Raw genomic sequence first — 53,855 nt, forward strand, 5'->3', positions numbered from 1 at the left:
GGCCTTGGACCGGACCAGCTTGTGCAGCCGCGCGGGCTTGAAGTGCAGTTCGGGTCCGAAAATCTCGGTATCCGGCGTGAAGGCGACGCTGGTGCCGCGCCGATTGGGAGCGGCGCCGACGGTCTCCAGCGGACCCAGCGTCGCGCCTTTCGCAAAACGCTGGCGATAGAGGACACGCTCGCGCGCCACCTCAACCACCGTGTCCGACGATAGCGCGTTGACCACCGAGATGCCGACGCCGTGCAGGCCGCCAGAGGTCGCATAGGCCTTGCCGGTGAACTTGCCGCCCGAATGGAGCGTCGAAAGGATCACCTCCAGTGCCGACTTGTCGGGGAATTTGGGATGCGGATCGACCGGAATGCCGCGCCCATTGTCGACGATGGTCAGGCGGTTGCCCGGCTCCAGCTTCACCTCGATCCGGGTGGCGTGGCCCGCCACCGCTTCGTCCATCGCATTGTCGAGGACTTCGGCCGCCAGGTGATGCAGCGCGCGCTCGTCGGTGCCGCCGATATACATGCCCGGGCGGCGACGAACCGGCTCCAGCCCCTCGAGCACCTCGATCGAGGAAGCGTCATAAGCGGGCTGGGAACGGGCGCCGCCCGCGAACAGATCATTGGACATAACGGGAACTATAGGGCTTCCGGAGCGCTTGCGCCAGCTTCGTGGCGCGTTGCGCAAATGCAACAAAGCTTTGCCGATATTCTAACGTGGGATATTTCCACCGGCCCGGTCCGTTAGCCCGTTACCTTTATGCCAAGGGTACGGGAGTGATAATGATGAAATTCTGGATGGCGGGGGCCATGGCCTCGGCGCTGATCGCCGCGCCGGCCATGGCGCAGGACGGCACCTATGCGGGTGAGGACGATGCGCCCTTCTCCGGCGTCTATGTCGGCGGCAGCTTCGGTTATGACGTGCAGCCCAATGATGTCGGCTCGCGCTTCCTGTTCGACCGCAACCTGGACGGGCGATTCGGCGATGTCGTGACGACCGCGACCGGCGCCAATGCCTTCTCGCCGGGCTTCTGCAACGGCCGCGCGCGCAGCGTCCTGTCGCCGCAAAATGCCGCCACGGGTTGCGACAACGACAAGGACGGCATCGCCTATTATGGCCGCGTCGGTGCCGACCATCAGGTGGGCAACATCGTGTACGGCGTGGTCGGCGAGTTCGGTAAGTCGGAAATCACCGACAGCGTCTCGGCCTTTTCGACCACGCCCGCCTGGTACACGTTCACGCGCAGCATCGACTGGGAAGCTTCGGTCCGCGGTCGCGCGGGTTATGCCGCGAACAACACGCTGTTCTACGGCACGTTCGGCGGCGGCTATGCCCGGATCAACCGCGAGTTCGCGACCTCGAACGGGTCGAACGCCTTTGCCCTCAGCGGCAAGCGCAACCAGTTCGGCTTCCTCGGCGGCGGCGGTATCGAGCAGAAGATCGGGCGCAACTTCTCGATCGGCATGGAATATATGTACCACCAGTATCGCGACGACGACACGCGTGTCCGGGTGACGCAAGGATCGGCGCCTGCGACCAATCCGTTCGTGCTGGCGCCGAACACCAGCGGCACGGATATCCGGCGGTCGGACGACAAGTTCCGCTGGCACTCGCTGCGCGCGACGGCGGCGTTCCGGTTCTGATGTGAGGGGCGCGCCCTGTCGCTTGAGGTAGGCGGCGGGGCGTGCACCTCGACTTCGCTCGGTGCGAACGGCTTAGGGGAACTTGCCCCAAATTCCGTTCAGGCTGAGCGAAGCCGAGGGGACCGCACGGGCCACGAAAAAGCCCGCCGGTCGCGAAACCGGCGGGCTTTTTTCTTAGGCCCCGAATCAGCGGACGCGCGGGCCGCCAAAGGGCAAAGGCGGCGGCGGACGGCGGTCGCGGCGGGGCAGCTGCGCCTGATAGGCATGGCCGCAATGCGCGACGCAATATGGGAAGCCCGGATTCACCTTGTCGCCGCAAAAGTGAAAGTCCGGCTCGCCCGGATGGCCGATCGGCCATTTGCAGATGCGATCGTTCAGGTCGAGCAGCGAGGTCTTGCCCGCCATTTCGGGGCTCGGCTTGGCGGGCACCAGACGGCGCGGCGGCGCGGGCGAGGGCGGGGGCTGCTGCTCGCCGGGCGACTGACGGACGAAGCCGCCTGGGCCGACCGACCGCAGGATCGGCTGCGGCTCGCGCGCCTTGGCGGGTTCGGCTTCGACCTCTGCGTCCGGTTCATCCTCGGCCACGAAGGGCGAAGGCTCGGGCTCGGGCTCGGGCTCCGGCGCGGGAGGGGGCGGCGGCGGCGCGGCCGCGACCACCGGCTCGGGGGCAGGAGCCGCGGCGGGCTCATTGGCCTTCACCGGCGACGGGCGCGCCTGCAGGCCCAGGCGGTGCGCCTTGCCGATCACCGCGTTGCGGCTGACCCCGCCCAGTGCTTCGGCGATCTGGCTGGCGGTCTGTCCCGCCTCCCACATCGTCCTGAGCGTATCGATCCGCTCATCGGTCCACGACATTCGAAACCTTTCCTCACTTCATCATCGCAACCGCCAGTCATCGTACCGGGTTGCGGGCGGCCACGGCAACCGTTACGCGCTATGGCGATGAGCAGCCAGCCCCCCCTCGGTGAAATCCACTCGGCGGTGCGCGCCGCCCCCGGTGAGCCCGTCATTCGGAACATCAACTGGGGCGGCCTTCGAACCCTCTATATCAAGGAGGTGCGCCGTTTCTTCAAGGTGCAGCTCCAGACGATCTGGGCGCCGTCGGTCACGACGCTGCTCTACCTCATCATTTTCACCACCGCCTTGGGCGGTCGCCACGCCGTGCCGGTCGCGGGGATGCAGGTGCCGTTCGCCGATTTCATCGCGCCGGGCCTGATCGTGATGGGCATGATGAACAATGCCTTCGCCAATGCCAGCTTCTCGCTGCTGGTCGGCAAGATTCAGGGCACGATCGTGGATTATCTGATGCCGCCGCTCTCCACCGCCGAGCTGCTGGCCGCGCTGGTCGGCGGCGCGGTGACGCGCGCGGTGCTGGTCGGGGTGACGGTGTGGGCCGCGATGGCGATCTGGCCGGGGGTGCACGTCACCCCGCACGCGCTGTTCGCGGTGCTGTGGTTCGGCCTGCTGGGCTCGGTGTTCCTCGCGCTGCTGGGTGTGCTGACCTCGATCTGGGCGGAGAAGTTCGACCATGCGGCGGCCGTGACCAATTTCGTCGTCGTGCCGCTGTCGCTGCTGTCAGGCACCTTCTATTCGGTCGATGGCCTCGCCCCGGCGTTCCGCGCGATCAGCCATGCCAACCCGTTCTTCTACGTCATCTCGGGCTTCCGCTATGGTTTCCTGGGTCTTGCCGACTCGCCGGTGACGCTGGGCGGGTTCGTCGTGCTCGGCATCGACATCGTAATGGCGGTCCTGTGCTACGTCCTGCTGCGCAAGGGCTGGAAGTTGAAGAACTGAAACGGATCGGCTTTTCGGTTTTTTAACCATCATGCTGCTAGAAGGGGGTTCTGCTTCAGTAGCGGAATTCTCCCTCGCCCGGGTCCTCAGCATGCCCGGTCAGGTCCTTGGCGGGACTGATCTTTCGGTCCCGCCCTTTCTTGCAGCTCCCAAGCTCGGCCCCAACGCACCATTGCAACCGCGCGCCAATGGGCGTAGCGATCGGCCCCATCATGACATCTTCTGCTCCCATGGCGGTCGTGCTCGTTTCGGGCGGGCTGGACTCGATGATTTCCGCTGCTTCGGCCAAGGCCGCCGGCTATCGCGTACTCGCGCTTTCGGTGGACTATAACCAGCGCCACAAGGTCGAACTCGCCGCCGCCGCGCGAGTCGCCGAGGCGCTGGGTGCCGAGCGCCACATCGTCCTGCCGCTCGACCTGTCGGCCTTTGGCGGCTCTGCGCTGACCGCGGATATCGATGTGCCCAAGGACGGCGTTCAGCCGGGTATCCCCGTCACCTATGTGCCCGCGCGCAACACGATCTTCCTCAGCCTCGCGCTCGGCTGGGCCGAAGCGGCGGGCGCGCGCGACCTGTTCATCGGCGTGAACGCGCTCGACTATTCGGGCTATCCCGATTGCCGTCCCGAATTCATCGCCGCCTTCGAGGGGCTGGCCGAGATCGCGACCAAGGCAGGCGTCGAGGGCCAGCCGTTCAAGATCCATGCGCCGCTCCAGCACATGACCAAGGCGGATATCGTGCGCGAAGGCATGCGGCTGGGTGTCGATATGGGGATCAGCTGGTCCTGCTACGACCCGACGCCCGAGGGGCTGCATTGCGGCGAATGCGACAGCTGCCGCCTGCGTTCGCGCGGTTTCGAGGAAGCGGGCATCCCCGATCCCACCGCCTATGCGGTCAAGCCGCAGGGCTGAGCCGATGAGCTATGCCGTCAAGGAAATGTTCCTGACGCTCCAGGGCGAGGGCGTGCAGGCCGGGCGGCGCGCGGTGTTCGTGCGCTTTGCCGGCTGCAACCTGTGGTCCGGCCGCGAGCAGGACCGGGCGAGCGCGATCTGCCGCTTCTGCGACACGGATTTCGTCGGGGTCGATGGCTTGGGTGGCGGGCGCTTTGCAGACGCAGGCGCGCTGGTCGCGGCGGTCGAGGGTTTCTGGGGCGAGTCGCGGGGCGAGCGCTTCGTGGTGCTAACCGGGGGCGAGCCGATGCTCCAGGTCGACGATGCGCTGGTCGACAGCTTGCACGCGGCGGGCTTCTTCATCGCGATCGAGAGCAACGGGACGATCGCAGCGCATCCGGGCATCGATTGGGTATGCATCAGTCCCAAGGCGGGGTCTGACGTCGTCCAGCGTTCGGGGCAGGAACTGAAGCTCGTCTGGCCACAGGCGGGAATCGACCCGGCCGAGGTCGAGGGATGGGATTTCGCGAACCATCTGCTCCAGCCGCTCGACGATCCGCAGGCGGATGCAAATCGCGAGGCGTGCATCGCCATGGTGATGGAGCGGCCGCGCTGGCGTCTGACGCTTCAGACGCACAAGATGCTGGGGTTGCGGTAGGGTTGTTCGGCCGCTGTCGGGACGTGCGCTTCGACTTTGCTCAGCGTGAACGGCTGTTGGGTTTTGGGTCAGCTTCAAGCCTCCGTCGTTCGGGCCAGGAATTGAAGCTGGTCTGGCCGCAGGCAGGAATCGACCCGGCTGAGGTCGAGGGATGGGACTTCGCGAACCACCTGCTCCAGCCGCTCGACGATCCGCAGGCGGATGCAAATCGCGAGGCGTGCATCGCCATGGTGATGGAGCGGCCGCGCTGGCGGCTGACGCTTCAGACGCACAAGATGCTGGGGTTGCGGTAGGGTTGTTCGGCCGCTGTCGGGGCGTGCGCTTCGACTTCGCTCAGCGTGAACGGCTGTTGGGTTTTGGGTCAGCTTCAAGCCTCCGTTCAGCCTGAGCGAAGTCGAAGGCCACGCCCCTCCCGCTCAATCCAGCGCGGAACGTGCACTTCGACTTCGCTCAGTGTGAACGGAGGTGGGGTACGGACCTCAGATCAATGGACGAACCGCGCCACGACGTCGCGGTAGCTGCGCGACACCTTCACCTGCGCGCCCGATTCGAGCAGCAGGAAGCATTCGCCATTGGTGTGCGGCTTCACCTGCTTCACCAGATCCAGGTTCACGATGGTCGAGCGGTGCACCCGCTGGAAACGCCGCGGATCGAGCCGCTTTTCCAGATCCTTCATCGTCTCGCGCAGGACCAGCGAATTGTCGCCGGTGTTAATGACCATATAGTCGCCCGCCGCCTCGATCATCTCGATCGTGTCGACATCGACACGGAAGATCTGGCCGCGATCCTTGATGTTGATGAGCTTCTCGAACCGGCTCGACGCCACTTCGCCGCCCTCGCTCAGGTCGGTCACCGCGTCGGGGGCGTGTTCGGCGAGCACTTCCTTCAGCTTCTCGACCTCGCCCGCGCCGCGCTTCTCGTTCAGGCGCTGGCGAACCCGGTCGAGCGTGTCGGCGAGACGCGCTTCCTCGACCGGCTTCATCAGATAGTCGACCGCCTGCGCCTCGAACGCGCGCAGGGCGTGGTCGGAATAGGCGGTGACGAAGACGAACAGCGGCGGCTCGACCTCCATCAGGCCCTGGACCACCGAAAAGCCGTCGAAACCGGGCATCTGGATGTCGAGAAAAACGAGGTCGGGTTTGTGCGTCTTGATCGCGCGGATCGCCTCGCGCCCGTTCGAGCAACGCTCGATGATCTCGACGTCGTCGTGCGCCTGGAGCCGAAGCTCCATGCCCTGGATCGCCAGGGGCTCGTCGTCGACGAGGATGGTACGGATGGTCATGCGGCCTCTCTGTTCACATTCTCAAGCTGGAAGGGGATCTCGATCTCCACCGAGAATCCGCCAGCCGGCGCGGAGCGGGATTCGAAACGATGGTCCGGGCCATAAGCCTGGGCCAGTCGTTCGCGGATATTGGACAGTCCAACGCCGGTCGAAACGCTTGAGGAATGACGGATCTCGTGCAAGCCGGGGCCGGTGTCGGATACGGCGATCCGCACCCGTTGCCCGACCAGTCGCACATCGACGCGGATTTCCGCGCCTTCCTCCTGCGGCGTGACGGCGTATTTGATGGCATTCTCGACCAGCGGTTGCAGCAGCAGCGAGGGCAGGCGCGCGCGCTCCGCCCGCGGGTCGATCTCGAAACTGGGACGCAGGCGGTCTTCGAAGCGCATCTTTTCGATTTCGAGATAGAGTTTCAGCGTTTCAACCTCTTGCGCCACGGTGACATGCGCGGTCGGCTCATTGGCCAGGGTGTAGCGGAGGAAGGCTGACAGCCGGCTTAACATCGCATTGGCGCGCTCGGTCTGTTTCAGCAGCACCAAAGTCGAGATCGAGTTCAGCGTGTTGAACAGGAAATGCGGGTTCAGCTGATAGCGCAGCATCGCCAGCTGCGCGGTCGAGGCCTGGAGCTCCAAGGCGCGCATCTCGTCGATCTGGCTCTCGACGATCAGATAATAGTTGATCGCGAAATACAGCGCCGACCATCCCGCCAGCACCACGAAGGTGATGAACAGATTGCCGATCAGCAGGGTGACGGTGACGCCCGGCTGGGTCGTGGTGATGAACGAAAAGGAAAAGGCATTGAGCGCGGCGTACAGGAACGTCGCCGCCGCCAGCGTCGCCAGCGTCAGGAACACCCCCATGATACGCGGAATGCGCCGGTAATAGCCGTACAGCGTCGAGAGCAGCAGGGTGATGCAATAGCCCAGGATCGCCTCGATGATCACGGGGATGATTTTCTCCAGCGAAAAGCCGTTGGAGATGCCGACCACCGATCGCAGCACCAGATAGCCCGACCACCCGGCCGCCTGCAGCGTCCAGAAGGCACGCGCCTTGTTCTCGAAAAACGGCCGTACCGACAGGGGATCGGAGGCGGGGGGCGAAGCGGGGGACGTCGCGGCGGGCGAATGACTGGCCATGGCCGAGCGACATCTACACGGCCTGTGAGGGAAGGGCAAAAAAGAAGGGCCGCCCCTCCCGAAGGAGGGACGGCCCGGATGCTATCCGGCACTAACGCCGGGTTAGCGACTTAGAACTGCGTATTGAGCGACACGATCAGCGCGCGCGGCGAACCGATCTGCACGAAGGGCAGCGACGAGACGACATTGGCCGTCTGGCCTGCTTGACCCAGGCCACCAACATAGAAGGTGTTGAACACGTTCTGCAGGTTCACCTGAATATAGGTCTTGTCGGTGCCGATGCCGGTCCAACCAAGAGCGATACGGGCGTCGAGATCGACGGTCGTGTAACCCGGAGCATAGGCGCCATAGGTCTGGTACTGAATACCCCGCGTGCCGCTGAACGAAGCTGGGACGTTGGCGACGGTCGGGCAGACATTGTTGATCAGCGCCACGGTGCAGGCGAACTGCGGCAGGTTCTGATCGTTCAGGTAGCGACGCCCGGTGCGCTTGGCCTGGACACCCAAATCAACCGGACCCAGCGTAGCCTGGGCGCGACCGCCGAAGGTGTAGACCGGTGCACCCGACTCCCGCTTGCCGGCGGTCAGCGCATAGACCGGAGCGCCAGCGGCCGAGCAGTTGGTCGTGGTGTTCGCCGCCGTCAGCGTGGTCGGGCAACGGCCCAGCACGACGTCGTTCTTGATCTCCGACTTCAGGTACGACCCGAAGACATAGAGCATCACGTCGTCGACCGGACGATAGGCGATAGAGCCGTCGATGCCGTACTTATCGACGCGGCCCAGGTTGCGATAGATCGTCTGCTGGGTGTCGACGTCATAGGCCGAGGCCAAGCGGTTGCTGAACTTGGTGTACCAAAGGCCGACTTGCGCCTGAATGCGGTTGGTCGTGTAGCGCGCACCCAGATCGAAATTGTCCGAGAATTCGGGCTTCGGATTGGCCGCTTCAGCGCCTGCGGGATAATACAGCGTCTGATACAGGTTGTCGGTGCCCGGAACCTGGAAGCCGCGCGAATAATTCGCAAAGACCGAGGCGCTGTTGTCTAGGCGATAGGTGAAGCCCGCGCTCGGCAGGACGCGGTTGTAGCGCAGGACACGCTGCTGCGGCACCGCGTAGCCCGTGACCGTATTGGTCGCTGCGTTGTACGAATAGGGGTTCTGAGCCGCATAGGCAGCATTGGCCGCATCGTTGCCGCGACCCAAGCAGTCGACATTGCCGCCACCCGAGGTAACGAAGCAGAAGTTGTTCAGGTCGCGCTTGAACCACGGCGCACGGACACCTGCCTGGATGGTCAAGGCGTCATCAAAGAACTTGCCCGTATACTCGCCCGATACCTGATCCAGGATCGCGAAGGACTGGCGATCACGCTTCTGCACGGCGAAGCCGTTGGTGGCGAGGATCGGATTGTTGATCGGGAAGACGTCGAAAGGCTGGCCGTTCAGCTGAAGGTAGCCCAGCTCGCCGGTCTGGCGGTGACGCGCATATTCGTGCGTATAGGCGACGCGCAGCGTCTGACCCGGCATGAAGTCGTAACGCAGCGACGAGATCACGCCATAGCGATGCGTGACGGTCTGGCTGGGCGCCAGCAGCGTGACGCCGCCATTGGTCGTGGTGTTGCCGATGGTCGTCGTGCGATCCAACAGATCACCGTCGCCGTTCAGGTCACGGCCGAAATAATAGTTGTTCCCGATGTAGCCGTAGAAGGTCTGGCCGTTGCGGGCGGTAAAGGCGCCTTCCTGGGCACGTACCGTGCCGCCGCCATTGGCCTTGGTGTACTGATAATACGGGTCGGCCGACAGGACGAGATTATTGGCCAGCGTGAAGCGCGAGTTGACGCGGATGTTGGCCGTATTCGACGGGTTATAACGCTCGTCGAAGCTCGTGCCGCAGCTATTAGGAACGTCGACGGTACCAGCCGAGGGCGTGTCGATCTGGCAGCGAGCGACATTGTAAGGCAGTTCGTCGCGGCTGTTGGGGAAACGGTTGCTCGAACCCGTGCCTGCGGTGCGGACGGCACCGGTCACCAGCGTTGGGGCGGCGGCGTTCGGGCCAGTGCCGCCGGTCGAGGTGAAGACATTGGTGTCGTTGCGCAGCGGCGCCGAACCGAAGAAGTTATTACGGTTCTGGTTGTAGTGGCCCGAGATGGCAATGAAGTCGCCGTTGCTGCTGATCGGCTGATAGATCTTGGCATTATACTGCTGCTTGGCGATCTTGCCGTAATTGTTGAACACGACGTCGTTGGTCGCGCTGCTTCCTGCGATCCAAGCCTTGGTGCCCCAAGGAGTGAAGACGCCGGTGTTGACCAGGCCGAACACGCGGAAGAAGCTGTAGTCGCCGACCGAGCCGACCATGCGCGCGCCGAACTTGTCGGAAGGCATCAGGCTGCGATAGTTGACGGTCGAGCCGGTCGCGGCGGCGGTCGGAGAATCGACGTCGGTGGTACCGAGGTTGACGTTGACCTGTTCGATCAGTTCCGGGTCTAGCTGCTGGTTGGAATAGATCGCATAGTTGCCGGTGTCGTTCAGCGGAATGCCGTCGAAGGTCTGGCTGATGCGGGTCGAGTCGAAACCGCGGATGGTCAGCGTGCCGCCAGCCGAACCGAACGGATCGTTGTTCTGAAAGCTGACGCCCGGCAGGTTGTTGATGATTTCGTTAACGCTCTGGCCCGGCGTCTGGCGGCTGATGAACTGCTGGGTCAGGACAGCCTTGTTACGGGTGGTGTCAACGGTCTTGACGCCGCCGACGCTGTCGTTGCGGCTGCCGGTGACGACAACTTCTTCGGCATCCACCGAGCCGGTCGACTGAGCCGAGGCTGCGGCCGGAATGGCAAGCGCAACGATGGCCGCGCCCAGGAAAAGCGAATTACGCATGAGTTATAGGTCCCCTTTTCGCGCGCGAAGCGGCGCGTTCCGGCCGCTTGTGCGGCTCGGTTGAGCGTGCCCTGCGCTACGAACATTGCCGTTATGTTACAAAGAACGGGGCGGGGACAGGGGGGCTTTCACTCCGTTGGCGGGCGTTGCAGTTTGGCAACGGTTATGGGAGCGGTAACAGCCGTATAGCCTTCATTCGACGTCGAAATTTTCGCATCGCTTGCGCGGTTCGGTGGCGTCGGGCGGGGGCGTGAACCCCGCTGGGGCGTATCGGGCAAGACCGGAATCGTGACATCTCGGTCACGATTCCACCATGCTCAGCTTGCGGCGACCAGATCGTTCCAGGCGGCTTCGTCGATCACCCGGATGCCTAGATCCTGCGCCTTTTTCAGCTTCGATCCGGCGCCCGGCCCGGCGATGACGAGGTCGGTCTTGGCGGAAACCGATCCCGATACGCGCGCGCCCAGCGCTTCGGCCTGCGCCTTGGCCTCGTCGCGCGACAGGGTTTCGAGCGTGCCGGTGAAGACCAGGGTCTTGCCGGTGACCTCCGACTCGCGGGTCTGGTGGACGGTGTCGGCGGGCGTGACCTCGCTCAGGAGGTCGTCGACGACGTCGCGGTTATGCGCTTCGGCAAAGAAGTCGAGCAGTGCGTCGGCGACTTCGGGGCCGATCTGGGGTGTGTCGATGGCGGCCACGATGGCGCGCTGGCGGCGAAGCTCGAACTTGCGGTCGGGTTCGCCCAGCGCGGGGACGGTCTCGGCTCGGACCGTCAGCGCGGCGTCGATCATCGCGCGGAAGCCCGCCATTGAGACGAAGCGGCGGGCTAGGTCGCGTGCGGTGATCTCACCGACATGGCGGATGCCCAAGGCAAAGAGGAAGCGGTCGAGCGATATATCGCGCCGCGCGTCGATGGCGGCGAGCAGCTTGTCGACGACCAGTTCCGACATGCGCTCGCGCTGGATCAGCGCTTCGCGATGCTGGTGAAGGCGGAAAATGTCCGCGGGCGAGGCGATCAGGCCGTCGCGGAAGAATTCCTCGACGCGCACCAGCCCCAACCCGGTGATGTCGAAGGCGTGACGCGAGACGAAGTGGATCAGGCGTTCCACGCGCTGCGCCGGGCAGATCAGCCCGCCGGTGCAGCGGATGACGACCTCGCCCTCCTCGCGCGTCGCCAGGCTGCCGCATTCGGGGCAATGGTCGGGAAAGATGAAGGGTTCGCGCGGCGTCTCGCGGGTCAGGTTCTCGACGATCTGCGGAATGACGTCGCCGGCGCGTTGCAGGACCACGCGGTCGCCGGGGCGGACGCCCAGCCGCTCGATCTCGTCGGCATTGTGCAGCGTGGCGTTGGTCACGACGACGCCACCGACCGTCACGGGCTCCAGCCGTGCGACGGGGGTCAGGGCACCGGTGCGGCCGACCTGGATATCGATCTTCTCCAGCGTGGTCTGGGCGCGCTCGGCCGGAAATTTGTGCGCGATCGCCCAGCGTGGAGTGCGTCCGACGATGCCGAGTCGGGCCTGCCAGTCGAGCCGGTCGACCTTGTAGACCACGCCGTCGATGTCGAAGGGCAGGTCGGCGCGCTGCGCCTCGATGGTGCGATAGATGGCCAGCGCGGCACCGGCATCGGGCACGCGGGCAAAGGCATCGGCAATGGGAAAGCCCCAGCGGCGCCAGGCCTCGACCATGTCGAATTGAGTCTCGACCGGCACCGCGCTCGCCTCGCCCCAGCCATGCGCCAGGAAGCGCAACGGGCGCCCGGCGGTGATCGCAGGGTTCTTCTGGCGCAGCGATCCGGCGGCGGCGTTGCGCGGATTGGCGAACTGGCGGGCTTCCTTGCCCGTCTCGGCGGCTTCCTGCGCAAGACGGGCGTTGAGCGCGGCGAAATCGGCCTTGCTCATATAGACCTCGCCGCGCACCTCGAAGACCTGCGGCGCGTCGTCGGGCAGTGCTTGGGGAATATCGGCGATGGTGCGGACATTCTCGGTCACGTCCTCGCCGATCGCGCCGTCGCCGCGAGTCAGCGCCTGGACCAGCCGCCCGTCGACATAGCGTAGCGAGCAGGAGAGGCCGTCGATCTTGGGCTCGGCGGTCAGGGTGACGGGCTCGTCCTCGGGCAGCTTCAGATAGCGGCGGACGCGACCGACAAATTCCTCGACCTCCTCGTCGGTAAAGGCATTGTCCAGGCTGGTCATCGGCCGGGCGTGCGGCACCTTGGCCAGATGCGCGGCGGGGGCGGCGCCGACCTGGCTATTGGGCGAGTCGCTGCGGACCAGATGCGGAAAGGCGGCCTCGATCGCAGTGTTGCGGCGGACCAGCGCGTCATAGTCCGCATCCGAAATCTCGGGCGCGTCCTCGGTGTGATAGAGGCGGTTGTGATGGGCGATCTCGCGGGCGAGGCTGTTCAGCTCGGCGGCGGCTTCGAGATCGGTCTGGGGCAGGGTCTGAGGTGCGGTCACGCCGCCCGTGCTAGTCCAGCGGTGACGGCGGGATCAAGCCGTAGCGGCCGACCCGTTCACGCAAGTCAGGAAAGCGCGTCCGCCGCGCGCTCCTTTTCAGGTCCCCGAGCCTGATCCGTCATCAGGCTGCGCGCCTGTTCGATATGGATCGCCACCATCGGCAGGTCGAGCTTGTCCGCCAGCGCGAGACAAGAATGAAGATGGCCGACGAGCACGGTCATATCGTTTGTATCGGCAATCGGAGCGGCAGAGGCGAAATTATTCGACATCCGATAGATCCATCACAATCCGGGGACAGCCCAACATCCTCGTTGGTGATAGAGCATATCAGATATGAAATAACTTCCTAGAAAATTCTGTCAGGATTCCAGCAACCGATCGGCCTGCGCGCGCGCTTCGTCGGTGATGGTGGCGCCGGACAGCATCCGCGCGATTTCCTCGCGGCGTTCCGCGTCGCTCAGGGCGCGAACCCCGGTGCGAGTGACGGTGCCGTCATGGCTCTTGGCGATCAGCAGATGTGCGGCACCGCGCGCCGCCACCTGCGGGCTGTGGGTGACGACCAGCAACTGGGTGCGTCCCGCCAGCCGGTGAAGCCGGTCGCCGATGGCAGACGCCACCGCGCCGCCGACGCCGCGATCGATTTCGTCGAAGATCATCGTCGTCGCGCCGCCTTCCTCGGCCAGCGCGACCTTCAGTGCCAGGATGAAGCGCGACAATTCGCCGCCGCTGGCGATCTTCATGAGCGGGGCGAAGGGCGCGCCGGGGTTGGTCGAAATCTCGAACTCCACCCGGTCCTTGCCCGCCGCCGACCAGCCCGAGGGTTCGAGGGCCGCGACGATGGTGCGGAACCGCGCGGCGTCCAGTTTCAGCGGGGCCAACTCGCTCTTCACCGCCTGGTCCAACCGTTCGGCGGCGGTCGTGCGGGCGGCGGTGACCTTGGCGGCAGCCTTGTCATAAGCGGCGCGCGCCGTCGCGACCGCCGCTTCCAGTCGGCCTATGCCTTCCTCGCCCGCATCCAGTCGCTCCAGCCGCCCGCGCAACTGCTCGGTCAGGTCGGCAAGGTCGTCGGGCTGGACACGGTGCTTGCGCGCCATGCCGCGCAACTCGAACAGCCGGGCCTCGTCCTCTTCCAGCGCACGCGGATCATAGGCGAGTTCGCGCTGCGCCTCGAACAGCCGCTCCTCGGCCAGCGACGCCTCGATCACCGCACGATCGATCGCGGCGAGCGCTTCGGTGAGGGCAGGGTGATCCTCGCCGATCCGCTCCAATACGCGCGCGGCCTGACGAAGACCCGCCAGCGCGCCGTCGGAGCCTTGCAGATGCTCGTCGATCGCACCCAGTTCGCCCGCGATCTTTTCCGACCGCTGCATGGTGCGGCGACGGTCGGCCAGCGCCTCTTCCTCGCCGGGTTCGGGGGCGAGCTTGGTCAGTTCGGCGACCGTGTGTTCCAGCCATTCGCGGTCGCGCGCCGCCGTTTCGATCTCTTCGCGTGCGGCGGTCAGAGCGGCTTCGGCCTCGCGATAGCGTGCCCAGGCGGCGGCGACCGCACTCGTATCGATCCGTCCGAAGCTGTCGAGCATCGTCCGGTGGCCGCGCGGATTCAGCAGGCCGCGATCGTCATGCTGGCCGTGGATTTCGACCAGATAGGGCGCGATCTCGCGGAGCAGGGCGGCCGAGGCGGGCTGGCTGTTGACGAAGCCCCGGCTGCCGCCATCGGCCTTGACCTGGCGGCGCACGATCAGCGGCTCGCCCGGTTCGATCTCGATCCCGGCCTCATCGAGGATGATGGCGAGGCGGCTGTCGGGGGCGGGGGGCTCGAAGCTAGCGGTGACGATGGCCTGGCCTGCGCCGTGACGGACCAGCCCGCTATCGCCACGCCCGCCCAGCGCCAGGCCCAGCGCATCGAGCAGGATCGACTTGCCCGCCCCGGTCTCACCGGTCAGGACGCCCAGGCCCCGGCCGAAATCCAGGTCCAGAGCCTCGATCAGGACGACATCACGAATGGACAGCGCGGTCAGCATGGCGCGCGATATAAAGCGAAACGGGGGCGGATGTTATCCCCCGCGGGAAAAATGATCCCGATTTGTTCGGAGCGCATGTATTCCTCCCCTGCAAGGGGAGGTGGCAGGCTGGTATGCCTGACGGAGGGGTGTCGCACTCTCGATAGCGGGACACCCCTCCACCAGCTTCGCTGGTCCCCCTCCCCTTGCAGGGGAGGAAAGGGAGATCACCCCGTCGGCGAGCTGTTGTTGCCCGTCGGGGTCGGACGCCCCGGCGCCGCCGCGCTCGGCGTGGCGGTGCTGCCACCGCCGCCCGGCAGGCCGATATTGACCGAACCCGGCGTGCCGGTCGGCACCACGGGCTGGCCGGGCTGGATCGGGGCGATCGGCTGCACCGGATATTCGCGCATCAGCTTATAGGCGCGGTTATACCAGTCGCTGCCGGGATAATTGGCGCCCAGCACGGCGGCGGAGCGCTCGGCTTCCGGGCGTACGCCCAGCGCCAGATAGGCCTCGACCAGGCGCATCAGCGCCTCGGGCGTGTGGCTGGTGGTCTGGTACTTGTCGACGACGGTGCGGAAACGCATCGACGCGGCCAGCCACTGGTGGCGGTCCTCGTAGAAGCGGCCGATCTCCATCTCCTTGCCCGCCAGGTGATCGTTGACCAGATCGACCTTCAACCGCGCATCGGCGGCATAGCGGGAATTGGGATAGCGGCGCATCAACTCACCCAGCGCGTCCAGCGCCTGGCGGGTGATCTTCTGGTCGCGGGTCACGTCCTGGATCTGCTCGTAATAGCCGAGCGCGATCAGATAATAGGCATAGGGCGCATCGCGGTTGCCCGGATGGACCGAGATGAAACGCTGCGCCGACTGGATCGACTGGGTATAATCGCGACCCAGATAATAGCTGAACGCGCTCATCAACTGTGCGCGACGGGCCCAGATCGAATAGGGGTGCTGACGCTCCACCTCGTCGAACAGCAGCGCCGCCTCCTTGTAGCGATGCTGGTCCAGCCGGTTCTTGGCGGCCGTGTACAGCGTGCCGACGTCGCGCGCGACATAGGGCAGGTCGGTGCGGGCACGGTTGCGGGCGCAACCCGCGATCGGAAGGGCCATGGCGGCGATCAGCGCCAGCGACAGCGCACGGGAACGGGGGTAACGCATCGCGCATGTCCTTAGCGCAGCATTGGGGCGGGGAACAGTCCCTCCCGCACGCCGCCCGACGATAGGCGGAAACGAGAGACGACTTGCCATCCTGATAGCGCTCGCGGCATGGGGCTTTGACGGGCCGGGCGGCAGGGAACGCCCCCATGGCCCCGACGGTTTTGCCGTCGCCCGATCGGAAGGAATCGAACGACCATGCCCGCCACGATGCTCCACACCCACCGCGTCGAAAAGCCCTGGGGCCGCCACACGCTCTATCCCGGGTTCGAGGACGCCCCGGCCGATGGCGCCCCCATCGGCGAGGTGTGGTTCCAGGAGCCGGGCGACACCTCGCCCGACCTGCTCATCAAATATCTGTTCACCAGCGAGAAGCTGTCGGTGCAGGTTCATCCGGACGACGAACAGGCCCAGGCCCGTGGCCTGCCGCGCGGCAAGGACGAATGCTGGACCATCCTGACCGCCGAACCCGATTCGACCATCGCGCTGGGTCCCAAGGCGCCGATGACCAAGGAACAGCTACGCGCCGACGCCCGCGACGGCTCGGTCGAGGCGGATCTGGACTGGGTGCCGGTGAAGGAAGGCGACTTCTATTACGCCCCCTCGGGCACGATCCACGCGATCGGGGCCGGGCTGACCGTGATCGAGGTGCAGCAGAACAGCGAAACCACCTATCGCCTCTATGACTATGGCAGCGACCGTGAGCTGCATCTGGAGGATGGTGTCGATGTCGCGCACCTGACCCCGTATCAGTCGATCGTCTCGCCGGGGCCGGCGGGCGAGGGGCGTGATATCCTGGTCGAAGGGCCGAAATTCGTGCTCGAACGCTGGGCGGCGGGCGAGCATGCGGTGGCCCTGCCCGAGGGGCGGACCGCGTGGTTGATCCCGATCACCGGATCGGGCGAGGTCGCGGGCGTCGCGTTCCAGGCGGGCCAGTGCCTGACCGTAACCGGCGCGGAGACGGTCGTTCTGTCGTCGGATGGCGACGCGCTGTTCGCCTATGCGGGCACCCAGCGGCTGTAAGAAGGCCTTCCCTCTCCGGCACGGGGAGCAGTTGAGATCAGGATGACCTCGCGTGGGATCAACGCGAGCCCCTCCCCTTCAGGGGAGGGGATGGGGGTGGGGCGCATCCGCAGGCGTGCCGTTCGTGGTGATGCCCCACCCCAACCCCTCCCCTGAAGGGGAGGGGCTTGCAGCGCTGAGACGCGCTGGCATCAAATTTTAAAACAACCCAGGCACGTCGCGCTGGGCGACCGAGGGCCGCTCGGGCTGGAGCAGCTTGCGTGGGCCGTCGCCCGCCGCTTGTGCACTCGCGGTCGCGCTGATCGGGGTGCAGCTCTTGCCCTGCAGGAAGTCGAGCGCGGCGCGGGTCGAGGCCTCCTGCGGGTCGCCCATCTTGCGGGTCAGGTCGTCGCTGGCGCGGCAGCTGGCGGGCACGACGCTGGCCAGGCCGTTATAATAATCGCCCTGCCGGTTCGCATTCTGGATCGACAGGGCGATGACGCGCAGCCGGTCGTCGCACTGCGCATTGTCGCGCGCGATCTGGCCCACCGGCTTGCCATAGGTGTTGGCGCCGATCAGCCCGGTATTGCTGCCCATATAGGGCAGGGTGCGGTTCAGGACGAGTTCGCTGGCCGAGGCCGTCCCGCCGGTGCCGATAAAGGCGAGGCGGGTGGGCACGATCGATTCGGGCTGGGGCGCGAAATAGGTCGTCTCGTCATTCGACGACTTGCTGGGGCGGAAGGCGATATAGCCCATCACGTCGGATGTCTGGCGATTGCCGCCCAGCAAATTGTTGAACAGGTCGGCGATATCGATGCTGCCGCCGCCATTATAGCGCAGGTCGACGACGACCTGGGTGATGCCCTGCTGCTTGAACGAGGCGAAGGCGGCGCGCAGCTGCGGGTCGGCGGTGCTGATGAAGGTGCGCAGATTGACATAGCCATAGCGCCGGCCGTTGTCGGTGATGATCTGCGTTCCGTAATTGGGCGACACCGGCTGAAGCGTATAGGCCGACTTAGTCAGCGATACGGTGCGTGTCGCACCCGACGGGTCCGCCACGTTGAAGAAGCGTGTCGTACCCGCGGTGTCGGGACCCAGCGCGTTGGACAATCCGTTATTGGGATCGGCGCGGACGATATCCTGGATCGACTGGATGTTGGAGGCGGTCGTGCCGATGCCCAGGATCGTGGTGCCGCGATCGATTCCGGCGGCGAGGGCCGCGCCGCTTTCGAACGACTCGGCGATCATCAGCTTGGACTGTGTCGAGTCCGCGGTCAGACGAAAGCCGAAGCCCGCCGAAGCGCCCGAGCTGTAATAGGCATTCTCCTCTTTGATCGAGGTGATGTAGGTGAAGTAACGATCCTTGCGCTGCGCCCGCGCGGTCGCGGTCAGTGCGTCGATATAGTCGCTGACCGTCGTATAGGGCGTCGGATCGAGCGAGGCGGGCAGGGTATCCGGGAAGAGATACCATTCGTTCATCTGGGCCGAGACCCAGTTCTGCCGGTTGCGCAGCGAACAGCTGCTGTCCACCGTGCCGGTCGCCGTCCCGCCGCCCGAGCCCCCGCTATTCGATCCGATCGTGCCGCTGCTGCCACCGCCGCCATCGCCACAACCCGCCAAGGTCGCTGCCAGAGCCAGCAGCGTACCCAAACGTCCGAATCGGCTCATCGAAACCCCCACCCGCAAAAGCTATCAAGGGATAGCTTATCATCACAATTGTGTCAGGATCGATCTGTCGGGTCGATGAATGGCCTATATCTTGGCGGTCATATTTATGATCTTGTAAACCGAAGCCGTGGTTCAGGCGGATGACGTCGGCGACAATGTACCGATAGGCGGCGTCTTATTGCCTCGACAGGAGTATGAGGTCTCATGCTGAACGTGCTGACCCTGTCGAGCCTGTTTCCTGATGCGACGCGGCCGAATTTCGGAATCTTCGTCGAACGCCAGACCGCCGCGCTGGCGATGCGGCCCGGTATCGCCGTCCGGGTGGTCGCGCCGATCGGCCTGCCAGTCTGGCCGCTGGCGCGCTCGGCGCGGTTTCGGGCGCAGGCGGCGCTGCCCTTGCGCGAGCAATGGGCGGGACTGGATGTCAGCCGCCCGCGCTTTTTGACGATCCCCGGCACGGCCGGGCGCTTCCATGTGCCTGCCCTGGTGCGCGCGCTGACCCCTGTGCTCGACCGGCTGCGGGACGAGGCGCGGTTCGACGTGATCGACGCGTCCTTCTTCTTCCCCGACGGCCCGGCGGCGGTCGCGCTGGGGCGGCGTTACGGCGTGCCCGTCTCGATCAAGGCGCGGGGGGCGGATATCCATCTTTGGGGGCATGCCCCCGCCACGCGGCACCAGGTCGCGCGCGCGGCGATGCGCGCCGATGGCCTGCTGGCGGTCAGCGATGCGATGGCGGACGACGTGGCGGCGCTCGGCGTCTCGCGTCACCGGATCCGCGTCCACCATACCGGCGTCGACCAGAGCCGTTTTCAACCGATCGACCGTGAAGCCGCCAAACGGGCGTTGGGCGTGACCGGGCCGCTGGTCGTGTCGCTGGGCGCGCTGATCCCGCGAAAGGGCCATGGCGTGGTAATCGATGCCGTGGCGCGATTGCCCGGCGTCACGCTGATGATCGTGGGGGAGGGGGCGGAGCGCGCCGCCCTGACCGCACGGGCCGAGCGGGCGGGGGTCGCCGACCGGGTGCGGTTGATCGGTGCGATACCGCATGCCGAACTGCCGCCCTTGCTGGGGGCAGCAGATGTCATGGCGCTGGCCTCTGCGTCAGAGGGGCTGGCCAATGCCTGGGTCGAGTCGCTGGCCTGCGGGACGCCGGTGGTCATCACGCCGGCGGGCGGGGCGGAGGATGTCGTGACGAGCCGGGTGGCGGGGCGGATCGCCCAGGCCGATCCGGGCGAGTTCGCCGCCGCGATCCGTGACGTGCTGGAGCAGGCGGCGGACCCCTGGGCGGTGCGCGCGGCGGTGCGGGACTTTACCTGGCCCGCCAATGCCGCAGGGTTGCACTCGCATCTGGCGGAGTTGGTCGCGCGAGGGCGGTAGGGACAACAATTCCTCCCCTGCAAGGGGAGGGGGACCAGAGAAGCTGGTGGAGGGGTGTCCCCGCTGGCCGTGACACCCCTCCGTCAGCSCTTCRSGCTGCCACCTCCCCTGCAAGGGGAGGAAAGAAGGAAAAACACCACAACTCGACGCGTTACGCCGGACGAAGCGCCCAAAAGGCGCTTGAAATAAAATGTCATCCGGTTGAAAGATAGCAACGACCCGACATGAATCGGGCGAAGCGTTGAGGAGAGAGCATGGCCGTGCCGCCAGAAGGCATTTCGCGCGCCAACCTGGCCCCGTTGCAGCTGCATGTCCCTGAGCCGAAATTCCGGCCGGGCGATGCGGTCGACTTCGCCAGTGTCGAGGTTCCGCCCGCCGGTGCCCAGCGCCGCCCGGACACCGCCGCGCCCGCCGACAGCTTCCACGAACTCGCCTATACGCTCGTGCGCGTGCTGGATGACGAGGGCCGCGCCGTCGGCCCCTGGGACCCCCGCCTCTCGCCCGATCGCCTCCGCCGCATGTTGCGCCACATGGTGCTGCTCCGCGCCTTCGACGAGCGCATGTTCCGTGCCCAGCGTCAGGGCAAGACCAGCTTCTACATGAAGGCGCTGGGCGAGGAGGCGGTCGCCGTCGCCGCCGCCCATGCGCTGGATTATGAGGATATGTGCTTCCCCTCCTATCGCCAGCAGGGGTTGTTGATCGCGCGCGACTGGCCGCTGGTCGACATGATGAACCAGATCTATTCCAACAGCGCGGATCGGCTGGGCGGCAAGCAGTTGCCCATCATGTATTCGGCGAAGGAAGCCGGGTTCTTCTCGATCTCGGGCAATCTGACGACGCAATATCCGCAGGCGGTGGGCTGGGCGATGGCCTCGGCCGCCAAGGGCGACACCCGCATCGCCGCCGTGTGGTGTGGTGAGGGCTCGACGGCGGAGGGCGACTTCCACTCGGCCTGCACCTTCGCCGCCGTCTACCGGGCGCCGGTCGTCATGAACGTCGTCAACAACCAGTGGGCGATCTCCAGCTTTTCGGGCTTCGCGGGGGCGGAGGCGACGACCTTTGCCGCGCGGGCGATCGGCTATGGCATTGCGGGCCTTCGGGTCGACGGCAACGACGCGCTGGCGGTCTATGCCGCGACCCAATGGGCCGCCGAGCGCGCGCGAACCAATCAGGGCGCGACGCTGATCGAGCATTTCACCTATCGGACCGAGGGGCACTCTACCTCGGACGATCCGACGCAATATCGCTCGGCAGGCGAACCGACCGCCTGGCCGCTGGGCGATCCGATCCGGCGGTTGAAGGATCACCTGATCGGTCTGGGCGAATGGGACGAAGAGCGCCACGCCGCGCAAGACCGCGAAGTCGCCGAGGAGGTCCGCGCCGCGCAAAAGGCGGCCGAGGCGAACGGTATCCTCGGCCACGGCCTGCACCAGCCGCTCGACAGTCTGTTCGACGGTGTGTTCGAGGAGATGCCCTGGCACTTACGCGAGCAGCGCCAGCAGATGCTCGACGAGGAAGAAGCGAGCGGACGGCCATGGGCGCGCAAGTGATTTCCCCCTCTCCCACTGGGAGAGGGAGGGGCCCGCTCGGCGCAGCCGAGTGGGAGGGTGAGGGTGTCCTCGCCGCGCGTCCCACCCTCACCCTTCCGGCGCTTTGCGCCTCCCTCCCTCTCCCAATGGGAGAGGGACAGTGAGCGACATCATGACCGAAACTGTCGAAGACGCGGGCGAGATCACCCGCATGAACATGATCCAGGCGATCAACTCCGCCATGGACGTGGTCATGGCGCGCGACCCGGATGTGGTCGTGATGGGCGAGGATGTCGGCTATTTCGGCGGCGTCTTCCGCGCGACCGCTGGCCTGCAGAAGAAATATGGCAAGACCCGCGTGTTCGACACGCCGATCACCGAATGCGGCATCATCGGCGTCGCAGTCGGCATGGGCGCGTACGGCCTGCGCCCGGTGCCCGAGATTCAGTTCGCCGACTATATCTACCCGGCGCTCGACCAGCTGGTCAGCGAGGCAGCACGGCTGCGCTATCGCTCGGCGGGCGAGTTTACCGCGCCGATCACCGTGCGCTCGCCCTTTGGTGGCGGCATCTTCGGCGGCCAGACGCACAGCCAGTCGCCCGAGGGCATCTTCACGCACGTTTCCGGCATCAAGACGGTGATCCCGGCGACCCCCTATGACGCCAAGGGCCTGCTGATCGCCGCGATCGAGGACAATGACCCGGTCCTCTTCTTCGAACCCAAGCGTATCTATAACGGCCCGTTCAACGGCCATTGGGATCGCCCGGCTGAGAACTGGTCCAAGCATCCCGGCGGCGAGGTGCCGACCGGCTATTACCGCATCCCGCTGGGCAAGGCGGCGACGGTACGCGCGGGCGAGGCGGTGACGATCCTGTGCTATGGCACAATGGTCCATGTCTGCGCCGCCGTGGTCGCCGATATGGGCGTGGATGCCGAGATCATCGACCTGCGCACGCTCGTCCCGCTCGACATCGAAGCCATCGAGGCGTCGGTGAAGAAGACCGGCCGCTGCATGATCGTGCACGAGGCGACGCGGACCGGCGGGTACGGCGCGGAGCTGTCCGCGCTGGTCCAGGAACGCTGCTTCTATCACCTCGAAGCGCCGATCGCGCGCGTGACCGGCTTCGACACGCCCTATCCGCACAGCCTGGAATGGGCCTATTTCCCCGGCCCGGTCCGTATCGGCCAGGCGCTCAAGAACTTGCTGAAGGACGCCTGACATGGCTCGTTTCACCTTCCGCCTGCCCGATATCGGCGAAGGCATCTCCGAGGCCGAGATCGTCGCCTGGCACGTCAAGCTCGGCGACCGGGTCGAGGAGGACCAGTCGGTCGCCGACATGATGACCGACAAGGCGACCGTCGAGATGGAATCGCCCGTGTCGGGCACGATCGTCGAACTGGCGGGCGAGGTCGGCGATCAGGTGCCGATCGGATCGGCGCTGATGGTGATCGAGACCGATGCGGTGGAGGAAGCCGCCTCGCCCGCGATGGAAGAGGCCGTGCTGGAAGCCGAAAACCCCGGTGTCGAGGAGGTGCAAACTCCCTCTCCCCTTGTGGGAGAGGGGCGGGGTGAGGGGGCGCCGCAAGCTGCCCCCTCTGACGAATCGCCCGTGGCTGCCCCTCACCCCAACCCTCTCCCCGGAGGGGAGAGGGAGCAGGAGAAGAAGGTGTTGGCGTCTCCGGCCGTTCGGGCGCGGGCGCTAGATCTGGGCGTCGACCTCGCCAGCGTGAGGCCCGCCGAGGGCGACCGGGTGCGCCATTCGGACCTGGACGCGTTCCTGCGTTATGGTTCGGGGCAGGGCTATACCCCCGCCCGCGCCCCCCGCGCCGACGAAGCCGTGCGCGTCATCGGCATGCGCCGCCGCATCGCCGAGAACATGGCCGCGTCCAAGCGCGCGATTCCGCACTTCACCTATGTCGAGGAAATCGACGTCACGGCGCTAGAGGAGACGCGTGCGCAGCTCAACGCCGGGCGCGGCAATCGGCCGAAGCTGACCATGTTGCCGCTGCTGATCGTCGCGATCTGCAAGACGCTTCCCGATTTCCCGATGCTCAACGCGCGTTATGATGACGAGGCGGGCGTGGTGAACCGCTCGGGCGCGGTGCATATGGGCATGGCGACGCAGACCCCCGCCGGGCTGATGGTCCCCGTCATCCGCAATGCCGAGAGCCGCAATGTCTGGCAACTGGCGACGGAGATCGGCCGCCTTGCCGAGGCCGCGCGTGCAGGCAGCATCGCCAGCACCGACATGGGTGGCGGCACGATTACCCTGACCTCGCTTGGGCCGCTGGGCGGCATCGCGACGACGCCGGTCATCAACCGCCCCGAGGTCGCGATCATCGGCCCGAATCGCATCGTCGAGCGCCCGGTCTTCCGCTCCGATGGGCGCGGCGGCGAGACGATCGCGCGGGCCAAGCTGATGAACCTGTCGATCAGTTGCGATCACCGGGTCGTCGATGGCTATGATGCGGCAAGCTATGTGCAGGCGTTGAAGCGGCTGCTGGAAACGCCGGTGATGCTGTTCGCCGATTGATCCTATGCGCTGGGCGATGGCGGGGCGTGGCCTTCGACTTCGCTCAGGCTGAACGGATGGGCGAAATCGAAACCAGCAACCGTTCACGCTGAGCGAAGTCGAAGCGCACGCGTGAACCTATCTGCCGGGCGCGCGTCCTGTCCCCGACACAGGAGGATGCCATGCGCGGAATGACGGCAGGTTCGCTGGAAGTGACGTCGGACGGGACGGTGCGCGGAATGGTCGGTGGTGACGTCCTCGTCGCCTCCGGTGTCCATGCGACCATCAAGGGCATGGTCGCAGGCGATGTCATCGTCGAGCGCGGGGCCTCGGTGCGGATCACCGGCATGGTATCGGGCCGGGTCGTCAATCTGGGTGGCGCGGTCGAGGTGAGGGGCATGGTCGCCGGGTGACACCTGACTTGCCATCCGCACCCCAAGCGTGAACAGGGGGCGGCATGACGACCGCTTCATCTGCTCGCACCGGCCTGCTGCTCGGCATCGGGGCCTATATCAGCTGGGGTATATTGCCGCTCTATCTCAAGCTGTTGAAGGGCGTGCCCGCGCTTCAGGTGCTGGCGCACCGCATCCTCTGGTCGCTCCTGCTGCTCGCGGTCGTCGTGCTCGTCGCGCGGCGGGGCAAGGCCATTATCGCGGCAGCGCGAGGCCGCACCTTGCTGCTGCTCTGCGCCAGCGCGGCGCTGATCGGGGTCAACTGGCTAGTCTATATCTGGTCGGTCCAGAACAACCATGTGCTGGAGGCAAGCCTCGGCTATTTCATCAATCCGCTTGTCAATGTCGGGCTGGGCGTCGCGCTTCTAGGCGAGCGGATTCGCCGGATGCAGGCGGTGGCGGTGGGCATCGCCGCCCTCGGCGTGGTCGTGCTGGCGATCAGCGGCGGCGGGGCGATCGGCATTTCGCTGGCGCTGGCGCTGTCCTTCGGCTTCTACGGTTTCGTGCGCAAGATCGCGGCGATCGATGCGCTGGGCGGCCTGACGGTCGAGACGTTGCTGCTCGCCGCCCCTGCGCTGTTCGTGCTGTTCCAGGCGAGCGGCAATGGCACGGCGGCGTTCGGGGCGGACCGGCATCTTGACATGCTGCTGATCCTGGCGGGCGCGGTGACGGCGGCGCCGCTCCTGATGTTCGCGGCGGCGGCGCGGCGGATGCGGTACGCGACGCTGGGCCTGCTGCAATATATCGCCCCGACCCTGCAATTTGCGCAGGCCGTGCTGCTGTTCGGCGAGCCGCTCAAGCCCGTCCACATCGTCACCTTCGTGCTGATCTGGGCCGGTTGCGCGCTCTACGCCTTCGATAGTGTGCGGGGGAGCCGGACGCCGGTGACGGCGGAATAGGTTCGCGCGGAGACGCGGAGGGGGATCGCCCAGCCGCAGGCTGCCTGTTTTCGCCACAGCACGGCTTTGTCTGCCGACCGAAAGGGAGGAGGCCAGTGCGGCACGTCCAGACACCTCCGCGTCTCCGCGCCTCCGCGCGAACAAAACCTATCGCCGCTCGCTCTGAAGCTTGGCGACCGCCCGCCGCAGCACCCCGCGCGGTGCCACCCGCGTACTGGCGGCGGTCAGCCGGTTGAGCAGCCCCGACACCATCACCGCCTGCCCCCGCTCCAGCGCGGCGAGGCCGTCGCGCACCACCTGTTCCGACCCGGAGGCGAAGCGCTCGAACAAAGGCGTCTCGGCCATGCCCGCGACATCGGCAAACTCGGTCCTGGTCGGCCCCGGGCACAGCGCCGTCACCGTCACGCCGCGCGCCTTAACCTCCTCGTGCAAAGCCTCGGAGAAGTGCAGAACGAACGCCTTGCTGGCATAATAGACCGCCATATACGGCCCCGGCTGGAAGGCGGCGGTCGAGGCGACGTTCAGCACGCGCCCGCGCCCGCGCGCCAGCATCGGCGGCAGCAGCGCATGGGTCAGCGTCACCAGCGCCCGCACATTGAGCTCGATCATCCCCGTCTGCGTCGCCAGATCGCTGTCGGCAAAGTCACCCAGCGCGCCATAGCCGGCATTGTTGATGAGCGTATCGATCCGCAGAGCCCGATCAGCAATCCCGTCGAGCAACGTCTTCACGCCCTCGGGGCGCCCGAGATCGGCGGAGATGACATGCACCTCGACATCCGGCCGCGTGCCCAGTTCCTGTGCCAGCGCTGCCAGCCGGTCGGTGCGCCGCGCGGTCAGCACCAGCGTCACCGGCTTCTTGGCCAGCGCCCGCGCAAAATCCGCGCCCAGACCGGCGGAGGCGCCGGTGATCAGGATAGTGTCGGGCATCGCCATATCCCCAAAAAGGGCGGCTATCCCTTCGGCCAGCCGCCGTTCGATTAAGGTCTTTAGCAATCCGCATCGGGCGGACGGGTTCCACCGGATCGCATGGGGGAGATTGGGCGAGGTAATGAAGGGGGAAAGGGCGGCCCGTTTTCCAGGCCGCCCGGCATCCCCTCCCGGCACGGAGCCCTTGGGCTCCCGATGCCTAGGCGTCGTCCCGTTATCGGCCGATCACCTGACATGGCCATTGTCTAGTCCGGTCGGGGTGACGGGCTCAAGCACCTGTTTGCGCTCGGCCGCTTTATGCCTTGCCGCTGTGTCTTTCGAGCAACGGGTATGGTGCTGGCCACTGGTGTCGAAGCCGGGTTAATAGGAGGGCATGACTATCGAAATCCGCCATGACGGGGCCGTCGCTATCCTGACCCTACGGAATCCGCCAAATAATCATCTGGGGCTGGGAACCATTTCGCAATTGGCCGAAGCGTTCGACGATGCGGATTCGGACCCCGCGATTCGCGCCATCCTGCTTCGATCTGAGGGTCGGGTATTCTGTGCGGGCGCCGACCTGGTCCATGCGAACCCGGTCGCCGAGCCGCTGCCGCCGGGCGAGCGCAGCCCTTTCTACATGGCGGCCGCGCGGCTGTTCGGGGTGGCGACGCCGGTGGTCGCGGCGGTGCAGGGGGCGGCGGTCGGTGCGGGACTGGGGCTGGCGCTAGTCGCCGATTTCCGCATCGCGACGCCCGAGGCGCGGTTCGTGGCGAACTTTGTCCAACTGGGGCTGCATCCGGGCTTCGGCATCTCGGCGGTGCTGGAGCGGGTGATCGGGCGCCAGCGCGCGGCGATGATGCTGCTGACCGGGCGGCGCATCCGGGGCGACGAAGCGGAGCGCTGGGGGCTGGTCGACCAGCTGGTGTCCGCCGATACGCTGGAGGCGACCGCACTGGCCTTGGCACACGAGATCGCCGCCGCCGCGCCGCTGGCGGTGGCATCGACACGGCGCACGATCCGGGGGGATTTGCGCGCGCTGGTCGAGACGGCGACCGATCATGAACTGGCCGAGCAGGCCAAGCTGATGCGGACCGAGGATTTCACCGAAGGTGTGCGTGCGGTCACCGAGCGGCGGCCGGGGCGCTTTGTGGGGCGGTAAAGCGACCTCGCACCCAATCCCGCCCTCCGTTCAGCCTGAACGGAGGGCAGGGAAGGCCTTAGCCCTTGCGTGCCGCCAGTTCGGCCTGACGCGCGGGCAGGGCCGCCAGGATCGCGCGGCGTTCCTCGGCGGGCTTGGCGCTCCAGTTGGAAATCTCGCGGATGGTGCGCGCGCAGCCCAGGCACCAGCCGGTCACCTTGTCCATGGTGCAGACCAGGACGCATGGGCTGGCGAGACTTGCCGGCTGGGGTTCGACGAAGCTGATGATGTCGAGCGACATGGGCGGCGTCAGATCCCGAACGAGACCTTCAGGAAGTCCGGGATCGGGCCGTTCCAGCCGCCGTCATCGGGCGTCTCGTCGGTGTGTGAGCGGCGGCGATCGCGGCGACGCTCGTCGCTGCGTGTCTCGCGCGGTTCCTCACGACGCGCCTGTTCGCGCTGGGGCTGTTCGCGACGGGTTTCCTCGCGACGCGAACGGGCGCGGGGCGCTTCCTCGACCGTTTCGGCCACGGGGGCGGTCGCCTCGACCTCGACCTCGGCCGTGCGGGGCGCGCGGTCGCGGCGCGTGCGGCGGGCGGGGCGCTCCTCTTCCGCCGGGGCGGGGAGTTCGAGACGGTCGATCTTCTGGCCGGTCAGCTTCTCGATATTCTCGAGATTCTCGGCGTCATCGGGCGCGACGAAGGTATAGGCGGTGCCGGTCGCGCCGCCACGCCCCGTCCGGCCGATGCGGTGGACATAATCGTCTGGATGCCAGGGGGCGTCGAAGTTGAAGACGTGGCTGACGCCCTTGATGTCCAGCCCGCGCGCCGCGACGTCCGAGGCGACCAGGATGTTGATATCGCCGCGCTTGAACAATTCCAGTTCGGCCAGGCGCTGCGGCTGTTCCATGTCGCCATGAATCTCGCCCGAGCGGAAACCGTGCTGCTTGAGCGACTTGTTCAGCTCGCGCACCGTCGTCTTGCGGTTGCAGAAGATGATCGCGTTGCGCACCTCTTCCTGCCCCAGCAGCTGGCGCAGGCGCTTGCGCTTCTCGAACGACTGGGGCGCGACCGGCACAACGAACTGGGTGATGTTGGTGTTGGTCGAGGCGGGGCGCGCGACCTCTATCGTCTTCGGATTTTGCAGGAACTTGTCGGCCAGCTTCTTGATCGGCGGCGGCATCGTCGCGGAGAACAACAGCGTCTGGCGCTGCGCGGGCAGCTTGGTGCAGATTTCCTCGATATCGGGGATGAACCCCATGTCGAGCATCCGGTCCGCCTCGTCGATGACCAGCATCGAACAGCCGGTCAGCAGGATGTTGCCGCGCTGGAACAGGTCCATCAACCGGCCCGGCGTCGCGATCAGCACGTCGACGCCCTTTTCCAGCGCCTTGATCTGATCGCCCATCGACACGCCGCCAATGAGGAGGGCCATGGAGAGCTTTTGACCAGCGCCGTATTTTTCGAAATTCTCGGCGACCTGCGCGGCGAGTTCGCGCGTCGGCTCCAGGATCAGGCTGCGCGGCATCCGCGCGCGGCTGCGGCCATGCGCCAGGATGTCGATCATCGGCAGCACGAAGGCGGCGGTCTTGCCCGTGCCCGTCTGCGCGATGCCGATGATGTCGCGCATCATCAGCACGGAGGGGATGGCGGAGGCCTGAATCGGCGTCGGCTCGGTATAGCCGGCGTCGGTGACCGTCTTGAGAAGTTCGTCGGAGAGGCCGAGATCGGCAAAGCTCATGCAATTTTCCGGAATTTGGTGCGGAATGGGAATCGCCCCGCACTCGCCCAGCAGCCTATGCCGCTTGCGGATTTGGTGGCGAATGTCAAGTTTTCCACATGGCGGAGGGGGCGATACCTTGCGAATCCCGACGTCATCTTCCCTTCTTCCCCCCCTCCCGCAAGCGGGAGGGGTCGGGGGAGGGCAAGGAGTCTCACCGAGAGCATCGCTTGTGGCGCTTCCCTCCCCCATCCCCTCCCGCTTGCGGGAGGGGCGTGCTGGAGGCTAGGTCGAAATTTAATTCGCACGAATTTCCTATGCTCCCCATGCCCGGGGGAGAAGTCAGCGCGCCGGGACCAGGGATCGGAACCGCTCGATCTCGCATGTGCGGCCCGCGCGGGTGCGGATCGGGTCGCGGTCGGCGCAAATCTGGCCGTCGGGACCGGGGCGGATATAGAAGCTGGAATAATAGTCGAGCTGGCGACAGGCACGCACCAGCCGCGCGCGTACCCGCTTGCCGCCGGTCAGCACGATATCGACCGCACCTTCCTCGGCGGGCAGCGCACCCGCCAGATCCTGGGCGGGGATGCAGCGGGGGCCCTTGCGTTCCTTCCACCGGATCGGGGTGACGGGTGCTGGCGCGGCGCGGGGGACGCGGATGACGACACGCTCGCGGATGACGACCTGCGCATAATGCACGGGTTCACGCCGATCGGCCGCACCCAGCAGGGCGGGCGTCATCAGGGCGATGGCGGCAAGGTTTCGATGGCGGCGCAGCATGTCAGCAGGACCCCTTCATAGGGCCGATGATTGAACGCTTTATGAACCTGGCCTAGGCGATCCCCGTCATGACTCCCGCCCAGACCGCTTTGCTCCAGGCCCTGACCCCCATTTTGGGCGACAAGGGCATCGTCACCGACCCCGCGCTGATCGCGCCATGGGAAGTGGACTGGCGGCGGCGCTTTTCCGGCCATGCCCCCGCGATCCTCGCTCCCGCCGATACGGGACAGGTGCAGGCGGTGCTGCGCGCGGCGACCGAACACCGGGTGAGGCTGGTGCCGCAGGGGGGAAACAGCTCGATGGTCGGGGGCGCGACGCCGCCTGCCGATGGCTCGGCGCTGATCCTGTCCACCCGGCGGATGAATCGCATCCGGCGCATGGACGCGGGCGCAGGCATGGTCGTCGCCGAGGCGGGGGTAATCCTGGCCGATCTTCACGCCGCTGCCGAGGCGGAGGGCGCGCGCTTTCCGCTGACGCTGGGGGCGAAGGGCAATGCCACGGTCGGCGGTCTCGTCTCGACCAATGCGGGGGGTACGCAGGTGCTGCGTTTCGGCACGATGCGCGGCCTGACGCTGGGCGTGGAGGCGGTGCTGCCTGACGGGACGCTCCATGACGGGCTGTCGGCGTTGAAGAAGGACAATCGTGGTTACGATCTGGGCCAGTTGCTGATCGGCGCGGAGGGGACTTTGGGCATCGTCACCGCTGCCGCGCTGCGGCTGGCGCCGGGGATCGCACGCTCGGCGACCGCCTGGGTCGGGCTGTCCGATCCCGCCGCCGGTCTGACCTTGCTGCGCCGGTTGCAGGCGGCGACCGACATGATCGAGAGTTTCGAGATCATGCCCGCCGAAAGCCTGGCGGCCGCCGTCGCGCATCTGCCCGGCGCACGCGCGCCGCTGGAGGGCACGCATCCCTGGCATGTCCTGATCGAGGCGGTGACCGGCGATGCGCAAGCCGATCCGACCGCGATGCTGGAGACGCAACTGGCCCGTGCGCTGGAGGATGGAGTCGTCGCCGACGCGGTGATCGCCGCCTCGGATACGCAATCCGAAGCCTTCTGGCTGCTCCGTCACTCGCTGTCCGATGCCGAACGCGCGCTGGGTCCGGCGGTGCAGCATGACATCGCGGTGCCGGTCGATGCCATGCCGCGCTTCATGGTCGAGGCGGCGGCCGCGTGCGACGCGCGCTTCCCCGGCACTCATGCCTCGGGCTTCGGCCATCTGGGCGACGGCAATATCCACTTCCATGTCCGCGCCGCCGCCGGCACCGATCGCGACCGTTTCTATGCCGAGGATGCCGCGACCATAACCCGCTTCGTCCATGATCTGGTCATGGCGGCGGGCGGCACCATTTCGGCCGAGCACGGCATCGGCCAGATGAAGCGTGACGAACTCGCCCGCCTGTCGCCCGAACGGGTCGCGGCGATCCGCGCCATCAAGACGGCGCTCGATCCGCACGGTCTGTTCAATCCGGGCAAGCTCGTCGCTTGCGCATGAGGCGCTAGGCCCATAGACACGGACGCAGGACACGCGGCCGGGGGGCTCGCGTGGATCGCGTTTTTTGGAGAATATCATGGCGAGCGCGCCGTCCCTTCCGCTTTTCTACAACGGCCTGGAGCCGCTTTCGAGCGAGGCTCATGCGAACTACAAGGTTCGCCCGCAGGAGACCGCGCCCTTCCTGGTCGGCCAGCACGCCATCCCCGTGACCGTGGACGAATTCCCGCTGGTGCAGCGTTTCATGCCGATCGTCTTCTCGGTCGGCGACCAGCCGATCCCTCTGGCGCTGATGGGCCTGAACGAGGGCGTGAACGTCTTCGTCGATGACGAAGGCCGCCTGACCGAGACGAACTTCTACGTTCCCGCCTACATCCGCCGCTATCCGTACATGCTGGCGCGGCTGCGCCCGGAATCGGAAGAGCTGTCGCTGTGCTTCGACCCGACCTCGCCGACCATCGGTGCGTTCGACGACGGCGAATCGCTGTTCGACGGCAACCAGCCGAGCGAGCTGACCAAGAACATCCTCCAGTTCAACGAATCGTTCGAACAGGCGGGCGCCCGTACCCAGAACTTCATGAAGGAACTGGGCGAAATGGGTCTGCTGATGGACGGCGAAGTCTCGATCCAGCCGGACGGCGCGGATCAGCCCTTCGTCTACCGCGGCTTCCAGATGATCAACGAGGAAAAGCTGGTCGACCTGCGCGGGGACCAGCTGCGCAAGATGAGCCAGTCGGGCATGCTGCCGCTGCTCTATGCGCACCTCTTCTCGCTCTCGCTGATGCGCGACATCTTCGCCCGTCAGGCGCAGCTGGGCAAGATGCCGCAGCCGCAGCTTCAGCCGGTCGGCTGATCCGATGCGCGGGCCGGTCGTTTCCGCCAGTCCGCGCTATAGCCAGGTCGCGATCGTCTTTCACTGGACGATCGCGGCGCTGGTCGTGGCGAACCTCGCCATCGGGCTGCTCCATGAGAGCCTGCTGCCCGGCACCATTCCGCTGCACAAGGCGATCGGCCTGACCGTGCTCGCGCTGACGGCGGCACGGATCGCCTGGCGACTGGGCCATCGCCCGCCGCCGCTGCCCGCCGAAATCCCGGTCTGGGCACGTGGAAGCGCCCATGCGCTCCACGCCACGCTCTATGCTCTGATGATCGCCATGCCGATGACCGGCTGGGCGATGGGCTCCGGCCGCGACGTGCCGCGCCCCGTCAGCTGGTTCGGCCTGTTCGACGTGCCGCCACTCCCCATCGGCAAGGCCGCCGCCGGTGTCGGGCATGAAGCGCATGAGATTCTAGGCTGGGCGATGCTGGCGCTGGTGGTGATCCATGTCGCCGCGGCGCTGCGCCACCATTTCCTGCTGCGCGACGGCCTGCTCGCGCGGATGAGTTTCCGGCGGGGGTGAGCCCGTTTGTGGGGTCCCCGATAAAAGTTGCTTGGCTGATTGCTCGCAGCTTTGGTTTTTTGCGCATATTGGTGCGCTTCGGAACCAGCATAGGCGGCTGGCGTCAGTGGAAAGCTGTCTTTTCGGTGCCGCTAGACCGTGATCATGCCGCTCGCCCGCAAAAAATCATCCTGCACGCGCCCATTTCTGACGAGGCGCTTCTCGACGCCTTTGTTGAGCAATGCCTTCGCGATGACGTTTCTCTGGTTGCGGTTGTCGGGCCCGGCTGCTCGAGGATCGAGGACGTTATCGACGAGATTGTCGTCGGCGACGGTAATGATCCAACGCGTTTTCTCTGCACCACGTCTCATCCCGACCAACCGTTCGAAGACGTAATGAACATGGCGATCATCTGGGAATACGAACGAGGTGATCCAGTGGAAGAAGTGCGGCTGTAGCGAAGTTCACAAGGGGGCGACCCCAGATGGCGCGTGTATTGCGTGCCATCGCCTGACGCTCACAGCGAGGTCGCACGCCCGCTCCGCCACCACCCGTTACGAAAAAATGACGAATTGTGGGGGCGGGGGTTGAACCAAATAGGCCCCTTCTTATTTATATCCTGTACGACGTCGTGTCCCCCCTTTCGCGATGTCGTATGACACGCTTTCAGCGTGTCTCCTCCCTGAACCTTGGCCGCCTCGCGCTCTTCCCCCTTGCGCGAGGCGGTTTTTTATTCGGCGGCCATCGCGGCTGGTTGCCCCAAGGCTTCGGCGGCGAGCGCAGACAGGATTCGGCGCACCAGCGCGACTGTGGCATCAAAGCCCGGCCCCGGCACCTCCAGTGCGGCATCGAGATAGAGCGAGCGGTCGAGCTCGAGCTGGATGGCGTGAATGCCGCGTCGCGGATCGCCGTGCCGCTCGACGATATGGCCCCCGGCATAAGGCGCATTGCGGGTGACGGCGAAACCGGCCCCGCGCGCCTCCGCCTCGATCCGGGGGACGAAGCGGGTGGCGGCCGTCATGCCATGCCGGTCGCCGATGACGATGCGCGGCACCAGTCCCGGTGCGCCCAGCGGCGGCATCGAATGCAGGTCGAGCAGCACCGCCACCCCGAACCGCGCCCGCGCCGCCGCCAGCCGTTCCGCCAGCGCGCGGTGATAGGGGCGGTGGTCGTTCTCGATCCGGGTGACGATCTCCGCATCGGTGAAGCGTCGCGTCCAGATATCGCCATGCCCCGCCACCCGGCGCGGCACCAGGCCCAGCCCGCTGCGCAGCTTGGCCGAGGCGCGGGGTGCCATCCGGGCGCCCTCGTCGATCAGCGGATCACGCTCACGCTCGTCACGGTTCAGGTCGATCCATGCGCGCGGCATATCCTGCACCAGCATCGGCTCGTCGCCGCGCGCTGCCATGCCGACCAGATCGATCAGCCGGTCCTCCAGCGCCATCACGGCGGCGACCGGCACCCGCAGCGCCGCGACCAGCTCCGGCGGATAGGCGCGCCCACCATGCGAAACCGAGATGACCACCGGCCCCGAGGGCACCGGATCGCCAAAGCTCTGAAAGGATGCGCCGAAGCTCGGGCTGGCCATTGGCGGCGATTCTATGGCGGCAATCCAATATGGGCAATGGTCTGGAAATCTTAACCGCGCCGCCGCTAAGCTGACCGCCAACATGAATCGGGATGACGCGATGTTCCATATCCTGCTGGCCGAAGATGACGAGGTCATGCGCGAATATCTGACACGGGCGCTGACGCGGTCCGGCTACCGGGTGACGGCGGTCGATCGCGGTACGGCGGCGCTGCCGTTGCTGGAAAGCGAGCGGTTCGACCTGCTGCTGACCGATATCGTCATGCCCGAGATGGACGGCATCGAACTGGCGCAGCGCGCCGCCTCGCTGGTCCCCGACCTGCGGGTGATGTTCATCACCGGTTTTGCCGCGGTCACGCTGAAGGCGGGGCAGGCGGTTCCCAACGCCCGCGTCCTGTCCAAACCCTTCCACCTGCGCGACCTGGTGATGGAGGTGGACCGACTTTTTGCAAAAGAATCGGCGGATGGTGCGATTTAGGGCTTGCCAGTCCCGCCGAAACTGCTAATTGCCCGGCCTCCGGCGGGCGTGTAGCTCAGTGGTAGAGCACTGTGTTGACATCGCAGGGGTCGCAAGTTCAATCCTTGCCACGCCCACCATCGAAAACCCCGCTAGGCCAACGGCTTAGCGGGGTTTTTGGTTTTTCCGGTCCATCTCGCCGAGAACCACCGCACGCTCGGCGATGGCGCGCATCAGCCCTGTGTCGAACGCGCGTGCCAGCGATCCTTCCGAGAACCGGTCGGCACGCAGCTGGAATGTCAGGATCCAGGCGATCTGGTCGATGCTCGCATCGGCGATCGCGGAAGGGTGCTCGGCCATGTGCATCAGCGCGGCGCGCGCTTCGTCGTCCACCGGTTTGCGGTAATGGGCCGAAACATCCTCGGTCGCGATGGCCGCGACGAAGGCGGAGGCGGGCTCGGAGAGGTTGAACCAGGCCATGGAGATGACCCCCTCGGCGGATCGCCGAGGCTCGGTCCATGCGCCCGTCACGAAATCGGGCGCGGCCAGGATGGGCGCGAAAGCGGCGATGTTGCGAAGCGTGGCCATGTCCATATGCTGATCCTATCCGCCCCATGAGGGACGGCCACCGTTTTTGCGTAATGGTTTCATGATGACCGACCTGTTCGACCGCGATCTTGCCCGATTGGCGCACAGCACCCCGCCCGCGACCCTGGATGCGCTGGAGCGACGGGTGGCGGCCGCGATCGATGCGGGAGGGTCGGAGACAGGCGGTCTGTCGGTTCGGGGGCTGGCACTGGCAGGCGGCGCGGCGCTGATGCTGGGGATCGTCGGCGGCGGGGTGGTGGCCGGGCGCAGCGAGGCGAGAGCGCGGCCGGTGGAGGTCGCTGCGCTCGATACGGGACTGGCGCCCTCGACCTTGTTGCTCGGCCGATGAGCGGGGCGATGCGGCGGAACCTGCTGACCCTGGTGATCGCGTTCGTCGCGGCGCTGGCGGGGGTGGCGATCGGGTGCCAGTTGCTGATGCCCGCCGAGCCACGGGCGAGCGACATCCATATGCTAGTCCACCGCGACATCGCGCTCGACCCGGACCAGCGAATCGCGCTCGACCGGCTGGAGGCGCAGTTCGCGGCACGGCGCGCCGGGCTGGAGGCGCGGTTGCGTGGTGACAATGCCCGGCTGGCCGCCGCGATCGAGGCCGAGCATCGCGACGGGCCGCAGGTCTCGCAAGCCATCGACGCGGTGCATCACAGCATGGGCGATCTGCAAAAGGCGACGCTGGCGCATGTCTTTGCGATGCGTCGCCTCCTTCGCCCCGATCAAGCGGCGATCTTCGACCGGCTGGTGGCGGCCAAGCTGACCGACACAGGCCGATAGCCGAGCGCGTGGGGGAGCGCGATCTGGCGGGGCTGGCGGACGGCGATTTGGTCGCGCTGGCGATCGGCGGGCGGCCGGGTGCCTATGCGGCGATCGTCACGCGGCACAAAGCCGCGCTCTATCGTCTGATCCTGGCCCAGGTCCGCGACGCCGACGAGGCGCTGGATCTGGTGCAGGAGAGTTTTGTCGCGGCGCATGGCGCGCTGGGCCGGTTCGATCAGACACGGAGCTTGCGCGCTTGGCTCAGCCGGATCGCGCTCAACAAATGCCGGGACTGGGCGCGACGGCGACGGGTGCGCGCGATGCTGGCGCGGGTTCTGCCGGTCGAGGCGGCGGCAGAGGTCGCCGACGACCGGATCGGGGGCGAGGCGGCGGCGATCGAGCGCGATTCGCTGGCGCGCACATTGGCCGCGCTCGATGCCTTGCCCGCCGCGTTGCGCGAGCCGCTGATCCTCTGTGCGGTCGAGGGATTGAGCCAGGCCGAGGCGGCCGAGGCGCTGGGCCTGAGCAGCAAGGCGGTCGAGCTTCGCATACGCCGCGCCCGTGCCGCCTTGCGCGAGCAGACCGGATAAGGGGCGGGGTGAGGGGTGGGCCGCCTCCATGCGTATAAGGGGGCATGATCGACCCGACGACCGCGATACGCCGCCGTGACCTTCTGGCCGGGGGCGTCGGCCTGACCTCGCTTGCCGCTTTGCCCGCACTGCCTGCCTGGGCGCAGGGCCATGGCCTGTCGGCCCATACCGGGCCGCGGGCCGAGTTGACCGGCCCCGACATCACCCTGACCATCGCGCGCCAGCATATGATGATCGACGGCAAGCCCTATCATGCGATTGGCATCAACGGATCGGCCCCCGCCCCGCTGATCCGCCTGCGCGAGGGGCAGCGGGTGCGGATCACCGTGGTCAATGCGCTGGACGAGGAAAGCTCGATCCACTGGCACGGGCTGCTGCTGCCCTTTCAGATGGACGGGGTGCCGGGGATCAGCTTTCCGGGCATTCCGGCGGGTGGGCGCTTCACCTATGAGTTCCCCGTCGTCCAGGCCGGGACCTATTGGTATCACAGCCATTCGGGATTGCAGGAGCAGGAAGGGCTGTACGGCCCGATCGTGATCGATCCCGCCGGGGCGGACACTATCGCATCGGACCGCGAGCATGTCGTGCTGCTGTCCGATCACAGCCCGCTTCACCCCCATGCGATCTTTCGCCGGTTGAAGATGCAGGGCGGTTATTTCAATTACCAGAAGCAGACGCTGGCCGGGCTGCTGACGGGCAAGGACCAGCCCTTGCGCGAACGGCTGGACTGGGGCCGGATGCGGATGGACCCCAGCGATGTGTCCGACGTGACGGGGTCGACCTATCGCTATCTGGTCAACGGTCATGGTCCGGCGGACAATTGGACCGGGCTTTTTACCCCTGGCGAGCGGGTACGGCTGCGCTTGGTCAACGCCTCGGCAATGACCAACTTCAACGTCCGCATCCCCGGCCTGACGCTGACCGTCGTACAGGCCGATGGGCAGGATGTGCGGCCGGTGACGGTCGACGAGCTTCAGATCGCGGTGGCCGAGACCTATGACTTGATCGTCACGCCGACCGAGGACCACGCCTATACGCTGGTCGCCGAAACCTGGGATCGATCGGGCATGGCGCGGGGGACGCTGGCGCCCCGGATGGGCATGGTCGCGCCCGTGCCTGCGCTACGCCCCCGGCCGCTGGCGACGATGAAGGATATGGGGATGGGGGGCATGGAGCACGGCGCCATGGCGGGCGGCTGTTCCCCCGAACATGCCGCAATGGGGCATTGCCAGCCGAATGCCACGCCCCGGATGGACCATGGCCAAATGGACCATGGTCAAATGGATCATGGTCAAATGGATCACGGCCAGATGGATCATGGCCAGATGAGCCATAAGATGCGCGACTTCGCCAACGCGCCCGGCCTGCCGCGCACGCCGGTCGTCCAGACGGTCGCGCCGATGCCGGTCGACCGCACCGGTGAGCCGCCCCAGGGGCTTGCGGATGTCGGACACCGCGTCCTGACCTATCGCGATCTGATGAGTGCCAAGGTCAATCCCGACACCCGCACGCCGTCGCGCGCGCTGACCATCCATCTGACCGGCAATATGGAGCGCTATATGTGGGCGTTCGACGGGGTGAAGCTGAACGCCGTGACCGCGCCGATCCCGTTCCGGCTGGGCGAGCGGGTGCGCGTGACTCTGGTCAACGACACGATGATGGCACACCCCATCCACCTGCACGGCCATTTCTTCGAGCTGGTGACGGGGCATGGCGACCATGCCCCGCGCAAGCACACCGTCAATGTCGCGCCGGGCGGCACCGCGACGTTTGACCTGACGGCGGATGCCGAGGGCGACTGGGCGTTCCACTGCCACATGCTCTATCACATGCATGCGGGCATGATGCAGGTCGTCACCGTCCGGCGCGACGCGGACAAGGGAGCGGCGGCATGATCCCCTTCCCGCTGCTGATGCTCGCCGATCCGATGGGGCAGCATCATCACATGATGCCCGGCATGACGATGCCCGGCATGACCATGGCTCCGGCCAAACCCGCCGCGGTCCCGCGCAAGGCGGTCAAGCGCCGGGTGGTCAAGCCCGCGCCGAAAAAGGCTCGTGCGACTGTGCGGGCCTGTTCGGCCGAACATGCGGCGATGGGGCATTGCACCCCGGCGGATGGCAAGCCCGACCCGATGCCCGGCATGGCCGGGATGCCGAAGGAGGGGGCTTCCCCTGCCTGCTCGGCGGAACATGCCGCCATGGGGCATTGCCAGGCCAAGCCGGAGACGGAATCCATGCCGGGGGGCATGGCGATGGACCACGGGGCGATGGACCACGGGGCGATGGACCACGGGACGATGGGGCATGGCGCCATGCCCCAGCAATCCGTCGGTTCCGCGCCGCCACCTCCCGCTCCGACCGATCGCGCCGCCGACCGCTTCTACGATCCCGCCGCCGTGGCCGCCGCCAACCGGCAGATGCGGATGGAGCATGGCGGCATGCGCTTTTCGCAGATCCTGTTCAACCTGGCCGAGGTGCAGGTCCGTGACGGGCGCGACGGCTATCGCTGGGACGGGGAGGGCTGGTTCGGCGGCGACATCCACCGGCTGGTCGTCAAGACCGAGGGCGAGGGCACGTTCCGCGACCGGATCGGCTCGGCGGAGGTGCAGGCGCTCTATTCCAGGGCGATCGATCCCTATTGGAATTTGCAGGCGGGCGTGCGGCAGGATGTCGGGCGGCTTGCACGGCGGACCTATGCCGTGGTCGGGGTCGAAGGGCTGGCCCCCTATTGGTTCGATGTCGAGGGCGCGCTTTTCCTGTCGGACAAGGGCGAGCTGCTGGCCCGTACCGAAGCCTGGGTCGACCAGCGCCTCACCCAGCGCGCGATCCTGCAACCGCGCATCGAGGTGAACTTCGCCGCGCAGGACATAGCCGACCAGCAGATCGCGGCGGGCGTCTCCAACCTCGAACTGGGCCTACGCCTGCGCTACGAGATAGCCCGCGAATTCGCGCCCTATGTCGGGGTCCATTGGGAACGCCGCTATGGACCCGCCAGCGGCGGCGGGGCCGCGCTGGCGCTGGGTATCCGGACCTGGTTCTGATATTCCTCGCCTTCCAGGGGAGGAATCAAGGGTCAGAAATAGCGCAGCCAGCGCAGGTCGCGGCGGCGGCGCTTCAGGTCGGCGAACCATTTGGTCGGGTAATAAAGCGGCACGATCAGCAGCAGATAGACCAGCCACATCGCCCCGACCGAGGGCAGGCCGAACACCTGCCCCTGATTGGTGCCCCAGATCGCCACCGCGCCCAGATACAGGCCGCGCAGCACATAGAGGTGGAGCAGATAGAAGCCCATCGGCGCGCCGCCCATCACCGCCAGCTTGCGCGCGATCGGCCCGCTCCGCCCCTCGAACAGGGCGAGCAACAGCGCCGCGACGCCCAGGGTGGACAGCAGGAACAGCAAGGACGGCGGATATTTGGTCAGCGCGAGAAAACTCATCACGCTGCGCAGAGGGTCGCCCGGCACCATGGCCCAGGGCGCATCGCCATAGCCGTTGATCGTCCGCAACAGGACGAAACCCAGGATCAGCCCCAGCCCAAGCGCCGCCAGCCAGCGTTGCCGCTCCCCGGCCGGGCGGGTGAACCATGGTCCGATCGCATGGCCCAGCGCGATCACCCCGATCCAGGGCAGCACCGGATAGGTCGTCTTGATGGTGATCCCCATCCATTCGAACGCGCTGCGCTTGTGGATCAGCGCCCAGGGCTTGAACCAGGGGCTGTCGGGCGCGAAGGCGATGGGGTCGAGCAGATTATGCCCCGCCACGATCGCCAGCCCGATCGCCGCCACCGCGCCGCGCGGCAGGTGGATCAGCCCGGCGAGCGCGATCATGCACACACCGATCGCCCAGATCACCTGCAACCAGATGGTCTGGGGCGGGAACCGCGCCGACCAGGCAAAGCCGACCAGCGTCAGCTCCAGCAGCATCAGGAACAGGCCGCGCGTCAGGAGGAAGCGGCTGGTCTCCGCGCGGCTGTGCGTCTGGCCATAAAGCCAGGCCGACAGGCCAGTCAGCGCGATGAAGGTCGGCGCGCAGAGCGAGGCCAGTGTCCGGCTGAAGAACAGGGCGGGGGCGACGAGGTGCGCGTCCATCGGGTCGCCCACGGCCCAATGCGTGCACAAGGTATCCCGCACATGGTCGAGCAGCATGATGACCATGACCAGCCCCCGGACCGCATCGATGCTCGCCAGCCGCGCGGCGGCGGAGACGGGCGTGGAGTGCCTGCGCACGGCATCATGGGGCAGGGTCAGGCTGGTCACGCATCCGCCTCCGGCCAGGGCGCGTCGATGACGAGCAGCAGCCGGTCCTCGCCGGTCCCCGCGATCGGCGGCGAGCGGTGGATGATCGCCCGGTCGCCCGCACGCTCGCGCCCCTTGAACAGGCCGACATCGCCCGCCGCCAGCGCGCGCGGGGCGGTTTCGTCGGGCGCATCCTGGGGCAGCCACTGGGTCGCCTGTCCGCAATAGGTGGTGATCAGCCGCAGGCCGACATAATCGGCGTGGAATTTCCAGCAGCCGTTGCCCGTGACACGCTCGATCCGCACCTCCACCCGCTCCTCGCCGGTCCAGGTCGCGTAGAGCATCGCCAGCCGTGCGACATCGGCGGCCAGCGTCTCGTGCCACGGCTCAGGGGAAAGGCCTGCCAGCGCGTCGCGGACCTTGGCGGCGACGCCCTGTGTGTTCGCGGCGAAGCGGATCGTCGGAAAATCGGCAAGAGCGGGGGCGGGCAGGGGAGAGGGACGCTCCCAGACGGCCAGCGTCACCTGCGGCTGATCGATCGTCGCCAATACCGTGGAGTCGCTGTCGATCCGCACATGATCGGGCAGGGGCAAGGGCCGGGGTAGGGGACGGGGCGGGGCGGTATCGGCCATGGGGATCATGCGCATCATCTTCGATCGTTCGTGTTACGGTGTAACATTACCAGATCGGGTGCGATGGCGAAACCCCGAGCCCCTCCTCATGCAAAAGGGGCGGCGCCTCGCGGCACCGCCCCCTTGGTCTTATTCCCCGATGGGCCGGTTTACGCGGCGTCTTCATCCGGGAAGATATTGGCGGGCTTCGACCCCCACAGCGCATAGGCGAGCACGATGACCTCGCACGCCATGGTCAGGAAGAACGAGTTCTGCAGGCCGTAATGATCGGCCAGCCAGCCCTGAACGACGACGAGTGCGCCACCGGCGATCGCCATGATCATCAGCCCCGAGCCTTCCTCGGTTAGCGGACCCAGGCCACGGATGGCGAGGGTGAAGATGGTCGGGAACATGATCGAATGGAACAGGCCCACCGCGATCAGCGCCCACATCGCCATCGGCCCGGTGGTGAAGGTGGCGATCGCGACGACGACGAGCGCGCCGAAGGCGAAGACGGTCAGCACGCGTTCCGGCGCGACCTTCTGCATCACGAAGCTGCCGAAGAATCGACCGACCATCATGCCGCCCCACAGCAGCGACAGATAGCGCGAGGCCTGGTCATGCGTGACGGCGGCGATGTTGGGCTGCGACACGAAGTTGATGAACAGATTGGCGACGCCGATTTCCGCGAGCAGATAGGCGATCATCGTCGGGATGCCGAGCGTCAGGTTGCGATGCTTCCACAGCGAATGCTGCTTGCGCTCGGCCTTGGCGGCGCGCTGCGTCGACGAACCCAGGGCGGGCAGCGGGAAGCGCGCGATGATGATGGCCAGCACGACCAGCACCACGGCGACCAGCGCATAGGGCAGGATGACCGACTGGGCATCGGCATAACGCTGCGCCTGGGTCAGCGCGGCGCCCGCCTCGGCGGTGCCGCTGCGGCTGCGGCCGAGGATCAGATATCCGGCGAACAGCGGCGCCAGCGTGGTGCCCAGCGAGTTGAACGCCTGCACCAGGTTGAGGCGCGACGAGCCGGTTTCGGGCGGGCCGATGACGGTCACATAAGGGTTGGCCGCCACCTGGAGCAGCGTGATGCCGCTGGCGATGACGAACAGCATGACCAACGTCACGCCGTAAGAGGGCAGGCTGGCGGCCAGCGTCATGCCCAGCGCACCCGCCGCCATGATCAGCAGGCCGATGACGATGGACTTCTGATAGCCGACGCGTTCGATCAGCTTGGCCGAGGGGATGGAGGCGAAGAAATAGGCGATGAACCAGACCGACTCGATCAGCGTGGTCTGGGCGTAATCAAGCTCGAACACCGACCGCAGATGCGGCAGCAGCACGTTGTTGATGACGGTGATGAAGCCCCACATGAAGAACAGGCTGGCGAGGAGAGTCAGCGCCGACGTGTAGTTCGCGGCCTTTCCCCCGACAGGCGTTGCGCCGTTGGCGCGGGACGTGACGGGTGGTGCGGCCATGAAATCCTCTCCTTCGCGCCGGCGAACATCATCAAAAGATGTTCGTTGACCGGCTTGCTCCTGATATTTTGTCTGACTATAGTGACACAAAAGGCGCGTCAATGGCGTCTGGCGACGGAGGGATGAGGCATGTCGATGGCGTCAATCAAGAGCTTTCTTACATTGGTAGCGGTAACCTCCGCAATGACTTCCACGGCCGCTCTCGCGAGCGAGGCAAAGCGCGCCCCCGCCGGCTATGCGGCCGAGGGTGGTGCCATCGAAACGGTGACCCTGACCAACAAGGCCGGGCTGTCGGCGCGCGTCCTGACCTATGGCGCGACGCTTCAGTCGGTGATGGCCCCGGACCGCGACGGCAAGCTGGCCGACGTCCTGCTCGGCTATGACAAGGCCGAGGATTATGTGAATCATCCCAATTTCTTCGGCGTGACGGTCGGCCGCTTCGCCAACCGCATCGGGGGCGGCCGCTTCACGCTGGACGGCAAGAGCTATCAGCTGCCGCTGAACGACAAGGTCAACTCGCTGCACGGCGGGACCAAGGGCTTCGACAAGAATCTTTGGAAGATCGTGTCGATGAAGGACGGCGCCACCGCCAGCGTCGTGATGGCGCTGACCAGCGCGGACGGCGACCAGGGCTATCCCGGCAAGGTCGACGCCACCGTCACCTATTCGCTGGACGAGGCGGGGTCGCTGACCATCGCGTTCGAGGCGAAGACCGACAAGCCGACCGTCATCAACATGACGAACCATGCGATCTTCAACCTGAACGGTGAAGGTTCGCCGCTGGGCGCGACCTTCCACAAGCTGACCATTCCGGCCGCCGCCTTCACGCCGGTCGATGCCAAGCTGATCCCGACCGGCGAGCTGAAGCCGGTTGCGGGCACCGTGTTCGATTTCCGCGCGGCCCGCGTCGTCGCCGACGGCATTCGCGACGGCAACGACCAGCAGATCCGCTACGGCCAGGGCTATGACCACAACTTCGCGCTCGACAAGGGGCTGACCGCCACGCCGCAGCTGTCGGCGCGGCTGGAGGATCCCGCCTCGGGCCGCGTGCTCGAAGTGCTGTCGACCGAGCCGGGCGTGCAATTCTACACGGGCAATTTCCTCGACGGCACCTATGTCGGCAAGAAGGGCCATCTGTACCGCATGGGTGACGGCATCGCCCTGGAGCCGCAGAAATTCCCGGATTCGCCCAACAAGCCGTCCTTCGTCTCCCCGCGCGTCGATCCGGGTAAGCCCTACCGGCATACCATGATCTATCGCTTCTCCACCGTTCGCTGACCGAAAGCCTGACATGACCGACACGCCCACCCAGAAGCTGCGCAGCCGCGCCTGGTTCGACAATCCCGAGAATATCGACATGACCGCGCTCTATCTGGAGCGTTATCTGAACTTCGGCCTTTCGCTGGAGGAGCTTCAGTCGGGCAAGCCGATCATCGGCATCGCGCAGAGCGGCTCCGACCTCTCGCCCTGCAACCGCCACCATCTGGTGCTGGCCGAGCGCGTTCGCGAAGGCGTACGCGAGATGGGCGGCATCGTCCTGGAATTCCCGGTCCACCCGATCCAGGAAACCGGCAAGCGCCCGACCGCCGGTCTTGACCGCAACCTGTCCTATCTGGGGCTGGTCGAGGTGCTGTACGGCTATCCGCTCGATGGCGTGGTGCTGACGATCGGTTGTGACAAGACGACCCCGGCGATGCTGATGGCGGCCGCCACGGTCAACATCCCGGCGATCGCGCTGTCGGTCGGCCCGATGCTCAACGGCTGGCACAAGGGCGAGCGCACCGGCTCGGGCACCATCGTGTGGAAGGCGCGCCAGATGCTGGCGGCGGGCGAGATCGACGATGCGGAGTTCATCCGCCTGGTCGCGTCGTCGGCCCCCTCGACCGGCTATTGCAACACCATGGGCACCGCGACCACGATGAACTCGCTGGCCGAGGCGCTCGGCATGTCGCTGCCGGGTTCGGCGGCGATCCCCGCGCCGTATCGCGATCGCCAGGAAGTCGCGTACCTCACCGGCAAGCGCATCGTCGAGATGGTGAACGAGGATCTGAAGCCCTCCGAGATCCTGACCAAGGACGCGTTCCACAATGCGATCAAGGTCAACTCGGCGATCGGCGGTTCGACCAACGCGCCGATCCACCTCGCCGCCATCGCGCGTCACATCGGCGTCGACCTGCCCGTGCAGGACTGGGAGAGCGAGGGGCACAAGGTGCCGCTGCTCGTCAACCTGCAGCCTGCGGGCGAGTATCTGGGCGAGGATTATTACCGTGCGGGCGGCGTGCCCGCCGTGGTCAACCAGCTGATCGAGCAGGGGCTGATCCACGAGGACGCACTGACCGTCAACGGCAAGACCATGGGCGAGAATTGCCGTGGCGTCGCCATCGAGGACGAAAAGGTCATCCGTCCCTTCGCCCAGCCGCTGGTCGAGGAGGCGGGCTTCATCGTGCTGTCGGGCAATCTGTTCGACGCCGCGATCATGAAGACCAGCGTGATCTCGCCCGAATTCCGCGAGCGTTATCTGTCCAACCCCGACGACCTGAACGCCTTTGAAGGTCCGGCGGTCGTGTTCGACGGGCCGGAGGATTATCACCACCGGATCGACGATCCCGCGACCGGCATCACGCCCGAAACGCTGTTGTTCATGCGCGGCGCGGGGCCGATCGGCTATCCGGGCGCGGCGGAAGTCGTCAACATGCGTCCGCCCGCCTATCTGATCACCGAGGGCGTGCATTCGCTGCCCTGCATCGGTGACGGCCGTCAGTCGGGTACGTCGGGATCGCCCTCGATCCTGAACGCCAGCCCCGAGGCGGCGGCGATGGGCGGCCTGGCGCTGATCCAGACCGGTGACCGGGTGCGTATCGACCTGAACACGGGGAGCGCCAACATCCTCATCTCCGAGGAAGAACTGGCCGAGCGTCGCAAGACCCTGGCGGCGGCGGGCGGGTATAAATACCCGGCCTCGCAGACCCCGTGGCAGGAAATCCAGCGTTCGGTGGTCGGTCAGATGTCGACCGGCGCGATCCTGGAAGGCGCCGAGAAGTATCAGCGCATCGCCCAGACCCAGGGTCTGCCGCGCGACAACCACTGATACGGGCACTGATGATCAGGTCGACCGGCCGGGCGGATCATCCCGCCCGGCCGGTCGACCGATCGGGTTCAGTGATTCTGCAGCCAGGCCAGGGCGGCATCGTGCGACAGGAAGGCGTCGAGATGCGCGAGCGGGTAGTTTTTCCGAACCTGCAATTTCAGCGGGCTGGAATCGACGACCAGGGCCAGGCGATCGTCGGGATGATAATGGGCGACGATCCCGTCGCGCATGGCCTGCACCATGGCCATCGACATGATGGGGGCACCCCGCCGATCGATCAACGCCTTGGCATATCCCAGCTGGCGGCGCGATTCGTCGAGAAAGGGCTTGAAGGCCAGCCAGTAGCGATTGGCGATTTCGGGAGACCACGGGCCGTGTGCGCGAACGTGGATGATGTACCGATCGTCCATCGTAACGGTGAACGCGGGATCTTCGATACGCATGCGATTCCTGTGCACTGGCCGCCGCCGAGGAGAAGGGGCCGTCGCCCAAGTCCTAGACGGGTACAGGCGGGATTTGAACACGCTGCATTTGTGGAACGCCCCAGAACGGGGCGGCCGACCCGGGCCCCCTTGACCTGAACCGGACAGCAATCGATACCGCTAACAAATCTGCGGAGAGGAATTATGGCCAGCAATCATACCGACCTGATGGGCGCTTTGCCGGACGATTGGCGCGACGGACGCTTTGTCGGCCGGATTGACCGGGGCGAGGGGCCTTGCCCGATCCTGGTCGAGAACGGCCAGGTCTATGACATGAGCCGCGTAGCCCCCACCGTCTCGGCGCTGCTGGCGAGCGGCACGGTCGAGGCATCGCAGGGCGAGGCGCTGGGCGAACTGGCCGATCTGAACCTGTCGCCGGAAGCGGGCGCGGCCCATCGGCTGTTGTCGCCGATCGACCTGCAATGCGTGAAGGCGGCGGGCGTGACCTTCGCCGTGTCCGCGCTGGAACGCGTGATCGAGGAGCGCGCGCGCGGCGACCATGCCAAGGCGGCGGGTCTTCGCGGCACGCTGGAGTCGGCACTCGGTGGCAATATCCGCTCGGTCGTACCCGGCTCGCCCGAAGCGGCGCAGTTGAAGGACGCGCTGATCGCCGAAGGTCTGTGGTCGCAATATCTGGAGGTCGCGATCGGCCCGGATGCGGAGATCTTCACCAAGTCGCCGGTGCTGTCGACGGTGGGATGGGGGATGCCGGTCGGCGTCCGCTCCGACTCGACCTGGAACAACCCGGAGCCGGAAGTGGTGCTGGTCGCCGATGCCCATGGCAAGGCGGTCGGCGCGACGCTGGGCAACGACGTCAATCTGCGCGATTTCGAGGGGCGCTCGGCGCTGCTGCTCGGCAAGGCGAAGGACAATAATGCGTCCTGCTCGCTCGGCCCGCTCGTCCGCCTGTTCGACGACGGCTTCACCATGGACGATGTCCGGTCGAGCGAGGTCAAGCTGACCATCACCGGCACCGACGGCTATGTGCTGGAGGGCGCCAGCTCGATGGACCAGATCAGCCGTGACCCCGAGGATCTGCTCGGTCAGGCGCTCAGCGAGCATCATTATCCGGACGGCCTCGTCCTGTTCCTCGGCACGCTGTTCGCGCCGACCCAGGACCGCGACGAGCCGGGCCGTGGCTTCACCCATAAGGTCGGCGACACGGTCGTCATCACCAATCCGCGCCTCGGCACGCTGGTCAATCCCGTGATGACCTCGGCCGATGCCCCCGCCTGGACCTTCGGTCTGGGCGATTTGATGCGCAACCTGGCCAAGCGCGGCCTGTTGTGACGGAGACTTCCATGTTGCAGAAGACCAGTGCCGCGACCGACATGGTCGCGCGCTACCCCAGCCTGATCGACAAGCGCGTCATCGTGACGGGCGGCGGCTCGGGGATAGGCGAGGGGCTGGTCGAGGCGTTCGTGGCGCAGGGCGCGCGCGTCGCGTTCGTCGACATTGCCGAGGATGCGGCCCAGGCGCTCGTCGACCGGCTGACCCCCGATGCGCGTCATGCGCCGATCCAGCGCCACTGCGACCTGACCAACCTCGACAGCCTGAAGGCGATCTTCGCCGATCTGGAAGAGGCGCTGGGCGGTGTCGACATCCTGGTCAACAATGCGGGCAATGACGATCGCCACAGCATCGAGGACGTCACCCCGGCCTATTGGGACGAGCGGCTGAACGTCAATCTGCGCCACCAGTTCTTCGCCGCGCAGGCGGTAATCCCCGCGATGAAGCGGGCAGGCGGCGGCGCGATCCTGAACTTCGGGTCGATCAGCTGGCATCTGGGTCTGAACGACCTGGTCCTCTACCAGACCTGCAAGGCCGCGATCGAAGGGCTGACCCGCAGCCTCGCGCGCGATCTGGGGCGCGAGAATATCCGCGTGAACACCATCGTGCCGGGCAATGTGCAGACGCCGCGCCAGGAAAAATGGTATACCCCCGAAGGAGAGGCGGAGATCGTCGCGGCCCAGTGCCTCGACGGGCGTATCCAGCCGTCGGACGTCGCGGCCCTGGTGCTGTTCCTCGCGTCGGACGATGCGAAGATGTGCACCGGCCACGATTATTTCATCGACGCCGGTTGGCGGTAACAAACCGGGCGAGAGCAAGGAGAGAGTGATGCAGCAGGCCGAACATTGCCTGACCGTGGGTGCGACGCTGGGCGAAGGCCCGATCTGGGTCGATGACGCGCTTTGGTTCGTCGATATCAAGCAGCAGCGCATCTACCGCCATGATCCGGCTGTCGGCACGCTCGATCACTGGGCCTCGCCCGAAATGGTCGGCTGGATCGTCCCGGCGCAGCGCGGCGGTTTCGTCGCCGGGCTGAAGTCGGGGCCGCATCACTTCGATCCTGCGACCGGCGGTTTCGAACGGCTGGCCGAGGTCGATACGCATCTGCCCGCCAATCGCCTGAACGATGCCTGTGTCGACGGGCAGGGGCGGATCTGGTTCGGCACGATGGACAATGACGAGACCTCGCTGTCGGGCCGCCTGTTTCAATGGGCCGCCGGTCTGGTCACGCCGACCAGTGCGGATGCGGTGTGCATCACCAACGGTCCCGCCATCTCGCCGGACGACTCGACGCTCTATCATGTCGATACGCTGGGCAAGGTCATTTTGGCGCATCCGATCCTGGGTGACGGCACGCTCGGCCCCGCGACCGAGTTCGCGCGGTTCGGCGATGCGGACGGCCATCCCGATGGCGCGATCTGCGATGCCGAGGGTGGCGTGTGGGTCGGCTTCTTCGGCGGCTGGGCCGCACGGCGCTATGGCCCGGACGGCGTGCTGACCGACGAGGTTCGCTTCCCCGTGTCCAACATCACCAAGATCGCGCTGGGCGGCCCCGATGGCCGCACCGCCTATGCCACCACCGCGCGGCAGGGCCTGTCGGAAGAGCAACTGGCCGAGCAGCTCCAGGCAGGCGACATCTTCACCTTCCGGGTGACCGTTCCCGCCAAGCTGGTCCACCGCGCGGCGATTTGAATTCTTCTTTCCCCTCTCCCCTGGACAGGGGAGAGGGTTAGCGGAGCTTGCCAGCGTGCTGGCTAGCGCAGCTTGGGTGAGGGGTTGAGCGAGCCTTCGGCTCGCGCGCTCGCACATGCGAACGCAGCACCCCTCACCCAGCTCCGACTAAGCCTTTGCTTTCGCAAAGACCAAGTCTGCGCAACCCTCTCCCCTCAATGAGGGGCGAGGGAGGGAAAAAGCATCACAGAATGGCGATTCGGCCGGAAAACTCTCATTCCCGAACCCGGCGTCTCGGGTGGCCCGCTCCCTTCGCGGGAGCGGGCCTTTTATCCCTCCATCGCGCTGCGCGTATCCTCCAGCGCCAGATCGACGAGCAGCCGCATCGCCTCTCCCGCCGCCTCGACATCGCCCGCGGCGATCGCGTCATAGACCTTCACATGGTCGGGCACCGGATTGCGGGGCAGCGCGCGCGACCGCTGCTTGAACTGGGTGGTCCAGGCGACCGCCGCGCCGATGCTGGCGGACAGCACGACCAGCGCGTCGTTGCGCGTCGCGGAGAGCACCGCATTGTGGAAGTCCCGGTCGGCGGCCCGCCCCGCATCGGTGGCCAGCGTATGACGGCGCATCGCCCCCAGGGCGTCGCGCATGTCCTTCAGGTCGGTCTTGTCACGACGCTCGGCCGCCAGCCGGGCTGCGGCAGGCTCGACGATGGCGCGAAGTTCGAACAGGCTGCGCACGAAGTGAATGTCCGGCTCGCCCGAAAAGGCCCAGGCCAGCACATCGGGGTCGAGCAGGTTCCAGCGGCTGCGCGGCAGGACACGCGTGCCGGTCTTGGGTCGGCTTTCGACCAGCCCCTTGGCGCTCAGCACCTGCACCGCTTCCCGGTATGCGCTGCGAGACACGTCGAGCGCTTCGGAAAAGGCGACTTCCCCCGACAGCGTGTCGCCGGGTCGATACTCGCCCGAGACGATCGCCGCGCCCAATTTGTGCGCGATCGCGCCATGCAGGCGACGGCCGGTGCCGCGCCGGGCCTTGGGGGCGGCCTCGTCAGACCCCATCTCTCCGACGGTTTCGGGCGGCGCGTCGCCGTTCGTCATGCTGTCACTCATCAATCGTACCTCTCCGCCCCCATCCTTACCCACAACCTTTAACATTGCCATCGCTCCGTCAAACTAATATGTCGGAGTAATATAAAGGAGCTTCCCCTATGACCGATTTCCGTTCGATCGACGCCGCCACCGGCCAGCCGGTGGGCGACGCCTTTGCGGTGCACGGACCGGCCGATGTCGAGGCAGCCTGCGCCGCGGCGGAGGAGGCGTTCGACGTCTATCGCGCCACCAGCCGTGAGGAGCGCGCCGCGTTCCTCGACAAGATCGGTGCCGAGATCATGGCCATCGGCGACGACCTGATCCAGGCGGCGATGCGCGAGAGCGGCCTGCCGCGTGCCCGTCTGGAGGGCGAGCGTGGCCGCACCGTCGGCCAGCTGGGCCTGTTCGCCAAGGTGCTGCGCGCTGGGGCCTATCTGCAGGTTCGTATTGACCCTGCCATGCCCGACCGCCAGCCGCTGCCGCGCCCCGACCTGCGCCTGCGCATGGTGCCGCTGGGTCCCGTCGCAGTGTTCGGCGCATCGAACTTCCCGCTCGCCTTCTCGACCGCCGGTGGCGACACCGCCTCGGCGCTGGCCGCCGGTTGCCCGGTCGTGGTCAAGGGCCATCCCGCCCATCCGCAGACCGGCGCGCTGGTCGCCGCCGCGATCGAGCGGGCGGTCGAAGCCTGTGGCCTGCCCAAGGGCGTGTTCAGCCACCTGACCGGCCCGAGCAACGAACTGGGTGCGGCGCTGGTCCGCGATCCGCGCATCGCGGCGGTCGGCTTCACCGGCTCGCGCGCGGGCGGCCTGGCGCTGGTCAAGATCGCGCAGGAACGCCCGGTGCCGATCCCCGTCTATGCCGAAATGTCGAGCATCAACCCGGTCGTGCTGATGCCCGAGGCGCTGAAGGCGCGCGGCGCGGCGCTGGGCACCGCGTTCGTCGGTTCGCTGACCATGGGCGCCGGGCAGTTCTGCACCAATCCGGGCCTGCTGCTCGCCATCGAGGGCGAGGGGCTGGACGCATTCGTCGAGGCGGCGCGTACCGCACTGCCCGAGGCGGCGGCGCAGACCATGCTGACGCCGGGCATCCATGCCGCCTACACCAAGGGCACCGAATCGCTCGCCAGCCATGACAAGGTCGAGACGATCGCGCAGGGCAAGGTGGGCGAGGGCATCACCGCCGGTCGCGCCGCCTTCTTCCAGACCACGGCCGAGGCGTTCCTCGCCGACGAGGCACTGGGCCATGAAGTGTTCGGCGCATCGTCGATCCTGGTCCGCTGCCGCGACGAGGCGGAACTGATCGCCGTGCTCAAGGCTGCAGAGGGCCAGCTGACCGCGACGATTCAGATGGACGAGGGCGATACCGATATGGCCGCGCGGCTGGTGCCGGTGCTCGAGCGCAAGGCGGGCCGTATCCTCGCCAATGGCTGGCCGACCGGCGTGGAAGTCGCGCATGCGATGGTCCATGGCGGGCCGTTCCCCTCGACCTCGGACGCGCGCACGACCTCGGTCGGCAGCCTGGCGATCGACCGTTATCTGCGGCCGGTGTCGTACCAGAACCTGGCGGCCGCGCTGCTGCCGCAGGATCTGAAGGATGAAGCTGCGGGCACGCTGCCCCGCCTGGTCGATGGCCAGCCGGGTTAAGGAATGACGGGGCGCGGGCCGGATCAGGGTCCGCGCCCCTTCTAGTTGAAAAGATATCAGGGGAGGATTTGATGGCTGATCGTTTGTTGCAGCACCGCGCGCCCTCGGGTGAGCGCTCGGTCATTCTGGCGCGCGGCGACCAGGCCGCGTTCGTGCCGGGCGTCGAGAGCGTCATTGCGCTCGCCCAGCGTGCGATCGCGGAAGGCCGCTCGCTGCTCGATACCGCGCTGGCTTGCGGGCAGGGGGAAAGCGTCGATCTGGCGGCCGAACTGGCGGCGGGGCATTTGATCGCGCCGATCGACCACGCCGATCCCGCGCATTGCGTCATGACCGGCACCGGCCTGACCCATCTCGGCTCGGCCGAGGGGCGCGACAAGATGCACCGCGATGCCGCGGCCGCTGCGCACCAGACCGACTCGATGCGCATGTTCCTGGAAGGCGTCGAGTGCGGCAAGCCTGGCGAAGGCCAGGTCGGCCAGCAGCCGGAATGGTTCTACAAGGGGGACGGCTCGCAGTTGGTCGGCCCCGGCGAGGCGCTGGAAATGCCGGCGTTCGCGCAGGATGGCGGCGAAGAGCCCGAACTGGCGGGCATCTATCTGATCGGGCCCGACGGCACCCCGCATCGCCTGGGCCTGTGCCTCGCCAACGAATTTTCGGATCATGTGACCGAGCGTCACAACTATCTCTGGCTGGCGCACAGCAAGCTGCGCCCCGCCGCGCTGGGGGCCGAACTGCTGCTCGGCGAGGTGCCCGACCATATCGAGGGCACCAGCAAGGTGGCGCGCGAGGGTCGGACCATCTGGGAAAAGCCATTCCTGTCGGGCGAGGCGAATATGTCGCATAGCTTGGCGAATCTTGAGCATCACCATTTCAAATATGCGCTGTTCCGTCGTCCGGGGGACGTGCATGTCCATTTCTTCGGCACGGCGACGCTCTCCTTCTCGGACGGCATCCGTACCCAGGAAGGCGATGTGTTCGAGATCGCGGCGGCACCGTTCACCCTGCCGCTCACCAATCCGCTCAAGCGGACCGAGGATCGGCCGGTGACGGTCGGCCGTCTTTGAACGCCTGATTCTCTACCGTCCTATGATCGGGGGCGTCCTTTCCGAAGGGAAAGGGCGCCCCTGCCATATCGGGCGCTGTGATTCTGTCCGTGATTCCCGGCCTTTCAGGCCTGTGATTCGAGGAGGCACGTCCCACCGGGCATATGGTTCCGGAGCGGATACCGGAAATACTGTCGGCCAAACCACTGAAAAACGGCGTCTTTGTCGAATTTTTACGGAAAAATGAAAATCGGCTGTTGACGGTTCGGGGTGACCCCGCCTAGAGGGATGTCACCGCAACGGAGCGGGTCGCTGAGGCGGCTTCGGGGTTGCGGTACTGGCATTGAGATGCTGGCGCTCTGGGTCTCTAGACCGAAAGGTTTAGGGGTGGAAGACGCGCCGGTATTTGTTGTCGGGCTCTTTGACATTGTAGGTTAGATGAAGGGACATGCGGGCGGCGGCTTGGCGGTTGTCCTGGGCATTCAAGGTGCTCGGG

50 protein-coding genes, 1 tRNA gene and 1 pseudogene (1 of these 52 cut by a window edge) are annotated in these 53,855 nt (G+C 66.4%); 31 read left to right on the plus strand and 21 right to left on the minus strand.

Annotated features, from left to right (window positions below; translation table 11 throughout):
- Nucleotides 1-621: the 5' portion of a DNA topoisomerase IV subunit B gene (gene parE / locus ASF14_RS03640; RefSeq protein ID WP_056431738.1), read on the minus strand. Its footprint begins 1,359 nt before the window's first position; only the first 621 of its 1,980 coding nucleotides appear in the window; its start codon is at nucleotides 619-621; its stop codon lies beyond the left edge, outside the window.
- A 152-nt stretch (nucleotides 622-773) separates the two neighbouring features.
- Here parE and ASF14_RS03645 point away from each other — a divergent pair, with 152 nt between their 5' ends.
- Nucleotides 774-1,634 (plus strand): outer membrane protein, encoded by an 861-nt coding sequence (locus tag ASF14_RS03645; protein WP_056431741.1) that lies wholly within the window; start codon nucleotides 774-776, stop codon nucleotides 1,632-1,634.
- A gap of 186 nt (nucleotides 1,635-1,820) precedes the next feature.
- Here the strand turns inward: ASF14_RS03645 and ASF14_RS03650 are convergent, their stop codons facing one another.
- On the minus strand, nucleotides 1,821-2,486 hold the full coding sequence (locus ASF14_RS03650) for a GcrA family cell cycle regulator (protein WP_056431744.1): 666 nt from the start codon (nucleotides 2,484-2,486) through the stop codon (nucleotides 1,821-1,823).
- An 87-nt stretch (nucleotides 2,487-2,573) separates the two neighbouring features.
- On the opposite strand from ASF14_RS03650, the gene ASF14_RS03655 reads away from it, so the two are divergent.
- The 4 genes and pseudogenes from ASF14_RS03655 to ASF14_RS03670 form a co-directional block, all read left to right on the plus strand.
- Entirely contained in the window at nucleotides 2,574-3,425 is an 852-nt protein-coding gene (locus ASF14_RS03655) for an ABC transporter permease (protein WP_056431909.1), read from the plus strand.
- A 212-nt stretch (nucleotides 3,426-3,637) separates the two neighbouring features.
- Nucleotides 3,638-4,333, plus strand: coding sequence for a 7-cyano-7-deazaguanine synthase QueC (gene queC / locus ASF14_RS03660; protein ID WP_056431912.1), 696 nt, complete (start codon nucleotides 3,638-3,640; stop codon nucleotides 4,331-4,333).
- Between the two features lie 4 nt (nucleotides 4,334-4,337).
- Nucleotides 4,338-4,970, plus strand: coding sequence for a 7-carboxy-7-deazaguanine synthase (gene queE, locus ASF14_RS03665; RefSeq protein WP_056431747.1), 633 nt, complete (start codon nucleotides 4,338-4,340; stop codon nucleotides 4,968-4,970).
- A gap of 80 nt (nucleotides 4,971-5,050) precedes the next feature.
- A pseudogene (locus ASF14_RS03670) lies at nucleotides 5,051-5,263 on the plus strand (7-carboxy-7-deazaguanine synthase); the annotation flags it as partial.
- A 191-nt stretch (nucleotides 5,264-5,454) separates the two neighbouring features.
- Here the strand turns inward: ASF14_RS03670 and ASF14_RS03675 are convergent.
- From ASF14_RS03675 to ASF14_RS03705, 7 genes are all read right to left on the minus strand, one after another.
- On the minus strand, nucleotides 5,455-6,252 hold the full coding sequence (locus ASF14_RS03675) for a LytR/AlgR family response regulator transcription factor (RefSeq protein WP_056431755.1): 798 nt from the start codon (nucleotides 6,250-6,252) through the stop codon (nucleotides 5,455-5,457).
- On the minus strand, nucleotides 6,249-7,388 hold the full coding sequence (locus ASF14_RS03680; protein WP_172839688.1) for a sensor histidine kinase: 1,140 nt from the start codon (nucleotides 7,386-7,388) through the stop codon (nucleotides 6,249-6,251). The genes ASF14_RS03675 and ASF14_RS03680 overlap by 4 nt, the downstream gene beginning before the upstream one ends.
- Before the next feature lie 110 nt (nucleotides 7,389-7,498).
- Nucleotides 7,499-10,255, minus strand: a complete 2,757-nt coding sequence (locus tag ASF14_RS03685; protein WP_056431758.1) for a TonB-dependent receptor — start codon at nucleotides 10,253-10,255, stop codon at nucleotides 7,499-7,501.
- A 317-nt stretch (nucleotides 10,256-10,572) separates the two neighbouring features.
- The gene (ligA, locus tag ASF14_RS03690; RefSeq protein WP_056431761.1) at nucleotides 10,573-12,711 is read right to left on the minus strand and encodes an NAD-dependent DNA ligase LigA; all 2,139 of its coding nucleotides are present in this window, start codon (nucleotides 12,709-12,711) and stop codon (nucleotides 10,573-10,575) included.
- A 65-nt stretch (nucleotides 12,712-12,776) separates the two neighbouring features.
- Nucleotides 12,777-12,932 (minus strand): hypothetical protein, encoded by a 156-nt coding sequence (locus ASF14_RS03695; RefSeq protein ID WP_156361029.1) that lies wholly within the window; start codon nucleotides 12,930-12,932, stop codon nucleotides 12,777-12,779.
- A gap of 138 nt (nucleotides 12,933-13,070) precedes the next feature.
- Nucleotides 13,071-14,732 (minus strand): DNA repair protein RecN, encoded by a 1,662-nt coding sequence (gene recN, locus ASF14_RS03700; RefSeq protein ID WP_056431767.1) that lies wholly within the window; start codon nucleotides 14,730-14,732, stop codon nucleotides 13,071-13,073.
- A 206-nt stretch (nucleotides 14,733-14,938) separates the two neighbouring features.
- Nucleotides 14,939-15,877: an outer membrane protein assembly factor BamD gene (locus ASF14_RS03705; RefSeq protein ID WP_056431771.1), complete on the minus strand. Its 939-nt coding sequence runs from the start codon at nucleotides 15,875-15,877 to the stop codon at nucleotides 14,939-14,941.
- A gap of 195 nt (nucleotides 15,878-16,072) precedes the next feature.
- Between ASF14_RS03705 and ASF14_RS03710 the strand changes: the two genes are divergently transcribed.
- Nucleotides 16,073-16,897, plus strand: a complete 825-nt coding sequence (locus ASF14_RS03710; RefSeq protein WP_056431774.1) for a class I mannose-6-phosphate isomerase — start codon at nucleotides 16,073-16,075, stop codon at nucleotides 16,895-16,897.
- Between the two features lie 198 nt (nucleotides 16,898-17,095).
- Here ASF14_RS03710 and ASF14_RS03715 read toward each other — a convergent pair whose 3' ends face one another.
- Nucleotides 17,096-18,544 (minus strand): S41 family peptidase, encoded by a 1,449-nt coding sequence (locus ASF14_RS03715; protein ID WP_082442056.1) that lies wholly within the window; start codon nucleotides 18,542-18,544, stop codon nucleotides 17,096-17,098.
- Nucleotides 18,545-18,748: 204 nt separating this feature from the next.
- On the opposite strand from ASF14_RS03715, the gene ASF14_RS03720 reads away from it, so the two are divergent.
- From ASF14_RS03720 to rarD, 6 genes are all read left to right on the plus strand, one after another.
- Nucleotides 18,749-19,921: a glycosyltransferase gene (locus tag ASF14_RS03720; protein WP_056431777.1), complete on the plus strand. Its 1,173-nt coding sequence runs from the start codon at nucleotides 18,749-18,751 to the stop codon at nucleotides 19,919-19,921.
- 254 nt (nucleotides 19,922-20,175) lie between these two features.
- Entirely contained in the window at nucleotides 20,176-21,471 is a 1,296-nt protein-coding gene (locus ASF14_RS03725; protein ID WP_056431780.1) for a 3-methyl-2-oxobutanoate dehydrogenase (2-methylpropanoyl-transferring) subunit alpha, read from the plus strand.
- A 190-nt stretch (nucleotides 21,472-21,661) separates the two neighbouring features.
- Nucleotides 21,662-22,669, plus strand: a complete 1,008-nt coding sequence (locus tag ASF14_RS03730) for an alpha-ketoacid dehydrogenase subunit beta (RefSeq protein ID WP_056431918.1) — start codon at nucleotides 21,662-21,664, stop codon at nucleotides 22,667-22,669.
- A gap of 1 nt (nucleotide 22,670) precedes the next feature.
- On the plus strand, nucleotides 22,671-23,984 hold the full coding sequence (locus tag ASF14_RS03735) for a dihydrolipoamide acetyltransferase family protein (RefSeq protein ID WP_056431782.1): 1,314 nt from the start codon (nucleotides 22,671-22,673) through the stop codon (nucleotides 23,982-23,984).
- A 161-nt stretch (nucleotides 23,985-24,145) separates the two neighbouring features.
- The gene (locus ASF14_RS03740; protein WP_056431785.1) at nucleotides 24,146-24,376 is read left to right on the plus strand and encodes a hypothetical protein; all 231 of its coding nucleotides are present in this window, start codon (nucleotides 24,146-24,148) and stop codon (nucleotides 24,374-24,376) included.
- Between the two features lie 44 nt (nucleotides 24,377-24,420).
- Complete coding sequence (rarD, locus tag ASF14_RS03745) at nucleotides 24,421-25,314, plus strand: EamA family transporter RarD (RefSeq protein ID WP_056431788.1); 894 nt, start codon at nucleotides 24,421-24,423, stop codon at nucleotides 25,312-25,314.
- Between the two features lie 147 nt (nucleotides 25,315-25,461).
- Here the strand turns inward: rarD and ASF14_RS03750 are convergent, their stop codons facing one another.
- Entirely contained in the window at nucleotides 25,462-26,241 is a 780-nt protein-coding gene (locus tag ASF14_RS03750) for an SDR family NAD(P)-dependent oxidoreductase (RefSeq protein ID WP_056431921.1), read from the minus strand.
- A 373-nt stretch (nucleotides 26,242-26,614) separates the two neighbouring features.
- On the opposite strand from ASF14_RS03750, the gene ASF14_RS03755 reads away from it, so the two are divergent.
- A complete protein-coding gene (locus ASF14_RS03755) occupies nucleotides 26,615-27,382 on the plus strand; it encodes an enoyl-CoA hydratase/isomerase family protein (protein WP_056431791.1) in 768 nt (255 codons plus the stop codon).
- Between the two features lie 58 nt (nucleotides 27,383-27,440).
- Here ASF14_RS03755 and ASF14_RS03760 read toward each other — a convergent pair whose 3' ends face one another.
- The 3 genes from ASF14_RS03760 to ASF14_RS03770 form a co-directional block, all read right to left on the minus strand.
- On the minus strand, nucleotides 27,441-27,662 hold the full coding sequence (locus ASF14_RS03760) for a DUF1289 domain-containing protein (protein ID WP_056431793.1): 222 nt from the start codon (nucleotides 27,660-27,662) through the stop codon (nucleotides 27,441-27,443).
- Nucleotides 27,663-27,670: 8 nt separating this feature from the next.
- On the minus strand, nucleotides 27,671-29,101 hold the full coding sequence (locus ASF14_RS03765) for a DEAD/DEAH box helicase (protein ID WP_056431796.1): 1,431 nt from the start codon (nucleotides 29,099-29,101) through the stop codon (nucleotides 27,671-27,673).
- A gap of 321 nt (nucleotides 29,102-29,422) precedes the next feature.
- Complete coding sequence (locus tag ASF14_RS03770; protein ID WP_056431799.1) at nucleotides 29,423-29,860, minus strand: hypothetical protein; 438 nt, start codon at nucleotides 29,858-29,860, stop codon at nucleotides 29,423-29,425.
- A gap of 68 nt (nucleotides 29,861-29,928) precedes the next feature.
- Between ASF14_RS03770 and ASF14_RS03775 the strand changes: the two genes are divergently transcribed.
- From ASF14_RS03775 to ASF14_RS22105, 4 genes are all read left to right on the plus strand, one after another.
- On the plus strand, nucleotides 29,929-31,353 hold the full coding sequence (locus ASF14_RS03775) for an FAD-binding oxidoreductase (RefSeq protein ID WP_056431802.1): 1,425 nt from the start codon (nucleotides 29,929-29,931) through the stop codon (nucleotides 31,351-31,353).
- Nucleotides 31,354-31,429: 76 nt separating this feature from the next.
- On the plus strand, nucleotides 31,430-32,203 hold the full coding sequence (locus ASF14_RS03780; RefSeq protein WP_056431924.1) for a SapC family protein: 774 nt from the start codon (nucleotides 31,430-31,432) through the stop codon (nucleotides 32,201-32,203).
- A 4-nt stretch (nucleotides 32,204-32,207) separates the two neighbouring features.
- Complete coding sequence (locus ASF14_RS03785) at nucleotides 32,208-32,750, plus strand: cytochrome b (protein ID WP_056431805.1); 543 nt, start codon at nucleotides 32,208-32,210, stop codon at nucleotides 32,748-32,750.
- A complete protein-coding gene (locus ASF14_RS22105; protein ID WP_236696916.1) occupies nucleotides 32,747-33,187 on the plus strand; it encodes a hypothetical protein in 441 nt (146 codons plus the stop codon). The genes ASF14_RS03785 and ASF14_RS22105 overlap by 4 nt, the downstream gene beginning before the upstream one ends.
- Before the next feature lie 272 nt (nucleotides 33,188-33,459).
- Here the strand turns inward: ASF14_RS22105 and ASF14_RS03795 are convergent, their stop codons facing one another.
- The gene (locus tag ASF14_RS03795) at nucleotides 33,460-34,317 is read right to left on the minus strand and encodes an N-formylglutamate amidohydrolase (RefSeq protein WP_056431808.1); all 858 of its coding nucleotides are present in this window, start codon (nucleotides 34,315-34,317) and stop codon (nucleotides 33,460-33,462) included.
- 100 nt (nucleotides 34,318-34,417) lie between these two features.
- On the opposite strand from ASF14_RS03795, the gene cpdR reads away from it, so the two are divergent.
- Together cpdR and ASF14_RS03805 are read left to right on the plus strand one after the other, a co-directional pair.
- On the plus strand, nucleotides 34,418-34,795 hold the full coding sequence (gene cpdR, locus ASF14_RS03800) for a cell cycle two-component system response regulator CpdR (RefSeq protein WP_056431930.1): 378 nt from the start codon (nucleotides 34,418-34,420) through the stop codon (nucleotides 34,793-34,795).
- Nucleotides 34,796-34,839: 44 nt separating this feature from the next.
- A tRNA-Val gene (locus tag ASF14_RS03805) sits at nucleotides 34,840-34,914 on the plus strand.
- Between the two features lie 25 nt (nucleotides 34,915-34,939).
- Here ASF14_RS03805 and ASF14_RS03810 read toward each other — a convergent pair.
- Nucleotides 34,940-35,368 carry a DUF6508 domain-containing protein gene (locus ASF14_RS03810; RefSeq protein ID WP_056431811.1) on the minus strand — a complete coding sequence of 143 codons (429 nt, stop codon included), beginning with the start codon at nucleotides 35,366-35,368 and terminating at the stop codon, nucleotides 34,940-34,942.
- A gap of 55 nt (nucleotides 35,369-35,423) precedes the next feature.
- Here ASF14_RS03810 and ASF14_RS03815 point away from each other — a divergent pair, with 55 nt between their 5' ends.
- Genes ASF14_RS03815 through ASF14_RS03835 form a run of 5 tightly spaced genes read left to right on the plus strand, consistent with a single transcriptional unit; the run spans nucleotide 35,424 to nucleotide 39,766 of the window.
- A complete protein-coding gene (locus ASF14_RS03815) occupies nucleotides 35,424-35,711 on the plus strand; it encodes a hypothetical protein (RefSeq protein WP_056431815.1) in 288 nt (95 codons plus the stop codon).
- Between the two features lie 8 nt (nucleotides 35,712-35,719).
- On the plus strand, nucleotides 35,720-36,151 hold the full coding sequence (locus tag ASF14_RS03820) for a periplasmic heavy metal sensor (protein ID WP_082442061.1): 432 nt from the start codon (nucleotides 35,720-35,722) through the stop codon (nucleotides 36,149-36,151).
- 8 nt (nucleotides 36,152-36,159) lie between these two features.
- The gene (locus ASF14_RS03825) at nucleotides 36,160-36,723 is read left to right on the plus strand and encodes an RNA polymerase sigma factor (RefSeq protein WP_056431821.1); all 564 of its coding nucleotides are present in this window, start codon (nucleotides 36,160-36,162) and stop codon (nucleotides 36,721-36,723) included.
- A gap of 44 nt (nucleotides 36,724-36,767) precedes the next feature.
- The gene (locus ASF14_RS03830; protein WP_082442057.1) at nucleotides 36,768-38,618 is read left to right on the plus strand and encodes a copper resistance system multicopper oxidase; all 1,851 of its coding nucleotides are present in this window, start codon (nucleotides 36,768-36,770) and stop codon (nucleotides 38,616-38,618) included.
- Nucleotides 38,615-39,766 carry a copper resistance protein B gene (locus ASF14_RS03835; protein ID WP_056431824.1) on the plus strand — a complete coding sequence of 384 codons (1,152 nt, stop codon included), beginning with the start codon at nucleotides 38,615-38,617 and terminating at the stop codon, nucleotides 39,764-39,766. The genes ASF14_RS03830 and ASF14_RS03835 overlap by 4 nt, the downstream gene beginning before the upstream one ends.
- 32 nt (nucleotides 39,767-39,798) lie before the next feature.
- Here ASF14_RS03835 and ASF14_RS03840 read toward each other — a convergent pair whose 3' ends face one another.
- The 3 genes from ASF14_RS03840 to ASF14_RS03850 all read right to left on the minus strand — a co-directional run bounded on the left by ASF14_RS03840 (nucleotide 39,799) and on the right by ASF14_RS03850 (nucleotide 43,051).
- The gene (locus tag ASF14_RS03840) at nucleotides 39,799-40,980 is read right to left on the minus strand and encodes a DUF1624 domain-containing protein (protein WP_236696917.1); all 1,182 of its coding nucleotides are present in this window, start codon (nucleotides 40,978-40,980) and stop codon (nucleotides 39,799-39,801) included.
- Entirely contained in the window at nucleotides 40,977-41,609 is a 633-nt protein-coding gene (locus tag ASF14_RS03845; RefSeq protein WP_056431827.1) for a DUF1826 domain-containing protein, read from the minus strand. The genes ASF14_RS03840 and ASF14_RS03845 overlap by 4 nt, the downstream gene beginning before the upstream one ends.
- A 131-nt stretch (nucleotides 41,610-41,740) precedes the next feature.
- Entirely contained in the window at nucleotides 41,741-43,051 is a 1,311-nt protein-coding gene (locus ASF14_RS03850) for a sugar MFS transporter (RefSeq protein ID WP_056431830.1), read from the minus strand.
- Nucleotides 43,052-43,234: 183 nt separating this feature from the next.
- Between ASF14_RS03850 and ASF14_RS03855 the strand changes: the two genes are divergently transcribed.
- A complete protein-coding gene (locus tag ASF14_RS03855; RefSeq protein WP_172839593.1) occupies nucleotides 43,235-44,329 on the plus strand; it encodes an aldose epimerase family protein in 1,095 nt (364 codons plus the stop codon).
- Nucleotides 44,330-44,342: 13 nt separating this feature from the next.
- Nucleotides 44,343-46,139, plus strand: coding sequence for an IlvD/Edd family dehydratase (locus ASF14_RS03860; RefSeq protein ID WP_056431838.1), 1,797 nt, complete (start codon nucleotides 44,343-44,345; stop codon nucleotides 46,137-46,139).
- A gap of 68 nt (nucleotides 46,140-46,207) precedes the next feature.
- On the opposite strand, the gene ASF14_RS03865 is transcribed toward ASF14_RS03860, so the two are convergent.
- Nucleotides 46,208-46,582, minus strand: a complete 375-nt coding sequence (locus ASF14_RS03865; RefSeq protein ID WP_056431841.1) for a hypothetical protein — start codon at nucleotides 46,580-46,582, stop codon at nucleotides 46,208-46,210.
- A gap of 183 nt (nucleotides 46,583-46,765) precedes the next feature.
- Between ASF14_RS03865 and ASF14_RS03870 the strand changes: the two genes are divergently transcribed.
- Genes ASF14_RS03870 through ASF14_RS03880 form a run of 3 tightly spaced genes read left to right on the plus strand, consistent with a single transcriptional unit; the run spans nucleotide 46,766 to nucleotide 49,603 of the window.
- Nucleotides 46,766-47,911, plus strand: a complete 1,146-nt coding sequence (locus tag ASF14_RS03870) for a fumarylacetoacetate hydrolase family protein (RefSeq protein ID WP_056431845.1) — start codon at nucleotides 46,766-46,768, stop codon at nucleotides 47,909-47,911.
- Nucleotides 47,912-47,922: 11 nt separating this feature from the next.
- Entirely contained in the window at nucleotides 47,923-48,711 is a 789-nt protein-coding gene (locus ASF14_RS03875) for an SDR family NAD(P)-dependent oxidoreductase (protein ID WP_172839592.1), read from the plus strand.
- 28 nt (nucleotides 48,712-48,739) lie between these two features.
- Nucleotides 48,740-49,603 (plus strand): SMP-30/gluconolactonase/LRE family protein, encoded by an 864-nt coding sequence (locus tag ASF14_RS03880; RefSeq protein WP_056431850.1) that lies wholly within the window; start codon nucleotides 48,740-48,742, stop codon nucleotides 49,601-49,603.
- Nucleotides 49,604-49,911: 308 nt separating this feature from the next.
- Here ASF14_RS03880 and ASF14_RS03885 read toward each other — a convergent pair whose 3' ends face one another.
- Entirely contained in the window at nucleotides 49,912-50,643 is a 732-nt protein-coding gene (locus ASF14_RS03885; protein ID WP_056431939.1) for a FadR/GntR family transcriptional regulator, read from the minus strand.
- A gap of 149 nt (nucleotides 50,644-50,792) precedes the next feature.
- Between ASF14_RS03885 and ASF14_RS03890 the strand changes: the two genes are divergently transcribed.
- A complete protein-coding gene (locus ASF14_RS03890; RefSeq protein ID WP_056431853.1) occupies nucleotides 50,793-52,316 on the plus strand; it encodes an aldehyde dehydrogenase (NADP(+)) in 1,524 nt (507 codons plus the stop codon).
- Between the two features lie 71 nt (nucleotides 52,317-52,387).
- On the plus strand, nucleotides 52,388-53,380 hold the full coding sequence (araD1, locus tag ASF14_RS03895) for an AraD1 family protein (RefSeq protein ID WP_056431856.1): 993 nt from the start codon (nucleotides 52,388-52,390) through the stop codon (nucleotides 53,378-53,380).
- The last annotated feature ends 475 nt before the right edge of the window (nucleotides 53,381-53,855 follow it).

Source organism: Sphingomonas sp. Leaf257, from assembly GCF_001422185.1.
Lineage (GTDB): Bacteria > Pseudomonadota > Alphaproteobacteria > Sphingomonadales > Sphingomonadaceae > Sphingomonas > Sphingomonas yabuuchiae.

Coding starts and splice junctions, on each gene's coding strand:
- ASF14_RS03680 (WP_172839688.1), bottom strand. CDS start 7,388: ATGGCCAGTCATTCGCCCGCCGCGACGTCCCCCGCTTCGCCCCCCGCC.
- ASF14_RS03730 (WP_056431918.1), top strand. CDS start 21,662: ATGAACATGATCCAGGCGATCAACTCCGCCATGGACGTGGTCATGGCG.
- ASF14_RS03685 (WP_056431758.1), bottom strand. CDS start 10,255: ATGCGTAATTCGCTTTTCCTGGGCGCGGCCATCGTTGCGCTTGCCATT.
- ASF14_RS03815 (WP_056431815.1), top strand. CDS start 35,424: ATGATGACCGACCTGTTCGACCGCGATCTTGCCCGATTGGCGCACAGC.
- ASF14_RS03655 (WP_056431909.1), top strand. CDS start 2,574: ATGAGCAGCCAGCCCCCCCTCGGTGAAATCCACTCGGCGGTGCGCGCC.
- ASF14_RS03720 (WP_056431777.1), top strand. CDS start 18,749: ATGCTGAACGTGCTGACCCTGTCGAGCCTGTTTCCTGATGCGACGCGG.
- ASF14_RS03810 (WP_056431811.1), bottom strand. CDS start 35,368: ATGGACATGGCCACGCTTCGCAACATCGCCGCTTTCGCGCCCATCCTG.
- ASF14_RS03860 (WP_056431838.1), top strand. CDS start 44,343: ATGACCGACACGCCCACCCAGAAGCTGCGCAGCCGCGCCTGGTTCGAC.
- ASF14_RS03890 (WP_056431853.1), top strand. CDS start 50,793: ATGACCGATTTCCGTTCGATCGACGCCGCCACCGGCCAGCCGGTGGGC.
- ASF14_RS03725 (WP_056431780.1), top strand. CDS start 20,176: ATGGCCGTGCCGCCAGAAGGCATTTCGCGCGCCAACCTGGCCCCGTTG.
- ASF14_RS03870 (WP_056431845.1), top strand. CDS start 46,766: ATGGCCAGCAATCATACCGACCTGATGGGCGCTTTGCCGGACGATTGG.
- ASF14_RS03675 (WP_056431755.1), bottom strand. CDS start 6,252: ATGACCATCCGTACCATCCTCGTCGACGACGAGCCCCTGGCGATCCAG.
- ASF14_RS03705 (WP_056431771.1), bottom strand. CDS start 15,877: ATGCGTTACCCCCGTTCCCGTGCGCTGTCGCTGGCGCTGATCGCCGCC.
- ASF14_RS03765 (WP_056431796.1), bottom strand. CDS start 29,101: ATGAGCTTTGCCGATCTCGGCCTCTCCGACGAACTTCTCAAGACGGTC.
- ASF14_RS03770 (WP_056431799.1), bottom strand. CDS start 29,860: ATGCTGCGCCGCCATCGAAACCTTGCCGCCATCGCCCTGATGACGCCC.
- ASF14_RS03775 (WP_056431802.1), top strand. CDS start 29,929: ATGACTCCCGCCCAGACCGCTTTGCTCCAGGCCCTGACCCCCATTTTG.
- ASF14_RS03875 (WP_172839592.1), top strand. CDS start 47,923: ATGTTGCAGAAGACCAGTGCCGCGACCGACATGGTCGCGCGCTACCCC.
- ASF14_RS03885 (WP_056431939.1), bottom strand. CDS start 50,643: ATGGGGTCTGACGAGGCCGCCCCCAAGGCCCGGCGCGGCACCGGCCGT.
- ASF14_RS03830 (WP_082442057.1), top strand. CDS start 36,768: ATGATCGACCCGACGACCGCGATACGCCGCCGTGACCTTCTGGCCGGG.
- ASF14_RS03755 (WP_056431791.1), top strand. CDS start 26,615: ATGACTATCGAAATCCGCCATGACGGGGCCGTCGCTATCCTGACCCTA.
- ASF14_RS03850 (WP_056431830.1), bottom strand. CDS start 43,051: ATGGCCGCACCACCCGTCACGTCCCGCGCCAACGGCGCAACGCCTGTC.
- ASF14_RS03880 (WP_056431850.1), top strand. CDS start 48,740: ATGCAGCAGGCCGAACATTGCCTGACCGTGGGTGCGACGCTGGGCGAA.
- ASF14_RS03780 (WP_056431924.1), top strand. CDS start 31,430: ATGGCGAGCGCGCCGTCCCTTCCGCTTTTCTACAACGGCCTGGAGCCG.
- ASF14_RS03710 (WP_056431774.1), top strand. CDS start 16,073: ATGCCCGCCACGATGCTCCACACCCACCGCGTCGAAAAGCCCTGGGGC.
- ASF14_RS03845 (WP_056431827.1), bottom strand. CDS start 41,609: ATGATGCGCATGATCCCCATGGCCGATACCGCCCCGCCCCGTCCCCTA.
- queC (WP_056431912.1), top strand. CDS start 3,638: ATGACATCTTCTGCTCCCATGGCGGTCGTGCTCGTTTCGGGCGGGCTG.
- ASF14_RS03855 (WP_172839593.1), top strand. CDS start 43,235: ATGACTTCCACGGCCGCTCTCGCGAGCGAGGCAAAGCGCGCCCCCGCC.
- ASF14_RS03740 (WP_056431785.1), top strand. CDS start 24,146: ATGCGCGGAATGACGGCAGGTTCGCTGGAAGTGACGTCGGACGGGACG.
- cpdR (WP_056431930.1), top strand. CDS start 34,418: ATGTTCCATATCCTGCTGGCCGAAGATGACGAGGTCATGCGCGAATAT.
- ASF14_RS03795 (WP_056431808.1), bottom strand. CDS start 34,317: ATGGCCAGCCCGAGCTTCGGCGCATCCTTTCAGAGCTTTGGCGATCCG.
- ASF14_RS03650 (WP_056431744.1), bottom strand. CDS start 2,486: ATGTCGTGGACCGATGAGCGGATCGATACGCTCAGGACGATGTGGGAG.
- rarD (WP_056431788.1), top strand. CDS start 24,421: ATGACGACCGCTTCATCTGCTCGCACCGGCCTGCTGCTCGGCATCGGG.
- recN (WP_056431767.1), bottom strand. CDS start 14,732: ATGCTGACCGCGCTGTCCATTCGTGATGTCGTCCTGATCGAGGCTCTG.
- ASF14_RS03750 (WP_056431921.1), bottom strand. CDS start 26,241: ATGCCCGACACTATCCTGATCACCGGCGCCTCCGCCGGTCTGGGCGCG.
- ASF14_RS03835 (WP_056431824.1), top strand. CDS start 38,615: ATGATCCCCTTCCCGCTGCTGATGCTCGCCGATCCGATGGGGCAGCAT.
- ASF14_RS03760 (WP_056431793.1), bottom strand. CDS start 27,662: ATGTCGCTCGACATCATCAGCTTCGTCGAACCCCAGCCGGCAAGTCTC.
- ASF14_RS03645 (WP_056431741.1), top strand. CDS start 774: ATGATGAAATTCTGGATGGCGGGGGCCATGGCCTCGGCGCTGATCGCC.
- ASF14_RS03785 (WP_056431805.1), top strand. CDS start 32,208: ATGCGCGGGCCGGTCGTTTCCGCCAGTCCGCGCTATAGCCAGGTCGCG.
- queE (WP_056431747.1), top strand. CDS start 4,338: ATGAGCTATGCCGTCAAGGAAATGTTCCTGACGCTCCAGGGCGAGGGC.
- araD1 (WP_056431856.1), top strand. CDS start 52,388: ATGGCTGATCGTTTGTTGCAGCACCGCGCGCCCTCGGGTGAGCGCTCG.
- ASF14_RS03715 (WP_082442056.1), bottom strand. CDS start 18,544: ATGAGCCGATTCGGACGTTTGGGTACGCTGCTGGCTCTGGCAGCGACC.
- ASF14_RS03865 (WP_056431841.1), bottom strand. CDS start 46,582: ATGCGTATCGAAGATCCCGCGTTCACCGTTACGATGGACGATCGGTAC.
- ASF14_RS03735 (WP_056431782.1), top strand. CDS start 22,671: ATGGCTCGTTTCACCTTCCGCCTGCCCGATATCGGCGAAGGCATCTCC.
- ASF14_RS03695 (WP_156361029.1), bottom strand. CDS start 12,932: ATGACCGTGCTCGTCGGCCATCTTCATTCTTGTCTCGCGCTGGCGGAC.
- ASF14_RS03820 (WP_082442061.1), top strand. CDS start 35,720: ATGCGGCGGAACCTGCTGACCCTGGTGATCGCGTTCGTCGCGGCGCTG.